Below are 57671 nucleotides of genomic sequence, written 5' to 3' on the forward strand. Positions count from 1 at the left end.
ATCTCCAGCAGTTTATCCGCTGCATCGTACACGTAAGTTTCCGTTTCAATCACGTCGCCCCAAATGCTTGTTTTTGAGAGACGATTTCCTACCGCGTCATAGCTGTACAGGCTGCTGACAAGTGAGGACGGATCGCTTCCGTTCTGTGTCTGAACTTGCACTAACTGATTGATGGCATCGTAAGCATAATCTGTAATGATGCGTTCTTCGCCGTCTGCGTCTTCATCATCCGCATCCTCGTAGCGGATCATCTTCGTTCGGTTTCCAACCGGATCATACGTATACGTCAGATGCTCCAATGTTTTGCCGTATTGGTCGATATGCTTCAGCTCCAGCNCCGGTCGGCGTCCATTCGTACTGAATCGTCTGATTGAACGCATCGGTAACCGAAGTTACTCGGTTCAAAGCGTCATATTGATACTGGGTAACGCCCACCTCATCTACCATGCGCGTCCGGCGTCCCAATAAATCATACGCATACTGCACCTGCTGACCGTCGCTGTATTGAATTCCCGTCAAGCGGCTGTTCAAGTCATAGGTGTAGCTCACACTGTCCTGCTGGCCCTGATGGTTCCCCGGATACACGATGCGAGTCACATTGCCATTGCCGTCATAGAACAACTGCGTCATCTCCTGAAGCGGATTAATCTCCTTCACGAGCTGCGATTTCACATCGTATTCATAGCGGGTCATCCGCTGCAGCGCATCCGTCTTGCTCACGATATTCCCCATCGCATCGTAACGATACGATGTCATCTCGTTCAATGCGTTCGTTACCGACAACAGCTGACCTACTGCATCATACGCATACGAGGTTGTCTGCTGTTTGGCATCCTTGATTGCCGTGAGCAGCCCGCGTTCATCGTAGGTATATTCGGTTCGCTGACCGAGCGCATCGGTAATAGCGATCACTTGTCCCAGCGCATCATACGTATAGGTCGTTCTGTTGCCCGCTTCATCCACGGCCTGAGTGACTCGTCCTAATGCGTCCCGCACCAGCTTCGTCTCATGGCCGTAAGGATCGATCGTTCTTTCCAGCTGGCCGTTCGCATCATATTCCATTTTCCAGACAGCGCCGTTCGGATCGATCGTTTCAATGAGCTGGCCGTCTAGATCATATTTATATTGCGTCGTATACCCAAGCGCGTCCGTTACCGAAGTTACCTGTCCGGCTGCGTCATACGCATAAGTGATGGAATGGCCGAGCGCGTTCGTCTCCTGCGTTAAACGGCCCAATGCATCATACTGATAAGTCGTCGTACCGCCTTCCGGGTCGCTGATGGTGATTGGCAAATTGCGCGCATCGTAAGTTACGGTGGTGATGCCTCCGTTCGGATCCTTCTGCTGCACCAAATTGCCGTTCAGGTCATAATCATATTCGGTGATATACCCTTGCGGATCTATAACTTTCACGAGACGATCGACTTCGTCATATTCGTATAGGGTGACTGCGCCGTTCGGATCCTCCTGTTTCGAGATATTGCCAATTTCATCGTATGTGAATCTCGTCGTCCTGCCCAGCGCATCGGTCACTGATGTGAGACGGTCAAACGCATCGTAACCGTAGGTTGTTGTTGCCCCAGATTTGTCGGTATAAGCTGTCATGTTGCTGTTATCGTCGTATTGGAACGATTCCCGATGCAGGAGCGCATCGATTTGTGCCGTCACCCTGCCGCGCGGGTCGTATTCGACCTTGCTGGTCTGTCCGAGCGCATCGGTGATTTGGGTGACTCGGTGAAGATCATCTCTCAATAGCTGCTGCTGATCACCTTTCGGATTCGTCATATTCTCTACAAATCCGTAAGCATCCAAATCCATGGCTACCTCGGCACCGGACGGACTCACCATACGAACAGGGATTCCTTCCTCATTGCGGACAATCGTCGTAGTACGACCAAGTGCGTCCGTTATCGAGGTCAGATTGCCCTTGCTGTCGTAAGCCATTCTTGTGACGTTTCCAAGCGCATCTGTAATGGTCTCCGGCATATTCCAGCCATTGTACGTGTAGGTCGTCATATTCCCTAATGCGTCAATCGCTTGGAGCATATTGCCTTTGCCGTCGTAAATAAACCGATTCTCGTTCCCTTTCGGGTCAATATACCGCGTCAGATTATCATTGCCGTCATATTCGAAATGCTCCGAGCTGCCATCCGGATAATGAACGGCTGTTTTGCGCTGGCGCTCATCGTATTCGTACACTTGGACGTAGCCGCGCTCGTTCGTAATCCTCGTCTGCATCTGGTCAGGGAAGTACTCCATGTAGCCCCATTCCCCGCTGAATGCGCGCTGTGCCACGACTCGATCCTGATCATCGTATTCATTAATAAGCGATGCGGTCTGATTCGGATTATGAATTGCGGTCATCCGGTGACGTTCATCATAGTCGAAGCCGATGACTGCGCCGTCTGGAAGCACCACTTCTTCCAGGTGATGATTGACTTCATCATAGCGGTACTGCACTTTGCGTCCCGTATGGTCGGTGACCTCCATAATCTTGCCGCCATTCCCGTATGTAAATAGCAGCTTCGCGCCTTCCGTGCTCACTTCCTTCAGAACGGTGCCATAATAAGTCAGCTTCGTTTGATGACCGTTATTGTCAGTAATGCCGTAAAGCATTCCATCCTGACGGAATACATACTCCCATTGTTGTGGTGCCGTAAGGGTATAGCTTCCGTCCGAGTTTTTCACTAATGTGTCGTAAACCCCTGCCGGTGTTTCGTACTGACCGTTCCCCGTCGGCGTATATTTCAGGCTTGCTCCTTCCGGCGTAACGACGTACACGACATCACCGTCTCTGAATTCAAGCCTTCTCTCGAACGTATGGTGCCATCCATAGCCCAAGTCCCCGTTGTACGACTCTCTGCTATGGTAAGAGATCGCAAACTCCAGCGGCATGACGGCCTGTACGGTCATATTCGTGTGGTAAAAGCTGAAATCACCAGTAGCCATATTGATCGGGTCAAAATGCTTAGCTAAAGGATGCCCGTTTTTATTCGCAAATTCTTCTTCAATCTTCTCCCGATCTGCCTCGAGTATGTTCCCTGCATTGATCGGATCGAACAGTAAGAGACTGTAACCTTCCGGAATCTGATTGTAACAGGTCTGACCCTCGAAGCATGTTTCTACTGGCAGTCCATTATCCTCAGCAACATCATGCAACTGATCAGCAATCTCTTGCTCGTAGATTTTGTTGTAGTAATAGTTTGCTAAGTAAGCCCATTTCGTATCGTCCGTCTGGGCTTTATAGCGCAATACTCTTAATATTTCCGAAGGATCCTCCGACCACTTCTGATCATAGGGACGATAAGCGACGGCTGTAATATCTGCAATTAGATAAGGAGGAAGTTCAACTTCGACCTCCCATTCCCCAATATAGTCCTGCGGCTCGAACCGGCCGTACGCAGGAAACTCATCAAAATAATTTTGAAGCTCTGTATCCGGGATATCCTGAGACCATGTCCTTGTGTCTGAGACCGGAATAGCCTCCTGCCAGACGACTGGATCTCCAGGATCGACAACCTGCCGGTCATCTCCCACTCTTCTTGTGTATTTCACATACAAAAACACCTGCGTATTCTTCTCCGCAATGCCTCGGATGACATGGGTATCGCTTTCCGGATTCGGGAGCATTTCGATATACGCCGGAGCAGGCGGATTCGGATTAAATACCTCCACATCGACATCGCCGCCATGGGCCGCGAACTGAACCGGGGTTACCTTAATGTTGTATTGCCCGTCCAACGCAGGCTGCCCTTGAATTGTACCATCCCATGTGTACGTCTGTTCGCTGCCTGTCGCATAAGGAGCGCTGTCTAACGTTTCCAGCATTGTACCGTTCTGGTGCAATGTAATGGCGGTATCATGCGCTTCATATTCACCGTAGTCCAGATACTGAAAGCTTACATCGGCAAGCCCGCCGTAAATCGAACTGAATCGATGCGGTTCTATCGAGATGGCGGTATCCGCATAGGCTTCCTCTATATCCAGCCCTGGTATCATGGGCAGCCCAGTAATGAATATGATCGCTGCAAGGCTTAGTATCCATGCTCGGCGTATTCGTTTTTTCCAGCTTCGCCTCGGCTTCTTACTCATTCACAAGTTCTCCTCTCTCCATCAATACCTTATACATCACGACCGCCGCTTCCGCGCGTGTGGAAATATCCTTTGGCGCGATAAGGCCGTTGCTTCCCATAATCAATTGATGCTTCACTGCCAGTGCGGCAGCCTGCTTCGCCCATCCGCTGATTTGCTTTGCATCATTGAATTGGAGCAGCTGATTCATTTCCTGATCGGTCATCTGTGCTTCATTCTCATAACCTAGCGCCTGAATGAGCATGACCATCATTTCCTCACGAGTGATTGCCCGGTTCGGCAGGAATTTACCGTCCACTCCGTTCACCCATCCGGCTTCAACCGCAGCGGCGACCCATGGATTGGACCAATGCGAGCTCATATCGGCAAAGTGTGCATTCGCCTTTGCTTCCATATTGACCGTCATCCCCGTTGCATCCGCCAGCATTTTCGTAAATTCAGCCCTTGTCAGCGTTTGATTCGGCCCGAACTTGTCTTCGCCCACACCGCTCACTTTCCATCTGGCAGCCAGTGTTTCAATATAGCTCTGTCCCCAGTGCCCCTTCACATCTTGAAACGAAGGTTCATACATAAATAAACCGTAGGTTCCGGATTGCATCACATCTGCCTGCACCGTCCGGCTGTCTTCATCTGCACTACCTCCGATATATTCCAATGAAGCATCGGGCTGCTCGTCAGCGCGATAAATGCCCAGCTTGTTCACATACGCAGCAGTCAAGTCCGTATTGGCGTATGACATATGAAGCTGAAGCGGCAGCTTTGCCTCCCCGCCTATCTCCATCGTCCACAAACTTGTTACCGGCGTCATCGCATCTTCTGCTTCCGCATTAGATTTCGGTTTCAAGGTCACTTTCGTCCGCTCCGCAAAAGCCTGTGCCGGAACAACCACTTTCACGGTGCCGTCCGTGGATTCGAGTACTCCGCCCTGTGCATCAAACCACCCAGAACTCTCCTCAGATGGCGTAAAGGTCGCATCCGGAATTTCCATCCGGCGAATCGAGGTATATACCAATAGGTTAGCGGCACTTCTTGTAACCAGTTGATCTCCTGTAAACCCAATCACATCCGGGCGCTCTGTACCAAAAGTCATCTGATACGACTCATGCTCTTCCAAATTCGCCCCGAACAACTGCGGTGAACCGCCTACGTCTTCAAGCCAGGCTGCGTTCTTGTCTCCGATATATAAATTCAAATATTCTCGCTCTTTCTTGACTGGCTGAGTCAAATCGATAGGAACCGCACTCGGGTCGTCCGATTCGATGGACACATACTTGTATAGATCCGTCGCGTTGTCTCTTTGTTTCCATACGGCTCTTTCCCCATTAAATTGAAATAGGCGGATGTATTCGCTTCCTGAGATTTGAACCGCCGTTTCGGTTTGACCCGAAGCGATATCATAGATTTTAAGCTCCTGCTTGGAAGGCGCGTTGAACATCACTTTTCCATCTTTGACGATCGGACTGTAGCCTTCACCAATGACACTAGCTTCGTTCGTTTGCAGGTTGTATAGCGTAATTTGCAATCTGGCATCGAACCATACGGCATAATTTCCGTCTGCAGTAACGACACGATTCTCGGCTGCTCCGCTGCTCAGCTTCTTCTCGATACCCGCGGTCAAATTATAGCTGTATACATCCCAGTTAAAGTTCGTTTGACCCGCATATTCACGTTTGTCCATCCAGATGATGACTATGTCGCCATTGCTCAATTCCGTCATAACCGGCATTTTGGCCGGCTGTCCGTGATCCGTAATTTGCAGTTCCTGTCCCGTCTGCAAGTTCCGGTAGAAGATTTGTGTATTCCAGCTCGGGTCAAACCCGTGCCATACGGCGTGATGCTTATATGTATAGAGGCTTTTACCATCAAGCTCGACCTTCGACGTATCTCTTGAGAAGACATACTTCACCGCACCTTCCATATGGATAGGCGGCATCACGCTCCAAGCCATGATGATGGTCATGATCAAACTAAGCAGCATCCCTGTCTTTCTATGATTCTTTCTTCTTCCAAATCTCATGTTCATACTTGTTCCCCCTTATTTTTAGACAAAAAAAGACCAAGACGAAGTTTGAGCGGCCCGGCTGCCATCCCTTAACATCGGTTAAGGCTTAGACCCGTGGCTTTGCGTCTCCGACTTTCGTACGGATTTGCCGTGGTTCATTTCGCTTGGTATTCTTTCGTGATGTCTATTGGACTAGGATGATATTACCAATAAATCTCCCAAAATGATACACTATCCCCTAATTTGTGACAACCCTGTGTAACTTTATGGTGAATACACGAGATTTTCAGGTTATGGAGATGCCAACATGGGACATTCGGACTAAAACAAAAAGACCAGCCCTCACCAAGGCTGATCTTCATAGATTCATAGATTTTGCTTGTGATTTACCTGCCCAGCAGCGCCTCAATATCCTTCCGAATCTTATTCGGAGTCGTGGTTGGGGCGTATCGTTTCACAGGTTTGCCGCTGCGGTCGACGAGAAATTTCGTGAAGTTCCATTTAATACTCTCGCCCAGCAAGCCCGACTCTTCCTTCTTCAAATACTGATATAACGGATGCGTGCCAGGGCCGTTCACTTCGATTTTGCTGAACATCGGAAAACGGGTGCCGAACTGCAGCTGACAGGTCTGTTCGATTTCCGCATCAGATCCAGGCTCCTGCTCCTTGAATTGATTGCACGGAAACCCCAGCACGGCAAACCCCTGCTCTTGATAATCCTCATGCAGCGACTGCAGCTCCTTCAGCTGCGGCGCAAATCCGCACTTCGTCGCGGTATTGACGATGAGGAGCACCTTCCCTTCATAATCCCGCAGTGATATATTCTCCCCGCTAATCGTCGTCACTTCAAATTCATAAACGCTCATGGATTCCGCACCTCTTCCACCTGATTTCACTTTTCCCAATGCTTTCGAATAAATTCATCTCTTCCTGACTGTTCACGGTCTTCCTTGTAATGCTTCGGATGCTTCCTATGATAATCCTGATGATATTCTTCTGCCGGATAAAAAGTACTTGCAGGCACGATTTCCGTGACAATCGGCTTATTAAACTGCCCGCCGGCTTCAAGCGCTTGCTTCGAGCGTTCCGCTAACATACGCTGCTCCTCATGGTGGTAAAAAATCACGGTTCGGTACGACGATCCCCGGTCGTGGAATTGTCCTCCCGCATCGGTTGGATCGATTTGGACCCAATACAGCTCCAACAGCTTCTCATACGGAAATACGTCCGGATCGAAGGTGATCTGAACCACCTCGGCATGACCCGTATCCCCTTGCTTCACCTGCTCGTACGTGGGATTGTCCGTAAGGCCTCCCATATATCCGGAGACGATCCCGTGAATGCCTGGAAACTCCTCAAAAGGCGTAACCATGCACCAAAAACATCCCCCGGCAAATGTAGCTAATTCATAAGAATGGTTTTCTGACTGATCCTTGTTGTCCATCATATGTGCACCTCAATACGAAACATAGAGTAAAGTTTCTATTATGTATACAAAAAAAGCACCATCCTCAGCACGAAAGAATTGCCGGGATAATGCTTTTTATTGTACAACCGTTTTGGTCAAAATTCCAACTCATCCAGTTCGGATTCACGCTGGCGTGCTTTCTCCGCAATATCGCGATCCGCCTCGTTGATCCCTTGAATCGACTCAGCCGCCTCTGCCTGCTGCTTCAGCTGCTCCTCAATCTGACCGATGCCGTGCGCCTCTTGGTGCTGACTATTCTGTGTCATCTAGATCCCCTCCACATTATGATCATCCACTAAATCATTGGCATCCTTAGAATGCGCTGGGAATTCAGTATCTATACACAAACATGCCAATAATACTATATATGGTGCAAAAAATTCACTTCCGCCACTAAATATTGTATACTCATCATGAACAACCCACACGTAAAGGAGAATTCATTTGAAACGAATCTGTGTATTTGCCGGTTCCAATTCCGGCGTTTCCCCTGCGTATGTGCAAGCCGCAGAAAATCTAGGCAAAGTAATGGCCAAAAGCGGTATAGAGCTGATATATGGAGGCTCCAAAATCGGATTAATGGGAAAGATCGCAGACACCCTGCTCCGTCATGGAGGAAACGTGATCGGTGTAATGCCGAAAGGACTATTTCGAGGTGAAATGGTGCATGCGGAATTGACAATATTGATCGAAGTGGATGATATGCATCAGCGCAAGGCGAAGATGATGGAACTCGCCGATGCGTTTATCGCGCTGCCCGGCGGGCTTGGGACCTTCGAGGAAATCTTCGAGGTACTCAGTTGGTCCCAACTTGGCATCCATACGAAGCCCGTCGGCTTGTATAATATCGAAGGTTTCTACACTCCATTATCTAACCTGATCCAGCATGCTATCGACAGCGGGTTCGCGCGGCCGTCCAATCAGTCCCTGTATGTGATGAGTGACGACGCGGATGAGCTGGTGAAGAAGCTGCAGCACTTCGAAAGGCCGCCAGCCGAAAACAAGTGGTCTGACCTCAAAGATTAATCTATAATCTTCAGGTGGTTTTTTAACCAATCTTATAGGTATTGAAAGCGCTCTATTTATGGTAAAATCTAGCCATCTTCTCATTAAACCTAAGGATGGTGAACACGATGACAGCACAGCATACCTATCCATTTCAAGATCCGAACCTGCCAGTAGAGGAGCGCGTCAAAGACCTCGTATCCAGGCTCACGTTAGAGGAGAAAATCTCCCAAATCCCTACCCGTCAAGCAGCGATTGAAAGATTCGGCATCGGTCCATACAGTGTCGGCGGAGAAGCAGCTCACGGTGTGGCTTGGAGAGGGGAGGCAACCGTCTTCCCGCAGCCCATCGGTCTGGCCTGTACATGGAATCCAGAGCTTATGAAAGAAATTGGCTCGGTCGTCGGTGATGAAGCCCGCGTCTTCTACAATCAGCAGCCGGATAAATACGGCCTGACATTATGGGCACCGACCGTAGATATGGAGAGAGATCCAAGATGGGGACGCACCGAGGAAGCCTACGGCGAAGACCCGCATCTGACCGGAACGATGACGGTCCAACTGGCGAAGGGCATGCACGGCGAACATCCGAAATATTTGAAGATGGTGCCGACGCTGAAGCATTTTTACGCCAACAATAACGAAAAGGACCGACTAACGTACTCTGCGAGTATAGATCCGCGTAATAAGCATGAATATTATTTAAAGCCTTTCGAAGCAGCCATTGTCGATGGACAAGTCCAGTCGATTATGACTGCATATAACTCGATCAACGGCACACCAGCGATTGAAAGCCCCGACGTGAACAAATACGTGAAAGGGGAGTGGGGCTTAGGCGGCTTCATCGTCTGTGACGGAGGAGACCTTTCCCAGACCGTTGACTACCACCATTACCATGAGACTCATGCAGAATCTGCCGCGGGTGCGTTGAAGCGCGGAGTCGACTGCTTAACCGACGATAAAGACCTTGTCATTCAGGCGGTTACGGAAGCGATCGAGCGCGGAATGCTGAGCGAAGCCGATCTTGATCGCGCGATCACGAACATCTTCCGCATTCGCATGCGACTCGGCCTGTTCGATCCACCGGAGATCAATCCGTACTCGAAGATCCCAGACTCGAAGCTAATGCATCCGGATCATGCGGCCTTATCGCTGAAAGCGGCGAAGGAATCTGTCGTGCTGCTTAAGAACGATCAACAGACGCTTCCGTTGAAGCGCGAGAAGACGAAGAAGCTTGCCGTCATCGGACCGCTGGGCGATGTGATCTACCGGGATTGGTACAGCGGTTCGCTGCCTTATCAGGTCACCCCGCTGCAAGGACTGCGGAAAAAGCTGGGCCAAGAGAATGTGAGCTTCGCTTCGAGCCTTGATCGCATTCGATTGAAATCCGCGAAAACGGGCCAATATGTAAGCGCTGACCCTGCGAATGGCGAAGCGTTGTCTGCTCGTGCCATCGATGCAAGCAGCGCGGATACGTTCGAGCTGACCGACTGGGGCTGGGGCAACCATACGCTGAAAAGCCTGCGCAGCGGCAAATTCGTTACGACCGGGGACGATTTTATCTCCGCTTCGGCAGAAGAAGTGTTTGGTTGGTTCGTGAAGGAACAGTACAATTTCACCCAGCAACCGGATGGTACTTGTACGATGCAGACTTGGAACGGCAAAGCTGTGATCTCCGAACCAGACGACAGTGGTGTGCTGAAAGCTGGAGAATCAGAGAAGCCTGAAGACGGAATCCGCTTCATGAAGGAAACCGTAGTAGACGGGTTAGAGGAGGCCATTACAGCGGCCAAATCCTCCGATGCCGCCGTCGTCTTCGTCGGCAACAATCCGGTCATTAACGGAAAAGAAGAAATCGACCGTGAGGATATCGTCCTCCCGCCTGCGCAAGAGAAGCTCATCCAAGAAGTATATAAGGTGAATCCGAATACGATCGTCGTCATCGTGGGCAGTTATCCGTTCGCGGTCAACTGGGCGCAGGAGCACATTCCAGCGATCCTGTATACCTCCCATTCAGGGCAAGAGATCGGTCACGCGATTGCCGATGTGCTGTACGGAGACTACGCACCGGCGGGACGCCTAAATATGACGTGGTACCGCTCCGTAGATCAACTGCCAGATATTATGGATTACGACATCATCAAAGGCAAAAGAACTTACATGTATTTTGACGGAGAGCCGCTATATCCGTTCGGCCATGGACTAACTTACGCTTCATTCGACTACAGTGATCTTCAGCTCAGCTCAAGCCGCATCGGAGCAGATGGAAGCTTGCAGGTCAGCTTCAACGTTACGAACAACGGTGAATATGCCAGTGATGAAGTCGTTCAGCTGTATGCTCGTTCCATCCAATCTCGAGTCGTCAGACCGCTGAAGGAGCTAAAAGCATTCCGGCGCATTCATCTGCTGCCTGGACAAAGCCATACCGTCACTTTCACGCTTCGGGCCGAAGATCTCGCTATCTGGGATGTCACCCGAGACAAGTACTGCGTGGAGGCCGGCGACTATGAAATTATGGTCGGCAAATCGTCCGCCGATATTCAGCTGCACGCCAACGTAGCCATCGACGGCGAACAAATCCCTCCGCGCACACTTTCTGAGCCGGTACGTGCGGAGAATTACGATGACTATGCGCACGTTCGAATCGACGAATGCTTGGAAGGCGGCACTTCCGTACGCCATGAAGGAGAAGAACCAGGCTGGACGCTGTATAAGGATGCGCAATTTACCAGTAAAGTACGCAGGTTCGAGGTACGCGCGTCCAATGGTTCGGCTCTGTCCGCGACGATTGAAATCCGACTAGGCAGTACGGAAGGACAAGTGATCGGTACATGCCAAGTCTCTCCAAGCGGCGACTGGCAAGCATGGACGACGGAGTCCTGTGAAATCAAAGGACTGGAAGAAGGTCTCCACGATATTTGCCTCGTATTCCATGGGGATGTTCAAATCAGCTGGTTCTGCATTAAAGCTTAAATTCATTTTAAGCTTAAACCCATATCGGACCATATCGGTCGGTAAATCGCCTTATTATCGTTCATCATTTAGGCCGCTCCCTCGCCAGAGGAGAGCGGTTTTTTCCTGCTGCATTGGAGAATCCTGTCACGTATAACAAAAAGTTTTACACTCCATATGATTATTTTGCTCCGATTTTGAAAATAATAATTCACATATTGCACAGAGCTGTCACTATGATCGTGCGAATGCCTTTGTGTGATATGTACTTCTTGGATGCAAGCATATTTATTGGAGGTTAAGAAACATGGAAACAGGAACAGTAAAATGGTTTAACTCGGAAAAAGGCTACGGATTTATCGAGGTTGAAGGCGGAAGCGACGTATTCGTGCACTTCAGCGCAATCCAAGGCGAAGGCTTCAAGACGTTGGATGAAGGTCAGCGGGTACAATTTGATATCGTGGAAGGAAACCGCGGTCCTCAAGCTGAGAATGTAGTGAAGCTGTAAATCCCAAAAGCAGACCATCCCACCTAAAAACAGCAGCGATTGAGCGCGTGCTTTTCGCCGCTTCTATAGGCCTTATCAGCACAGATTAGAGCTATTCATTAGGTAGCCATTTATGTATTTTCGGATGAGAAAATCATCGATCTGTCTTGAAAGGAACTTTTTGTGGATATCCGAACCCTCTTGTGAAGCAGAAAAGGACTGATCCGTTACTTAGACGGTTCAGTCCTTTTCCATTTCCGCTATATCGTCTTCTTCATTCATCCACTGTTTGCGAATCTGAAGCACCTCTCGCAGCTCATCGGTCGACAGCTCGGTAATCCATCCCTCGCCGGTACCGATAATCTGATCACTCAGCCCTTGCTTGCTCTCCAGCATTTCATCAATTTTCTCTTCCAGTGTTCCAAGTGTAATGAACTTATGCACCTGAACGCCACGCGTCTGTCCAATCCGGTATACCCGGTCGGTCGCCTGATTCTCCACTGCCGGATTCCACCAACGGTCAAAGTGAAAGACATGATTGGCTGCCGTCAAATTCAGACCGGTCCCTCCCGTCCGCAGAGACAATATGAGAATACCCAAGCTGGATTCCGGATCTTGAAATTCAGCCACCATTTCATCTCGCTCCTGCTTCGGGACCCCGCCGTGCATGAACCGAGCCGTTTCGCCCAGCTTGAATTGCAAAGCCGTTTGGATCATTCGGCCCATATCAATATACTGCGTAAAGATAAGGCAGCGCTCCCCTTCAGCGCGAAGCACCTCGATCATCTCCAGCATGCGCACCAGCTTTTGCGAACCCTGTATCATTTCCTCTGGCGCAGGCCAAATCTCTCTCGTCAGCAGCAGCGGATGATTGCAGATTTGCTTCAGACGGGTCAATAGTGCCAGCACGGCTCCTTTACGTTCCATCGTCGATAAGCCGTCCATCCGTTCGAATACGTTCTGCAGCGCTTGCTCATACAGCGCACCCTGCTGAGCGGTTAAGGAAACGTAGCATTTCAGTTCTTCCTTTTCCGGGAGGTTCAGATGAATGGCTGGATTTTTCTTTTCCCTGCGCAGCAGGAACGGCTGCACCAGCTTCTGAACCTGATGAATTCGCTGAGAATCCTGCTTTCTCTCGATCGGCTGCACGTACTTTCGGCTGAATTCACGAAGCGAACCCAAATATCCCGGATTAATGAAGTCGAAAATCGACCACAGTTCGGTCAGACGGTTCTCTATCGGTGTACCCGTTAGTGCGATGCGGTGCCGTCCCTTCAGCTTACGAATCGCTACCGACTGCTTCGTATATACATTTTTTATGTTCTGCGCTTCATCGAGGCATATGCAGTCCCACTCAACAGAACTCAACTCAGGTTGGTCCAGATGTGCAAGATTGTATGAGGTGAGCACCACGTCTGCCTGCTGAGCTTCCATTTCGAAGGCTTCTCCTCGATGTCGATGGGTACCGTAATGCAGATGTACCTTCAAACCTGGAGCGAATCTCTCAAGCTCCTTCTGCCAGTTGCCCAGTACAGAGGTTGGCGCGATCAGCAGCGAAGGGGAGGCATCCTCCTTCTGTTCTTGAATATGCAGCAGGTAAGAGATCCACTGAATTGTCTTTCCCAGCCCCATATCGTCAGCCAGGCAGCCTCCGAATCCGAATTGCCTTAAGAACAGCAGCCAAGCCATCCCTTCCTGCTGGTAAGGTCGCAGCTTGCCGCGGAACGATTCCGGCGCAGGAAGGAGCGGAATGTGCTCTAAATCCTGCAATCTGCCGATCATCGCCTGAAGTCCCGGCGACAGGTCAATCTCAAGCGGCACTTCGACTCCTTCATCATCATCTTCTTCTGGCAGTTCGCCTCCTAGAAGCTCCAGGCGAAGTATATCCTGAAAGGTCAGGCCGTTCTTCTTGCTGATCGATTTCAGCTTGTGCTGAATGCTCTGCAGCATCGCCGGGCTTAGCACAACCCACTGTCCCCGAATTTGAATTAAGCGGGCTTCTCTGTCTAGCAAGGCACGGAACTCTTCCTCTGTCAGATCGACATCGCCGATCGCAATTTTCCAGTCATACTGCATCACCTGTTCGAGACCGAATAATGAGTTCGATTCAACGGGAACTGCAGACTGAACCTTCGTCTTGATTCGCGGCTTTGTCCTCCTTACCTGCTCCCACCACTTCGGCAAATAAACCGTGCATCCGTACTCCGCCAGACGAATACTCCATTCCGTTAAAAACAGCCAGGCCTGCTCTTCATTCAATCGATCAATCATCCTGGAAGCTCGCTCCGGATGCTGAAGCTCTGGGATTATCTGAAGCCACTTCTGTCGCTCGCTGATCACTTTTTGCTCAGCTTCTGGAAGCCAGTCCTGAGGAAGCTCCTCCGCCGCGAACTCCTCTTGAACCGAAGCTGTATACACCTGTGACGGATTCTGCTTATCCTGCAGCACCATCTCCAACTGCCACACCGCGGATTCCTCCATGGGCTCTGTCAGCTGCAGGGCGACTCTAAACGGCACCTTGCTCGTATTCCAGCCGATACGCACCAGCCATTCTTCCTCGTCAAGCCAGAGCGGCTTCGTATTTCTCCGGTAACGTGCGGCCATACTTGCAGCTTCTGCCTGAATACGCTGGAGCGCGGCATCCTGTTCGCTGCGATCCACGACTACAAGATGAAACCATTCCTCCAAGCAGTCCAATTCGATTTTCCTTGCTTGTTTAACGATGGCTTCGAACGACTCCGCCCGCTCCAGCGGCACATTCCAGCGCCAGCCGAATGAGCCTTGGCTCCAGCGGTGGAAGTCAGGCAAATACCAGCCCTTTTCCATGAACTCTTGAAAATACCTAGCCGCACAAGATAGTACCTCAATCTCTTCCGACCAATGGAAAGAACCATGTTTAAGCGCCGGCAGCTCCGCAAAATAATCAACGGCCATTTCCGGAGGCAGCACAATGCCTTCCTTGCGTCCGTACTCGGTTACGTCCAGAATCGATCCGTAAAAGGACGGGGTGTGCCAAGCAAACAAATAATTTTTTAACTTGTAGATATCAGCTGCCAGATCCGAGCTCAGCAGAAATTGCCGTGAAGGCAGCCAGTCACACTGAATGTGAAGCGATTTTGCAGCGATCATCAGATTAGCTTTCCTCTCTTCAATTCTTCTTGAAAAGCGCGCAACCGCGCATATTTATGGCGGATATGATCAAAATAAAATTCCCACCTCGGCGTCTGATGGAGCACAGCATAACAGTGCTTCAGCGTCTTCAGCATTCGCACGGCGTTCTGATACGACTCTCTCTTCTTATGATGAATATTCCGCTCAATTCCCTGATGATATAGAGGAAGAAGAGACTGCGGCGACTCCTTCTCCATCATTTTCAGATGATAGGAATCAATCTCAAGCGGATCGTTGCCAAGCCAGAGATGAATATCGACAAGTTCTTCATATCTGCCGTGCTTGAGCAAAAAAGGCGTATAATACGGAAAGCTGTAGGGAAGCAAGTTTTTCATCACCCGCAGCCATTCTTGATCATTATTGCCCTGTTTAAGAAGACGATCCCAGAACCGGCAGTAGGCCTGCAGCTGCTCATGATTTTGCCTGTTCAGCTTCGGTTCATACCACTGCAGCCATCTTCTCAAGCGATCCCATTCCTGCTGTTCCTCGAATCGTTCCAAATACATTCGCATGCTGGCCAAATCCGCACGGTCTAGCGATTCCAAACGGTGCATAGCCTGATCATCATGTCCTGTCATCAAATCAAAGTGAACCAACGCCCGAATGACGCGCTCACGCATATTCTGATCCGTCAGCTTAGTTAGGCGCTCCTCCAGCGCCTCTTGCTCCGCTCTTCTCCATTCCGGCACATTCCACATCTCGAGCCACAGCATTTGATAGATCATATACCAATTCACCGGTGTGCCTTTTGATGCAAAGAGCCGTTCAGAAACGTACTCCATCGTCTGCTTCATCAACACTTCGTAATCGGCAAGATCCAGCGATTGCTTAACTACATCGGCTTTCATATTCGCCGTTACTTGCTTGATTCTTTCCAAACATTGATCCAGCAAATAACTCAGACCCTGCTGCTCATAATTTGAAACGTATCCCCCGCTGTGCTGACTGTGCTGACGCTCCGTTTGATGCAGAATAAACAAATAAACATGAATCTCGTAACCATGACGACGGACCTTATCCCATTGTATGGGCGGAGGCAGCAGATGCTCGGTCACCGAATGATAAAAAGCGTCATAGTAAAATCGCGATACCGCGAAATAATTTTTGAATTTACTTTCAAAGTATTTATGCCATTCCTCCGTCGTACCGTGCTCCTGCAGCGTATACTGCTGCTCATACACCTTCTGAATCGCTTTGCTTTTGGCCTTGGCCTTCTTCATCTTCTGGGCCCGCTTCAGCTTCATCCGGTATTGCAGATGCTCCTGCAGAAACAGCTCCGGCCTTGGCTGATACTGATCATATAAGGTGAAAAATACGGCAGCGATGTGCTTGCAGTAGCCATCATACGGACATGAGCATCCGCTACGTTCAAAATGAAGCAGATCGATCTTCACTTCATATCCTGTATTTCCTTTAACGACCGCACGAATCGTCTCATCCTCACACGTCACTTGTGTGACCTGACGATTTCGGTAATACATCCATCCCCTTTGCAGAATGACGGAATCCACATAGTGATTCATGCCCTGAATCAAATAATCCATATTTTCTTTGGAAATGGATGGCTGCGGCATTGTAAGACACTCCTACATAAACATGCTTAATTCTAAGTAATCAGTTTTCCCTATTCTTTTAATGATAATTCACTCCGGCAAAGAAGTACATGAAAATCCGAAAAATTGATCCTTCCCCGCAGCATATTGATTCTTTTCGTTGTATATGAAACTAGTATATTTTTCCTCTAATTGGTCAAATCTAATTCTATCAAACCACTTCAGACCAGATTGGGAGGAAAGTAGGATGAACTTTAAAAGAATAGGAATTTGGCTTATCGGATGTTTAATCGGCTTCGCCATCCCCACGACGGGCGCGTACGCATGTACCTTGGAAAATGGATCCTTCTGCTATTACGGTGGGCTGCTTCAAAGTCAATTTATCGGCGGTAAATCTATCGTCTCAACACTAGCAAGTCCTAAAGCGGATACGGAAGCCGCAATCTCGTATACGGTGAAGGCGGGAGACACCCTTTATCGCATTTCCAAACGTTATAACACGTCCGTCGATGTACTAATGCTGGAAAATAAGATCAGCGATCCATCGCTGCTGCAGGTCGGACAGAAATTGAAGATTTCGAGTGGAACCCACAGTGTGGAGACGCTGTTAACCGGAAAAAAGGGCGGAATTGAGAAGGTATTGAATGCGACACTGACGGCATATACGGCTGGGGTCGAATCGACTGGCAAATCCCCGTCTCACCCTGCATACGGAATTACTTCCAGCGGTACAAGGGTCGAAGAAGGCCGTACGATTGCGGTAGATCCTGACGTCATTCCGATCGGATCACTCGTATATATCGAAGATATTGGCGTGAGAACAGCGGAGGATACGGGATCAGCCATTCAAGGTGCTAGAGTAGATGTGTACATGGAGGATTTGGACGAGGCATTGCAATTTGGAGTGCAGAAAAATAAAAAGGTGTATGTGCTGTATACACCGGATGACCATAAGAAGAATCGCAATATGACTTCATAGATCGCTGGAGACGGACACCCCTTGAGGGTGTCTTTTCCAATGCATTGGAAAGTTAAACTTGATGAAAGCCATACGTTCAATCATCAAGCACGGAGCACGCTTCCTGTTTGTTGATTATCCTGTGAGCAATCTTGATTTCGTTGACATTTCGAATAATATTGTAGACTTTTTAACTAATATTAGGTTAAAATTTATTCAAAACGAATAACTTGTTTTCAATAAAATGATGATTCCCCTTTCAAAGGAGACGAAATCTATGCCCCATACCCCATCTATTGTCTGGCATCCTTCCGCCATTACGAGAAACGAGCGAGCCGAACTCTATCAGCATCGCAGCTGTGCCCTGTGGTTCACCGGGTTATCCGGTTCGGGCAAGTCTACTCTCGCTTTTGCCTTGGATAAAGCACTTCACACTCAAAGCATCCATTCCTACGTGCTGGACGGTGACAATATTCGCCACGGCCTCAATAACGATTTAGGCTTCAGTCCGGAGGACCGCAAGGAAAACATTCGGAGAATCGGCGAAGTCTCGAAGCTGTTCGTCGATGCCGGCATGATCGTGCTCTGCGCCTTTATCTCGCCGTATGAACAAGATCGAGCCATGGTGAAGCGTATGTTCGATCCAGACGATTTTTTTGAAATCTATGTAAAATGCTCACTGGAAGAATGCGAAAGGAGGGATCCGAAAGGCCTTTACCAAAAAGCAAGGAATGGGGAAATCGCCCATTTCACCGGCGTATCGGCACAGTACGACGTTCCTTCTCAGCCGAGCCTTGTCATCAATACAGAGAAGTTGACCGTGGAGGAGTCTGTACAGCTATTAATCGATTTTATGGAGAGCCGACAGCTGTTTTCGCTTTAGCAGGCTTCGACTTGCATGTTTCATCATAGAGAAATATATATAAAAGGTGGGAGTAGAGACGTGGCTTCATTAAAGAAAAAGTTTGCTGCAGTGAATCAAAAAATGCGAGGTTTCATGACGTTCGGCAGTCTTGGTTATTCTCTTCAGGAATTACCAAGCGTGAGAGGCAAAGTATATCTCAATAAATTTGGCTCCATGACCATTGGGAAAAGCATTAAAGTGATTGGTCGTCCATGGCCGACACAGTTAACAGTAGACGCCGGTGCACAAATGTACATTGGCAGCAATGTTTTCATTAATGCAGGCTGTGGAATCGCAGCATCTAAAGAAATTCGAATTGGCAATCATGTTCGGATTGGCCCTCGGACGAGTATATTAGATAATGACTACCATTTATTGGATGCAGATGTTTCCTCGGAACAACTTAAGAGACCAGTCATTATTGAAGACAACGTTTGGATTGGAACCCGATGTACCATTCTTCCCGGAGTCACCATTGGAAAAAACTCTGTGGTTGCCGCTGGCAGCGTGGTGAATAAGGATGTTCCCCCTAATGTCGTCGTTGCCGGGGTACCTGCTAAAGTGATTAAAAAATTTAATGTCCCCGAAGATTGGATTCGAAATTAACTTCAGTGATGAACAAAGCTCCGTAAGAAGAAAAGAGGTGTGCATTGGTACACCTCTTTCTTATGAAGAGGCTTGATTTTTCATTCTTCTCCAAAACCATAGGAAGGGTCTCAGAGGGAAGTATAGAAAGTGCAACGACTTAGGTAGAGGTAGAACCTCTGCATCGTATGAATTCGGCATAAGCCTGCTAAAAAGATAGATCCACTTTTGTTTCGTGGATAATAATGAGAATAAATAAAGACGGGATTTAAGATCTCTTTTGGGCATCAATTGATGTTGAATGTATTGTAACGATTTTTGAGTCAGCTTCTGAACATATCTCCCTTCACGCCAGCACCTCATATCTCTGGGCACAAGAGTCCCGAGGAGCAGAGAAGTAAGATTCAACATTTGTCCGGCGATTTGAGCATACTGATACTCCTTAATCATCTCTATCAAATATCCACGATCATGATCTATTCGAAGAAAACGATCCATATCAACAAGCCATCGAATACGAAACCAACCATGCCTGGCACCATGAGACATTAAATATAAAAACAGATCATCCCTACCTAAACAATATACCTTTGACGATGTCAATAAACTGCTCTGCCTGCGTTCCCAAAGTTCGGAAAATAAGGGTTCCTTTAATGTATCAGGATTTAACCTCCAATGAAGTTCAATTTGAACTTTGGTTTGAGGATGCACATATAGAAGATGGTGTGATCTCCATTTCCAATCCTTCAATATTCGTTTAACATCTTCTGTCAGAATATATCCAAGTTCAACAAGCACCTTCTCCGCTTTCTCCACATCTTCTATGGGAACTAAAATATCCATATCCTTTGACGTGCGGAGAGATACATCACCATAAAGTAAATGAGCTAGAACAGGCCCCTTCAACATTAAAGAAGGAATGTTTTGCTCTCGCAGGGCAAGGCATAATTTTTCCATCTCCCTTGTAAGGCGCAGCATTTGAAACGTATTTTGACTGTATTTCATATAAAGCTGCTTCATGACTTCTTCCGGAACCCATTCAATATTCAGCTCTCTTAACCTCTTATAAACCAAGGGATACACACGATGATACCATACCAGCTGCAGCCACTCATCCCAATCAATCTGATCTCGCCATTGTTCCATTCGCTCGCGGGTTTGTGCTTCAGGCCTTGTCTCCAAGAGAATGAGCAGCATTTTTAGTTCTTTCGAAAATCCATCTATTCGGGCTTCATCCCTCATGGCCATGCATCGCTTCCCCCCTGTGCTGTGGTGTACGGATTGTTTTCCCAAATATCCCGACCACTTTGAATTTATTCATTTCCTCAGCCCCTGTAATATAGAAAGGACCGCTTCGCAGCCATGCATGAGCAATCATTTTGCCATTATCGTCCCGCGCTGTGCCCAGATATAACGTACTGCCGATTTTGCGTCTTTCCAGCATCTTCATCGCTGCAATGGCCCGTACGAGGCATTTGCTTTCCCAGAACGTATGACGGCTCATCGTATACACCGCTCGCGCAATTCGTCTCATCTCCGATGCATGACTAGGTTCAAGCACGTGTGTCGTTTCAACCATCGGTGTACCCAAGGAAGGAGCCACTTTAGAGAACGGCAGCATTTTCAGTATTCGTGCCCATGCTAAGTACCACCATGCCTCCAGCAGCAGGCGTCTCGTGCCCCGATCTTTAGCCATCCACTTCTTCATATTTGACCACAATGCGCATTAACCCTTTCTTATACCGAATTGAGCTGACTTTCCATTTCAATTAACTGTTCGTTCGCCAGAAGCTGCAGGAATGACAAAACCTCTGCTTCACAAACGGACTGCTCAATATCATATTCTGCCAAAAGAGACTCAACCAGTCTCGTCACAGGCGTCGGCGAAGCAATCAATTCCCAGATTCGGCCGCCAACTGGCCCTAAATTATAATATTTCCCGGAACGAATGCTCATCATCACCTTGTCCCCATCCATATCGCTGACGAGCTGTCCTTCTGCTTGGACAACGATAGCCTCCAACCCGATCGTTTTGTGCGTCATACAGATCTACTCTCCTTTTCGAACTGTGTCTAGAATGAGTGATGCCAGATCATGAGCCGTAAACTCCCCTTGATCCGGTCTTATTAATTGATACAACACTATGTGCTTCACGAGATTTGCGGAGAACGTGAAATGCCACTGCGCTAAGCCTAGACGAAAGACTAAAAAGTTTCGGTATGTGTGCATAAATATGGTGTGCAGTCGTTCGAGGCCCTGTACAGCGTGCAGAGCTATGCCCCCTTGTTCGCTTTTCACAAGCTCAAAGATGCCAGCGAGGGGCAGCGCTTCCGTCTGAAAACTAGAGCTTACAGGCACAGCATACTTCGATACTTCTTCATATAAAGGAGCATATCGATCTGTCTCCATGCCAAACCGAACAATACTCTCCTCCCACAGCTTCTGCTGCGGATAGGCTGGGATCACGACAGGTACAGCGCTGTTCGCCGAAGCTGTCACGGCAATCACATCATCACTAAGCAGATGATAGCCCTTTTGCAAAAAGGCTGCGGCAAGCGTTGACTTTCCCGCCCCAGAATGGCCCACAATCGCGTAGGCTTTACCGTCAATGGCAACCGCGCTTCCATGCAAAGGCAGCACCCTTCGTTGCAGGAGAATAGCTCCCATACAAGTGCCCAGGCAGAACAATCGAATTTTATGTTCATCGGCTCCAGACATCGGTGAAACCGTAATTTTCGTTCCTTCTTGGATACAGAACAATGCCGTGTCCGGAATCTTGAACAGCAGCCTTTGATCGATTTGGACGAAATTATCCTCTTCCTCAAGTCCCAAGCTGTCCCATAAGGCTGTTAGATCCGATTTTTCAATCATCATATCCGCATCATCGTGCAGGCCATCTGCCTGCGGCAGCTCCGGCATTGGCACATCACTGCAAATGCGCATGCCAAATGCCGTATACACCATCTTTTTAACCGTAGGTATCACTTGCTTCCCCCCTTGATGGGAACCCTCATTATCTGTACAGAAATGGAATGAGCCCTTATACGACGAATCGCATAAGGGCATCATGAAACATAAGTACGACTGAGTAAGAATATTAGGAATAAATGTCTGCATCGTGGGTCGTTACCCAGTCAATCCGCGTTCTACCTTTACCAGCCATCGTTTCACTTACTTCCAGTACTTCCAGTGTAGGCTGCTGCCATTCTTTTTTCAGCTCGTTTTGCATCGATATCACCTCCTTTCAAGTCATCTATATCTGAAAGATTACATATCTCGAATAAACCGATATACGATCATGGCATGCATTAGCAATCTAAAATCAGGATTTATGGCATCCTCCGGTGTAGGGTTTTCAGCTCCTGAAATAGCTTCCTTGATTCGTTCAACATTTAAGTATTCTGCGGTGACCGGATGTGCACTCATCTGCTTAGCTTCATCCATAAAATGACGCCAAGCAGGCATCATCCGATGTACCCAATCGGCAGGTTGCACGCCGCGAACCCGCTGATTCAGTCGTACCTTATCGGGAAGAATCTGCTTTGTCGCTCTTCGGATCAAGGAGCGGTCGCGTCCTCCCTGCACATACTGCTCCATCGGCAAGGAAAGACAAAAATGAACGACTCTTGGATCACTTGTTGGATCGCGTTCCCATAACCTATACTTGAGCGACATCTTGGTCGCCATTGCTCCGTTTTTGCTGGCAACCGTTAAATTTTCAAACTTATCCTTTCGGATTTCGAAAGGATCAGTAAGCATAGATCCGTGCTGCTGCACCTTTTCCAACACATTCGTTCTTCGAGCTAACTCCGGGTGGATAAGTACAGGCATATAGATTTGGCGTGAAAATATTCGATGTGCGACGCTTGGGATGACCCTCTTTCCCAACGCCTTATAAAGGCGCCCCTTCCTAATCCCTGTAAACCTGCTGTATAGTTGAACTTCCCGGAAGCATTGAACCCATCTCATCCGCCTCAGCAGCTGGGCATAATAATCAACCGCCGGTCCCCACGAAATCGTAAAATTGCCTCTGCCGCCGGTGAGCAAAACACCAGCATCATCATGCTTCGCCTGATCGTAAATCCCTTTTATCCAAAATGAGTTCTCAAAATACTTGTATGGCATCTCTAGACAATTCAGCCAGTCATCCATTTCTGTAAACGGATCTCTTCCTTGAAAGTTCAGATAGTTTCCTTTTATATTCCCAACAAAATCAATGGTCGATTGAATAAATGGCTGTTCATTGGCCACCAGTGATTTCGAAGTCCAATCGTTAAAATCATCTACGGGTACATAGCTGTAAGAATGGAGGGTCTTTCCTTCTTGCTTTAGGGAAGGAGCTGCAAATCCGACCACGGTTCCGGAATCCAGTCCACCGCTTAAAGCCGCGCCTACTTGATGTCTCGTTCTTAATCTGCATTGCACCGCTTTGCCGAAAACCTCCCGAAACGCCTCCTCATACTCTTCATTAGAACGGAGCTTGAGTGTTTCCTCCGGCACTAACTTTCCGAACCTTGAAAACTTCACGTGCCCATCCTTCACGATAACCGTATGAGATGGGGGAACCTGGTACACTTGCTTATAGACCGTCGAAATGAGATCTACGGATTCGGACATATCCGGTATGGCAAGAAATTCGGCCAACCACTGCTCATTCAGTTCTTTCTTTGCGCCGGGCAAAGTAAACAGAGGCGTCATCACCGTACTGAAGGCGAATTGACCTCCTCCTTCGCGGTAATACAGCGTTCGATGTCCTAATACGTCCCTCGCTCCGAACAACTGATGCTTATGTATATCCCAAATCATAAATGCATAATCGCCCAATAAATAATGAGGAGCCTGCTCGCCCCATTTGGCATAAGCCAAAAGAATCAACTGACTATCTGGAATGTCTCTGCCCGATGCTTGTTCTATATTCAACTGCCGTAAAAGCTCGCTCCGATTGTCCAGAATCGCATCGGCCGTGATCACCAGCCCGCGCTCTCGATCGTAGTATGGCAGCGGTTCGTTCACCGATTCAGGCGTTATCCACTGTGCATGGCAGCCCAGGAAAACCGGTCCTTCACTCCATGTCTGCACGTCATCCGCAGGATAATGCTGCAGTGCGGACAGCATTCCGTATCCTGGCGCCTTCGCAGAATAATCCGCATCAACATGCACAATACCGACGATGGCACTCATGATTTTCTTCCCCCCTGCTTCAAATAAGCGGACGCTAAGTGAGATAATCGGTTGCCGAATGGAATCATCGACTTAATACGTGCGATCTTTTGCTTTGTGCTGCGGAGCTCCTCCCGTAATTTGTCACGATCCGCATGGCTGGCTTCCAATCTTCTCTCCAAAGCGCGCACCGCCATTTTCAACTGCTGCAGCTCCGTATGATTGGCAGCCATACTTCGTCTGCCGTTCACCTCTGTAATCAATTCCGGAGAGGTCGAAGAATCGATAACGCTCTCTTCCTCGTTATGCTGGATGCGATAAGAAGGCTTCCATACGAAGCCGGTATGCTCCATAAATTGTCGGGTCCGCTGCTGCAGCAATTGTTGATCCGGTTCCTGCTCAAACCGCGTACCCGTCCAGCGCTCCACTTCCTCTAACGCATCGCCGTAACCTAGGCTGCGAAACGATCGCGCTCCTAAAATACGGCAATACGCTTCTGCTTCCTTTTTATCAAGAATCTCCTTCCAGCTGTCAATGGATTGGGTATGGGGCTCCACATGACTGCTTAAGAAGGGATCGCCTACACCCATGCTGTAGAACAGGTCTGCTTTCGTACTGTTTTTCGGATTTCCATACTTATGCTGACCTTCCTCGTAGTCCACCCCAATGAATTGGCATACTTTACGAAGCTCCTCCTCCGGATGGGCGGCAAGCTGTTCGTAGGATAGTCGGTACGCATATGGGTTCTCCTTTGAAAAATACTGGGCGTAGCGCATAAAGCCAACCGTCAAATCAGCGATCTTCACATCAAACTTGTCACTTCTCAGCCGATCGGCTATATCCATATCCCCTCTGGGCCATGAGCCTACCTTCTTGTAGGATGAAAGAATCGATAATGGATTTCGGATCAGCCAAATTCGGCGTGACTGCGGGAACAGTCGGTCTAGAAACTCCAGCACTGCATAGTACCTCGGGGATTTGTCAACCACGATTTGTGTGCCGCTGCTATGCAGCAGACTGTTGTATACCTGAAGTGCAAACTGTCTGCAGGCATCTTCATACATCTCATCGGACAGCACCCCGTGATAAAATTGCTTTAAAATCTCACTGCCCCCGTAAGGCGGTTGATTTGCACGATATCGCAATTCGTACAGGCTCATAAGAAACCACATCTCCTGAGACGCGAACACTTTGCTGTGGTTTTGCAGCATCACGGTCGCCATAGAGCTCCCGCTGCGGGGAACGCATAGCAAAAAGACTACATTTTGTCCCTGCCTGCCAATCATCACCGAATCCCCCTGTCCGTTAGCCTTTCAGCTGATTCATAATAAGCTCATGAATTCTTCTTCTCTCTTCATCTTCAACAATATAATAGTAAATTCCATCGATCATTGAGCCTTCACCGGCGATCTCATCTGCCTCAACCGAGTTGATCCGATCCTTATAGTCCCATACCATCTGCTTCATCTCGTCGAATGTGAAATTCGTCCGCACCTGTTCTCCAACGATCTCCAGGATTTCATTGAGTACAGCCAGCGTCTTGATGGACTTCCCCTTATTCAGCAGAGAACCGATCACTTGCTGCTGCCGTTCATTTCGGCCCAGGTCCCCTCTTGGATCTTCCATTCGCATACGGCTGTATAGGAGGGCCTCTTTACCGTCTAATTCCAAATTGCCTTCTGGAAAACGGACTCCTTCATACGTAAACGACGCCTTGTTATTCACCTGCACACCATCAAAAGCGTCAATAATTTGCTGGAATCCTTTCATGTTTACTTTGATGTAATAATCAATCGTAATGCCTAAAAAGTTCTCCACGGTCGCAACCGACATCGCTGTGCCGCCAAAGGCATAGGCATGATTCATTTTATCTTCAATCCCTTTACCCACAATGAGGCTTCGAGTATCTCGGGGAATATTCACCATCAAGAGCTTCTCTCGTTCCGGATTGTAGGTTAGAACCATGATCGTATCGGATCTCCCTTGTTCCTCATTTCGCTGATCAATCCCCAGCAGCAGTACGGTGAATGCATGGACAGAGGGAGCCGCTGCACGATCTGATGTATCCGTCACCTGAACAGGGTTTTCAAATATCGGATCTATTCGTTCTGTGGATTCAAGTCTTACTAAGGGCTCATACATCTTCTCCGCCGTATCCTTTAATGACATATACATATAAAATCCGTAGCCACTGGCTCCTAATAGGAGGATACAAAGGATGACTATCCCGGAAGCTGCCCATTTCTTGAAACTTCGCATTACCGACTTTTCCGCCATGATCCCACCACACCTTTTGCCTTCAGCATTGGCTCCCAAACTCCATACCCTCTTGGTACATATCGCTAACAACCTAATCATTCTGTTGTTATACTAAAAATGAATCAGGTTGATGAAATTCATTCCGAATTATTGTATATACCAATTATTGGAAAGTGTTTTCTTATGTCGAATTAAGTATTTTTACTAGAAAAAGCGAATTTGAGATATTTTCGATTTCTGCCGTTATTTCTTGCCTTCTCGTAACAGAAACGATCCGTGTAAGGCTTCTTCTTCCCGCTAAGGGGCTTCTAAAATGATTGCAATTGTGCAAATATAGTTTACAATGTTTGTAGTACCATTCTACCCTTTGGACCATTCGGGACATGACGTCAGGCAAGCTCATTCTCATACGAACAGCTCATACATGTATGATCGAATTCAAAGGTACGTATGATGCTTTAGGAGGATTTTGTATGTTCGCAAAACGCCTCAAGCAGTTGAGAAAAAACAGGAAATTCTCAATGCAGGAAATGGCAGACTCTGTAGGAGTTGCAAAAAGCACTTATGCAGGGTATGAATCTGGTTATAGACAGCCTACACTCGAAACAATTCAGACCATTGCCAAGAAACTCCATACTTCTTCAGATTACTTACTTGGTCTAATGGATCACCCTGAACCGCAGGAACCCGTTCATAATGCCAAGGAATTATTAAACCACCATCAGTTAAACTGGGATGGCATTCCGCTCGAGAAAGAAGATGTTGAACTGGTCAGACAACTGCTTGAACATGTGATGAAAAATCGAACAAAAAAAGATTCAGACACGCCGGAGGGGAAACCAGATGCATAGCCCCTCTTTCTTTTTGCCACAATGAAGTCACTTCCGATTTGACCGTCTATTTCGAATACGCCGTAAGGCATGCACTGCCATGACCTAAATAATGCCCAGCGCCGCTCCGGAGCTGTCTAGACATACGTCCGCGAATGAAGCCGTTCTTTCCGGGACAAAGGACTGATGCCATTCATCTAAGAGGGCCCATGCGAGAGAGATGAGCCATGCATACATATAGGCTGTTCGCTTGATGGTTTATCCCATCAACGTCTGCATCGCTCCGTGCCCTTGCCCAAATGCAGGACGACCTACCGAGTAATAAAGAAACTGCGTATCTTTAAAATGCTGCGGCCCAAATATGTTGCGGCCATCGATGAGCAGCGGCCTCAGCATCACCTGTTCTACAGCTTTAAAATCGGTCTGCTTAAATTCCTTCCACTCGGTCAATAAGCATATCGCTTCCGCCTCTTCCGCCGCCTCCAATGCGCTGCGGCACCAATGAATCGAGGGGTGGTCAAGCACAGAACGAAAGTTATCCATGGCTACAGGATCGTATACTTTCGGTATAGCACCATGTTCAATCAACGTTTGAACAATGTCGAGCGCGGGAGCCTCCCTCACATCATCTGTGTCGGGCTTAAATGCCAAACCCCATACTCCCACTTTCTTTCCTTCCATTCGCTGCATCGGACCGATCGTTGCAATCAGCTTGTCGATAATGCCGAAGCGCTGCTGCCTGTTCACCTCTACGACCGATTTCAACAGTTTGAAATCATAATCCGCGTTGCCTGCGATTTGAATGAGCGCTTTCGTATCCTTCGGGAAACAGGAGCCTCCATATCCGATTCCCGCCTGCAAAAAATGCGGGCCAATCCGATGATCGAGCCCCATTCCTGTCGCAACCTCGGTGACATCCGCACCCACCTTTTCACAAATATTCGCGATTTCGTTAATGAAAGAAATTTTCGTCGCCAAAAACGCATTAGAGGCGTATTTAATCATTTCCGCACTGCGGATATCGGTCACGATAATTTCGGGTGTAAGCGATTGATGAAGCTGCTTCAGTAACTCTACGGCCTGAGGCGACTCTGCACCAATCACGATGCGGTCCGGATACAGCGTATCCCGTACAGCTGAACCCTCTCGCAGAAATTCCGGCACGGATGCGATGTCGAAGACTTGATCCGTACGAGAACGTACGATTTGCTGTACTTTCTCATTCGTACCAACAGGGACGGTACTTTTCACAACGACGACTTTATAGCCATTCATTGCATCCCCAATCTCGCGAGCCGCGGCCTCAATATATTGTAAATCGGCTTCTCCTCTGGGTCCTGGGGGTGTTCCAACTGCAATAATCACCACATCCGACTGCCTGACTGCTTCAAGCGTATCGAAGGTAAACTGGAGTCTTCCCAGCTCCCGGTTATGGTCAGCCAGCTGTTTGAGGCCCGGCTCATAAATCGGAATGCCTCCTTCCTGCAGTACGCGAATTTTGTCCTTTTCTTTATCTACACAGATCACATGGTTTCCGAGCTCTGCATAACAAACACCAGACACAAGGCCGACATAGCCGGTTCCGATGACAGCTATATTCATCACTACCACTCCTGTTATATACTGATATTAAATGAATGACGGAGGCCTCTGTATGAAACAGCGTCGTTTACTTTTCCCGAAAGGATGCTTATGGGGTATCGTTTGTTCGGGACTATTATGGGCCATCATTCTTTGGCTCATCTTCAAATAATCGATTCCACCGTATACAGCACCTCAGAACGAATTCGCGCTAATTTGTCCCTGCATTCCGCACGGGTTTCTCCCCTGCTGCCAAAATAGAGTTTGAGCACCGTGTCCGAAGCGGACGGTCTAATTGCGTACCAAGAGTCATCCTCGAAAATAAACTTCAGCAGGTCTGCCTTCGGAATTTCCGCAGGAGTCAATCGTCCTCTGCTGTATTTCCTCATTTCACCTCTGTTAAAATTGCAAATCCAGCGAATTTTCAGCCCTCCAAGAACAGAAGGGTATTCATCCCCCAATCGATCCATCACATTACGAATTTGCAGCAGTCCTTCCAGGCCGCTGAACCGGATCATGATTCGATCCTCTGCGAAATAGCCGTGCTGCTCATATAATTGTTCAAGCCTATCGAGCAGCGACAAATCCCTCGCCTTATAATATCCCGCCATCTCCGTCAGCAGCATCGAAGCCTGTGCGGCATCCTTATCCCGCACAAAGCCGGGAGCCACAAAGCCCCCGGCCTCATCGAAACCGAATATGAACGACTGTTTTGCTGTCTTTTCATAATATGCCATTTTAGCGGCAATATGCTTAAAGCCATGCAGGGTATTGACTAGCCCAACATCGTAGCTCTCTGCAATCGAGGCAGCCAATTCTGTTGTCAGCACAGTTTTAACCGCTACCCCGTTAGGGGGCAGCAGTCCTCTGCGAGTTCTCCCACTGCAAAGATAGTCCAGCATCAAGGCACCCAATTGATTACCGGAAAGAGATACGTATGTTCCGTTTCGGTAATCCCTAACTAACAGATTCAGTTCATTCGTCTCGACATTCGTAATGAGCACCAAATCGACCCTATACGTTCTTGCCATCTCCAGTGTCGGTTCCATCATCGCCGGATCATCTAAGTCTAGAGAGTTCATCTGAAAGAAGTAAGGATTCGGTCTAAGGCGCTCCGGCAATTCTCGTATCTCCGTAAAACCCATGCTTGAAAGCGCTCGGCAGACGACATCCCCCCCTTTTCCTTGCAAAGGGTTATAAAGAACCTTAATCGGTGCCGAGATAAAATTCGGTTCATGGGAAAATCCCGCAAATCTTAGCGATTGTTCGTAGGCTTCATCCAATTCTCCATCAATGAATTTGAGTCTGCCGCTCTCCTTGGCAAGCTCCAGCTCCATGACAGGAATGACGAGCTCATTCTCCTTGCCCTCCAAAACCTGCATCATCCGGTCCGCCATCGTTTGCTGCATCGGTGTTCCGTCCTCGGTCAAAATCTTCAGCCCGTTATAATCGGAGGAATGATTCCCAGCGGTAATCATGACGCCAGCCGCCGCATGAAGCCAACGGATGGCAAAGGAGAGCTGAGGAGTAGGCCGAGTCTCTTGAAACATATAGACGTTGACACCCATTTCCGCCAATACTAGAGCGGAATGTTCCGCAAATTCCTTGGAGTACTGCCTAGAATCGTATCCGATGACGACTCCACGCTGCCTGGCCAGATGAACGTGTTCCAGCAGGTCCAGCGCAAAGGCGCACGTTACCCACCCCACCGTATATTTGTTCATGCGGTTCGTTCCCGCTCCGATCTTGCCCAGCATGCCCTGCGTCCCAAAATTCAAGTACGTGTAAAACCGGTCTGTAATTTCCGAAGATTTTAAATTTTTTAGTTCCCTGCGGATGCTGCCGGGTAAATCCGCGCTCTTCCATCTGTGATATCTCGCCTGAACGAGATGATTAAGCTGTTCCGCAATCACTACCATTATTCTTGTCTCCTTAGGAGGTGCACAATTGTAAAATTTCCTCCCATTTCATCGCTAATCGTACTATATCTTCCTCTACAAGTTCTGTACCGGTCTGTACTTCCACCATATCCAGCTCGGTAAAAGCCCGCACGGAATGTTTGGCTTCCTTCGGAATGACGATCACATCTCCGGATTGAATGATCCTTCTTTCTTTTTCCAAAATCATTTCGCCTTGACCGGAAATCACCGTCCAGACCTCCTGGCGTTTAAAGTGCAATTGGTAGCTTAAGTGGCGACCTTCCTTGATACAGATCCGCTTGGTCAGCATCTCCTGCCCATCCGGATATTTAACATAGTCCAGCACTTTGTAATATCCCCAGCGACGTTCCTCAAACATGGGGCGCTGATCCTGATGCTTCATGACATCTTTTATGCGTGGGCTTGCCTCTTTATCGGATACGAGAATCCCGTCCGGACTGGCTGCAATAATCGCTCCCTTGATGCCCATCACCGTAATGGGGATATCCAATTCGTTAATCACATGGGTATTGATCGCATCCTCGGTCACGATGCCCTTGCCGATCAAAGGTTTATCAATTTCCTCGGTAAGGGTGTTCCAGGTCCCCAAATCCTTCCACTGTCCTTCATATGGCAGGACAATAATGTTTTCCGCTCGTTCAACAATCTCATAATCGAAGCTGATCTTCTTCATCCGATCATACTGCTTCAGCAGTTCTTCATATTGAATGGGCAGTCCCCGTTCAATGAGCTGATTAATCAAATATTCCAAGCGAAATGCGAAAACCCCGCAGTTCCATAACGCATCTTGTTCCATTAAAAGATGCGCCTGTTCCTCGCAGGGCTTTTCAGCAAAACGCTCTACCTTTACGTATTCTGGCCTATTCTCCATCGTATGGCTTCTCGCTTCTGGCACGATGTAGCCATACTTTTCTGAAGGGTACGTGGGTTTAACCCCCATTAATCCCAAATCGGCGCCGGACTCATGTAACGCCACCTCTAAATCACGCAGTCTGGCGAAAAAGTGATCTTCCACATATGGATCTACCGGCAGCACCGTAATGATTTCTTTCAGTGAAACATCCTGCATCGAATACAGATATACCGCTGATAACGCAATGGCGGGGAAAGTATCTCTACGCTGTGGCTCCACAATCATTTTCACTTCGTTCCCGAGCTGACTTTGGATCATTTCTACCTGCGATCTGCTCGTTGCTAAATATGCAGAAGATTGCAATTGTTCACGGCCTAACTGCTTCCATACTCTTTGAACCATGGAGCACTGGCGATTTTCTCCATCCTCCAATATGCGCAAAAACTGTTTGGATCGGGAATCGTTCGATAAAGGCCAGAGACGCTTACCCGATCCTCCCGAGAGCAGAACGATCTTCATGAGCAGCTTCCCCTCCTATATCGTGTTCTATAAGGAAGGCTTGCAGTGCTTCCTTCCAATGGCGAGGAAGCTTAAAGCCTCCCAGCCTTAAGGCTTGGTGATCAAAAACAGAAAAGGCCGGTCGCTTAGCCGGCCTTTGAAACTCTTCTGATGAGACTGGAAGCACGCGCACGTTCATGCTGGAGCACTCAAATATAGCCTGTGCGAACTCAAACCACGTGCAGCTCCCCGTGTTGGAAACATGATATACGCCATACTGATCGGTAACTATCAAATCGGAAATCACCTGCGCCAAATCCCATGCATAGGTCGGACAGCCGAACTGATCGTTTACGACGCTTACTTCGCTTTGCTGCCTTCCCAGCTTCAGCATCGTCTTCACAAAGTTGTTTCCGTGCTGTCCGTACACCCATGATGTACGGGCGATGAAGTAGCGCGTATGGAGCTGCTGTACGAACTGCTCTCCCATCCATTTAGAGCGCCCGTAGACGTTGAGCGGATCAGTCAGTGCAAATTCGTCGAATGGCGCAGCGCCTTGACCATTTAATACGTAATCCGTACTGACATAAACCAGCTTGGCGCCCACAGCCTGCGAGGCAACAGCCACATTACGCGTGCCATAGCCGTTCACCAAGTACGCCTGCTCGGGCTCGGATTCAGCCTGGTCTACCTTCGTGTAAGCGCCGCTATGAACCACAACATCCGGCCTGATCTCCGAGATTGTCTTCTGTACATGAACGAGATCCGTTACATCAAGTCCTCTTCTTCCGAAACCAATCACATGATGTCCTGATTCACTAAGTAAAGTTACGAGATCCTTGCCCAGTTGACCTTCGGCTCCTGTAACGACAACGGTCAGCTTATCCATGAAGTGCTTCTCCATACTGCTTCACATAATATTCTAAATATGCGCCGGATTTGATTCGTCTCCACCAAGATTCATTCTCGACATACCACTTAATCGTTTCCTCCAGTCCTTGCTCGAACGTGTACTTAGGTGCCCAGCCCAGTTCCCGCTCAATTTTTGCGGGATCTATCGCATAACGGCGGTCGTGGCCCACACGGTCTTTAACGAATTTGATCAATGATTTCGGTTTATTCAATTTGCCTACAATCATTTCGACGATTGAAAGGTTCGTTCGTTCATTTTGTCCACCGATATTATATATTTCGCCAGGCTTGCCATGATGCAGCACCGAGTCAATTGCACTCACATGATCGCTGACGTGCAGCCAATCTCTGACGTTGGAGCCATCGCCATATACCGGCAGCGGAAGATTATCCAGCGCGTTGGTGATCATAAGTGGAATGAGCTTCTCTGGAAAATGATAGCAGCCGTAATTATTGGAACAACGGGTAATGTTCACGTTCAATCCGTAGGTTTCATAATACGCCTTCACCAGTAAATCGGCTCCGCCTTTGCTCGCGGCATAAGGACTGTTCGGAGATAGATGCGTCTTCTCCGTAAAAAATCCGGTTTCCCCGAGGGAACCGTAGACCTCATCCGTAGAAATTTGAATATACCGTTCAATGCCATTTTGTCTAGCCGCATCCAATAACGTTTGTGTACCGTACACATTCGTATGTGTAAAAATCGCCGGATCGTGAATACTTCGGTCGACATGTGTCTCTGCCGCGAAATTGACGATGACCTGAATTTGGTGCTTTTTCAACATTTCTCGAACCATCTGTGCGTCGCAAATATCGCCCTTCTCGAAGACATAATTCGGATTTTCTTCTACGTCTTTCAAGTTTTCCAAGTTGCCCGCGTAAGTCAACTTATCGTAATTCACAATTTTATAATCCGGGTACTTATTCAGCATCAAGCGCACAAAGTTGCTTCCAATAAAACCCGCTCCACCTGTGACTAGTATATTCATCGTTATTCCTCCGTTTACGTTAGAAATATAGTTGTGCTTCGCTTAACGTTGGAAGCTGGCCGTCTTTTTCAGACAACACTGGACGATCGATTGGCCAAGTAATCCGCAAATCTGGATCATTCCACAAAATCCCCGAATCATGCTCGCTGGAATAGTATTCATCTACTTTATAGAATACTTGTGTGTGATGAACAAGTGTGCAGAAGCCATGTGCGAATCCCTTAGGCACCAGCAGCTGTCTTTTATTCGATTCGCTTAGTATGAAACCTTCCCACTGCCCGTACGTCGCAGATTCCTTTCGTAAATCGACGACAACATCATAAATCGCTCCTGTGAGTACGCGCACCAGCTTCGTCTGGGCTTTAGGCGGATGCTGAAAGTGAAGGCCCCTAAGCGTTCCCGCTTCCGCAGATAGGGAATGGTTATCCTGTACGAATGCCATCTCTATTCCCGCATCGATGAACTGCTTCTGATTATAACTCTCCGTAAAGAAGCCTCTGTGATCTCCATAAACTGGCGCCTCAACGAGAAGTACACCATCTAATCGGGTCCTAGTAATTTTCATCTTTTCAGTACTCCTTATACTTTTAGGCTAACAGCCACTTTTCGCCCAAAATTCAAATCAAATGCCTGCTCGCGGATCAATTCATTCGCTTTCCCCCATGATTCATGTGTTCCTGCGTCCGTCCACCAACCATCTAATATATCGTACGTCAACAGCCCTTGCTCGATATACGCATTGTTGACATCGGTAATTTCCAGCTCGCCTCTTCCTGAAGGCTTAAGGGTTTTTACAATATCAAACACGGTCGCATCATACATATAGATGCCAGTCACCGCATAGGAGCTCTTCGGCACATCTGGCTTTTCTTCGATAGAGCGAATGCGTCCGTCTGCCAGTTCCGCAACACCATAGCGTTCAGGATCATGTACTTCCTTTAGCAAGATTTTGGCTCCAGCACCCTGTTTACGGAAGTTATCAATGTATGCTGTCATGTTATCTGAGAATATATTATCTCCCAAAATAACCACCATTGGCTCATCCTTGACGAAGCTCTCCGCAAGCCCCAGTGCCTGTGCGATCCCGCCGGCTTGGTCTTGAACTTTATAGGAGAAGCTGACGCCAAACTCATATCCGCTGCCTAACAAATTAACGACATCCCCCATATGATCTCGTCCCGTGACGATGAGAATGTCGTTAATATCGGCTTCCTTCAATTTATAAATCGCATGATAAATCATCGGATACGGCCCAACTGGCAGCAAATGCTTATTCGTTACCTTCGTTAACGGATACAGTCTTGAGCCGGTTCCTCCGGCCAGTATGATTCCTTTCACTTCTCATCACACTCCCGCTAATGTTTTTTTATTGGCTACATGGCTGGCTTCTTCACTCGAAGGGGCTGGCACGCTCATAACACGAGTACTCTCAATACGATATGTCCATGCATCATAATAGCTTTTGTTCTTTCCATAAGAATTGTCAATTAACGTGTTCGGTTTATCTAGTAAGCAGGACAAAATATGTCCATGCAGTCTGGAGGTTTGAATCGACTCATAACTGCTGAATTCGCGAATCGTTTTCTTCATTAAATAATCGGTATATTTCGACCACATCCATCTCATTGGAAGCTTACCCGATAATCTCCCATATACTAATGAAAATAGTCGGATAAATTTACGTTCCAATTTGTTAAACAAAGTGTCCCAATCCTTTACACAGCTATTGCCTTGAGGTGTATTCGATCCTGCCTGTTGTCGCTGGTTCGTCTCAATATCCGTTCTAAGAAAATAAAGCGTATCTTTGATTACATGATGGCTCGATTTGATTGGCCAAAGCTGATGAGCCATATCTGGCATGAGGTACAGATGACAGGAGGACAATTTAGACTTTGCCAGTGTGTAGCAGTTTTCGTCCCTTAAGTAGAGGTGCAAATCAAAGTGCTTATTAAAAATTTCAGCGGTTCTATCATAATTGCGTTCGTCTTTGTAATAAATCGTCTGAGGGAGAATGACGATTCGATTTCGTGGATAGTGCTGCACAACATATTCTCTCAGCTGCTGATGGGGCAAGTATAAATCTCCGAAATTCCCCCCGCCGTGCAGTACGATGATCACATGTTCCGGAATCGCCAGGTGATGTTGTTGCGGAAAGTCTTTTACGCTGTATCGTTTTCGAATCTTTATCTGATGTTCTTTAAAGAAGGCTTCGGTCCCTTTCCAGATCAACATATCACCGCCGTTTCCGTACACAGGATAATCAAGCAAATAGATTTCGGAACCAGGCGGAACTACTTTCAAAATCCCTTTTAGCCGGTTTTTCAATTCATCCATGGGATGAAGATTTGGCTGGTTTCTCATCTCCTGAAACTCCTTTGGATAGCAACTTTTTTCTCATCTGATGTTTGATATAATGTATGTCTTGTTTATCGTATACAATCTGACGAACTGGAACTTTGAAAAGCAAAGACATCGCTATGATGGAAATTATTAATCTAATAATAGATCCTCCCAATAGTGCCAAAGCAATTCCATTCAGCCCCATTATTGGGGTCAAGATCAACATAAATACGATGGTGACGGTTAAAGCAATGATTTGTCTAATCAGCACAAGTCCGGGTTTGCCATACGCATTGAACGAAGATGCTAATATCCAGGAACTCCCTCCAAGGATACATTCAACGGCTAAGATATAAAACGTTGATCCTGCCTCCAAAAACTCTTCACCATATAGAATCCCGAGCAAATGCTTTCCGATGACCATACTTGGAACTACGATGACGATCATGAGTACAGTGGATATGCGAAACGCCCTGCTTACAATCTTCACAATCTTATCTTTAGTTAGTCCGCTTACCTTCGGAAATACGACACTGGTCACAGCATTTTGCACCGTATTATAAATTCTTGACAGTGCATATACAACCGAATATAATCCGAAATCACGCGGTGTAAGCAATGACATAATAATTAGCTTATCGAATTGCGTATAAAGTGTTCCGATCAATTCGACGCCATATGCTTTACTTCCGTAGCCGAATAACGATTTAAATATTCCTTTATCGCGCCTTGGAGTATTCCATCTATATTTGAGGTGCTTATGCAAACCTATAGCTGCCCAAACCATTGAAATGACATTCGAAATGACATAAACGATTACTGCGTACAGCAAATCTACAATTTCAATTGACCATATCACAATCAATCCCACTACATTCATGAGAGGTACGAGCATTCTCAATCTATTGTATATGTGGAATTGATTCATGCTTTGTGCTGCTGCGAGCAAAATATTGATAAGCAGCAGCATGGGAAGTGTAACAACCGTATACCAAGTCGTCATTTCAATAACCTGCTGCGAATAACCGGATAACCACATCGGAATACCAAACCATGCGACAATTCCCATCATTATGCCTGTTGGTACAATACTGTATATGGCTACATTAAGAAACCCCGACGCCTTTTCTCTCGTTTTTCCAATGTTATAAATAAGAGATGTCGGCAAACCGAGCCCAACCATCCCCGATATGAAAGTTGGCCAAAAAATAATCGCGGCCAACTCGCCTTTACCAACTACTCCAAACATTCTAGCTGATAAAATCGATGTCAGTGTGGTAAGTACAAGCACCATCATATTCGAAACGCTTGTGCGGAGAATCGTCGACGCCACTCCCGAACCTTCCCTATTGAAAATCCTTCGAAATAGTCCTCTCATCCTTTTTGTCGGAACAGTCCAACAATAGCCCCATTTCTATAGCAAATTTTCACCAACTGGTTTATTGCTTTCTTGTTGTTGTAGAAATTGAAGATTAAGAGAACAGCGGCTTCCAACCATTTAATAATGTGTTTGGCCATCGAGACAGCAGCATTGTTTTTTGACACGGTCGAATAACTGATCCCCTGCCAATAAAATCTTCGAAGAATCCACTTTTTCGTAGATCTATCCTTTGCAATTTTATGCTTAACAAATCCGTGAGGCGTGTAGAACACTTTGTACTGCTTACGGATACGACTGATCAATTCACTCTCTTCATTTGATAACAGATTCGTACCGACCCGACCCAAATCCTCGCGAAACGGAGTCATCTCTCTAAAAATATTTTTTCGAAAAGCGACATTTGCACCGAATGGGATTTTAGGATGCGGCATTTCAGTAATCTGGTCACTGTAATCTAGGATAGAATAAAGAGATTTATGTTGGTCCGAAATCCAGGTTGGCTCCCCACCTTGCCAGATCGGCTCAATCTTCCCTCCCACACAACCAATTTGGCTGTCCGTTTCAAATACGCTTAGAATGGACTTTATCCAATTGGAACAGGCTATTGCATCGTCATCAAGGAATAAGATAAATTCACCTTTTGACTCTTTAATGGCACGGTTTCTCGCTGCAGACAGGCCTAGTTTTTCCTCATATATGTACCTGAGCTTCCCGGATGTTTCCTTCTCCAATCTACTTACAATCATTGGAGTTGCATCGGTCGATCGATTGTCAATAACCAAAACTTCGAAATCGTTACGGTTGTAGTCTTGGTCTAGTGCACTGCGAATAGCTTCTTCTAGCTCATCAGCCCTGTTATGCGTACATATTGCAATTGTCGCCTTCATAAAATCCTCCATTAGCGATTATTCCGCTTCAAACCAACTAAATCGTATCTAATAGTTTCACTCGATGTTTCCACAAACAGTGATTGACCACCCAAAAATATCCGGATTCCCCCATCTGATAGGCTAATTTCTCATCTTGAAGTAATGTCAAAATCTTCTGTGCAATTTCCTCTTCATTTAAAGGATCTATGAGAAATCCCGTTTTATCTTTTACGATGGCATCGGGAATTCCTCCACTATTCCCGCCAATCACTGGGACCTTATAGTAATTTGCTTCAAGGAAAACAATTCCAAATCCTTCTACATCTCCCTTTTCCTTGATCTCTCTGCTTGGCATAATAAATATATCTGCACTCTGATATGCAGCATTCAATTCCTCTTCCGTCAATTCTCCAGTGAAAACAACATAGTCGCTCAAACGGTACTGCTCAACCATCTGCGAGAGTTGATCCTTATACGGCCCCGTTCCGCAAATGACATATTTAATAGAATCAATTTGTTCAACGACTTTCGGCAGTGCCTTGAGCACCACATCATGTCCTTTTCTTTCAACTAATCTTGCAACAGTAATTAACACTTTCTTATCATTCAATCCATATCTTTCTTTAAACCCTTTTACGTTTCCTGACTTTTGAAGTAGTTTTTTAGTATTCAGTCCCGGTGCGATAATGGAAATGCGATGCTCCGGTATACCTTGATTCACCATCATCAGTTTCGTATAACTGCTGTTGGCGATAATTTTTTTTGCCCCATGTAATACCTTTATAAAATATGGAAATTGTCTAGATTGAATCTTGCACTTAAAATCGAGTCCATGGATGTAGCAATAATATGGAACACGGAATACGTATTTCATAACTAACCCTGCGAGACCAATTGGAAATGAATTCACAAAATGTATTTCCCTGTACCTGTAAATCAATTTTAATCTGATCAATGATGCCAGTAATACGAAAGTTGAAATGATGAAGGCGAAAAAGCTGCTATTGTTATATATATTTGCTCTATAGATGGTAAAAGGCACCTGCTTATCGAATTCCTGTTCCATTTCTTTATTTGAAAAGGGTCTTGTCAGTACATAGGTTTCCGATGGATCAATTTCCGAGACAAGTCCATACGTATAATCTTGAATTCCCCCTTTATCCGGAGGAAAATCCATTGAAATAAATAAACGTTTCAAAGCATATCCACCCCTACGCAAAAATAAATAAACGCCTTCCCATCTTTAAACAGATTGAACGATGGAATGGCGCTCACTTATTCTTTTTTCTACTGCTACCGTATGCATAAATAATTGTTCATATCGATCTACGATCAAATCCCAATTATATTCATTTCGTATCCGGTTTCTGGCTCTCACCATTAATTGCTCGATCACATTCACATCATATTTTTCAATTTCCTCAATCAGCTTTTCTAAATTACCGTCCTGTTTCGTAAAGTATACGGCACCGTCTTCAGCAACCTCTCTATTAAAATTGACATCCAAGAGCACATTAATCTTCGTTGTAGCCAGTGCTTCCAATAGAGAAGGATTTGTCCCTCCGACTTCATGTCCGTGAAAATAAGCGAAGGCGCGTTTTCGAATCATCGCAAGCAGTTTCTGATCATATACCGTACCCACAAACATGATTCTATCGTCCTTCTCGAAGCCCGTCGTAAGAGCTAGCCTTTTATAAAACTTGTTGTTTTCTACGTTCGAGATAATTACTAATTTCTTATCCGAATTCGATTTCATAAATTCCTTAATGACCGTTTCATAATTATTTTCAGGTACAAAACGTCCAACAATAAGATAATACTTTCCTGATTCTAATTTATGCTTTCGCAGCCACTCTACATAAAGATTTTCATCGTTTTTGTCTTCGCCCACTTCTGCACCATATGCAATAAAGGTAGTATTAGGATGAAAGCGTGCATATTCTCTCTGGATATAACTCTCAATGCTTTTTGAGTCACATACCGTAAGATCCGCTTGCTTCACCATGAGTTTCTCGGAGAACTTCCAATATTTTTTAATCCAATAATTCCACTTATCTCGTTTCCACTCATGGCCATCAGGATTGATAAATACTTTTACGTTATACTTCTTTACTTTCTTGATGTATGAGCGCATGAATGGTCCAATCCGGCAAGCCAAAATATAAATGATACTTTCATCTTGTTTATTTTTCTTAATATGTCTCACAACTTCCGCCAAGCTCTTAATGTCATAAATGACTGCTCCAGCACTTCCGAGCACTTTGGGAACCTTCACACTAAAGCATCGGGCGCCATTGTATACAAATTCGTTCTTATCCTGATTTAAGCACGAAACATGATATTGAATCTCAGCATTTTGCTTTCTTTGCGTCAGCTGATCTACGAACGTTTCGAAGCCTCCATATCTTGCAGGTATTCCCTTAGAGCCAATAATATAAATATTCACCATATGGAATGTTCCTCTCTGATCCTTATTTTTCAAAGAATGCACTCTTATCCGGTGTGTGACTCAATATATTTAAGCATATATTCTACCCTATGGTTCCATCCATGCGCTGTAATATGCTGCTCAATTTGTTCCCTTGAAAACTTTGAAAATGGGTTTACTATTGTTTCTTTTACCAATTGGCAAAATTGTTCCTTATTGTATGCAATATGTAAAATGTTCTGAAACTGTTCACTGGGTGGAACTGGGGTAGTAACCACTTCTTTGCCAGCTGCCAAATATTCATAGATTTTAAGTGGATTCATTGATTTCGTAAACTTATTTACCTTATGCGGAATGATGCATGTATCAAACTTAGAAATATAATTTGGAATATCATCATGGTGCTTAGTTCCCAAGAAATAGGTGTTATTCTCCAGTTTTATTTCTTTAAAGTAATCCTCACTCAACAAGGGACCTACAAAAACAAAATTGAAATCTCTTAATGTCTTGACCGTATATAGTAAAACATCTAAATCGATTCTTTCCTGCATCAACCCCACATAACCGATTATCGGTTTCCCCTTCGGTAAATCCTCAATTTCCTGATATTCGGCTTGGGTAAATCGCCTGAGATCAATGCCGTTTGGAATCCATTCCACTTTGTTACGTCCATTAAACAACTCGTTTTTAATGCTTTCCGACACTGTAAAAACAATATCTGCATTTCGATGAACTTCATCATAATGATTTTTGATCATCTTTTTATGCTTAAATTGATCATGATCCAGTAAATTATCTATCGCATCAAACACTTTTACACCACTTGATTCCGCTAAGCCTCCAAAAATTTTGGATCTCGATAGATCAAAGCTCCATAACAAGTAATTTTGCATCTTCAAAAATCGAATAGCATGCTTCACTTCATTTTCTAATGTATTAAATATCATTCGCGATTGCTCTAACAAATTTCCCTTAGGATTTGGTATATGATAATCGAGTTCAAGAACATATAGTCTGTCATTCATCCTTTTTAACGTCGAAAACCATCTACTGTATTGCTGTACTCCAGCATCCTTCTTTTTGTCCGAGATATAGTATTTGTATTTCTTTGTACGACTTAAAACCCAATTTAGAATTTTCGGTTGGTTTGGACGGTTGACACACAATATTGTACCGATATCATTTCTGTGCATAAGTTCTTTCAAGACGTTGGCTTCTCTTGTACGATAGCCTTCCCTTTGAATTTGGTTATAATCTCTCCAAGGAAAAAAAACGATATCTCTTCTCATCTTCCCACCTGCAATTCACTATTGGAATGTGTATCTACTTTTTCATCTTGGTTCGGTAGGGTGTAACCCAACGTGAAAAGAATAATACCAGCAATCGGATACGCTTCGATGGATGCGATAGACATCCCATTCAGTAGAAACAATATTAAAGAGCATAACCCCAGCAATGCCGCATTCCTCTGAATCGTACTTCTTGTTTTTGAAAAAGCGCCTCTACTTAGCATTACAGTTAAATAAATGATGAGCGATAACATCATTAACAATCCAAATACACCGGTTTCCAATAAAAATTTCAAGAGTAAATTGTGACTAGTCACATGTACGCCGTAGTTATATATGCTGCCAAGAGTGTCTCCGGCCGATCCCATACCATAACCCATGATGGGCTGGTTCATGGATAGTTGAACGATGTTGAGCCATCCTTCAACTCTGCCTAAAAATCTGCTGTCACTGGTAGCATGTAATATAGAATTAAAAATACCTGAATCCGGTGTAAAAACACCGCTGTCATCACTGGCAAGAAGCAGTCCGAGGAGTCCCGCGGCCGTTATCATGAACAGCCACTTTCCAACAATGCTCACTCTTTTTGAATTCGAAAATGTAAAATAAATGAACAAGATTAAACATAGAGCAATTAAATTAGTCCTAGTCATGCTGGAGTAATTCGCCAGCACCGCTACAACTAGTGCAGCGGTGTATAGACTCTTCTGTTTTATTGTGACAGCCGTAGACATGAGATATAAACATGCTATAGCAATGAAAGCCGAAAACATTCCGAGATGAAACGGTCCCGCAAAAAATGAAGTAGACCTCACCTGTCCAAATAATTGTCCAGTGTATTGATCGGCATCATTCGCTTGCAAATAGACTTCATCAAAGGAACTGTAAAAATATTGCTGTTTTATCCCGTATAACAATATGGGGATAGAAAAGAGGACAAGCCGTTTAAAGAATAAAGTCCGATCCTCTTGATTTTTTTTCAAATTCAACCCAAGCAAAAGTAGAATGAGATAAAACGATGTCTTTCTAAACCCTTCCAAACCTGCTTGGAGCGACGGTACGTTAGGATTAACCATTTGAAATAACGAGAGCACTAAAAAAGACAAGACCAGATAAAAAACAATCTTATTTTTGGTACCATTTGCTACGAAGTCCTTCAACAGCACGAATACCAGTAATAAATCCAATATTAATGGAACAAATTTAAACGCAGCGATTGCGTTGAATACATTAATATAAACCATGAGAATGATTAATACAGTCATGGTCTGATTGTTCAACTTAATTTTAGCTAGAATAACTAATACGAAAGGAATAGCCAAAACAAACAAACCTGCCAACTTCATTATTGCAAGTGGGGCAACGGCTGTGAAAGCAATGAACAAAGACACCAATAGTAGCAATGCTGCATACAATTTGTTTCGATAGATTGTTTCCATTCATTTTTCCTCACAGTACTAGTAAGCATCGTTCGGTTTAATTAGGATGTAGACCGTTTTTAATAGAATCTTCAAATCAAAGAGAAGGCTTCTCTTACGGATATACTGTAAATCCAGCTCAACCATTTCCTTAAATCCGACACTATTTCGGCCGCTCACCTGCCATAGTCCGGTACAGCCTGGCGTGACAGTAAGCCGCAGCTTATCATATTCGGAATATTCCTCCACTTCCCTCGGCAGCGGAGGTCTTGGACCGACCAGGGACATATCCCCTTTCAGCACATTAAATAGCTGAGGCAGCTCGTCGATACTCGTCTTGCGAATGAATTTGCCCACCTTCGTGATGCGAGGATCCTCTTTCATCTTGAACATCGCGCCGCTTACCTCATTTTTATCAAGCAGCTCCTGCAGTTTTTCTTCAGCGTCAGAAACCATGGATCTAAATTTGTACATCCGAAACGGCTTTTCTCCTTTGCCAATTCGAATCTGATGGAAAAGGACCGGTCCCTTCGGATCCTCTATCTTAATTAGCATTGCAATGACCAAAAACAGTGGAGACATGAACAGAATGCCGAAGACGGCACCGGCGACATCGATCGTTCGCTTCATGAAAAGGTACAGCTTTCCCGCTTCTCGCCCGCCAGCTCTTGTTCTGGAATAATAGGTTTGCGTGTCGACAATGACTTCTGCCTCGTTCTGTTCCCTGGACAAGCTCATAGCTTATTCACCCCGACCTACCATTAACTCACGCGTCTTTTCCTTATTCAAAATTTCCTCAAGTGCTTGAAGAAGCGGAACTCTTAGTTCCCCTTTTTGGACCGCCATTTCCAGCGTCGTTAAAATAAAACCAAGCTTTTCTCCCACATCATACCGGACACCATCAAAATCATAAGCATACGCTCCCCTGTCCTCATTCAAGCGTTGAATGGCGTCGGTTAACTGAATTTCTCCTCCAGAACCGATCTCTTGATTTTCAAGATATTTAAAGATGGCGGGATCCAAAACGTATCTGCCCATGATCGCTAAATTGGATGGCGCTTCTCCAATCTTCGGCTTCTCGACAAAACGATTCACTTGGTATAGTCTCTCCCCAATCGAAAGAAACGGATCTACAATGCCGTAACGATTGGTCTGATCCATAGGAACAGCCTGGACACCGACAATCGATCCGCCGGTTTGTTCATATTGTTCAATCAGCTGTTTCGTACAAGGCACTTTGGCCTGTACAATATCGTCGCCTAGCAGCACGGCAAAGGGTTCGTCTCCGATAAAATTACGTGCGCACCACACCGCATGGCCAAGACCCTTCGCCTCTTTTTGGCGAATATAATGAATCTCCACTTTGGATGCTTTCTGCACTTCATTCAGAAGGTCTAGTTTGCCTTTCTGCATGAGACTGTACTCGAGCTCGAAAGAGCTATCAAAGTGATCCTCAATCGCTCTTTTTCCTTTTCCAGTGACAATGATAATGTCCTCAATTCCAGAGGCCATCGCTTCTTCAACGATGTACTGTATGGTCGGTTTGTCTACGATCGGCAGCATTTCTTTTGGCATGGCTTTGGTCGCAGGCAAAAAACGCGTTCCCAAACCGGCAGCAGGAATGATCGCTTTTCTTACTTTCTTCACTGGCTTCACCCTATCCCTTCCAAATTTTCTCTATGAATTGCGATAGATCTTGATGGATAAAAGTACAAGCTATACCTTCTTATGCGAAAAAGGCATAGCTCGAACTTCTATGAAATGATCATCGAACTATCACGGCTCATAGATTGCATGCTTTTATAAATCTATGACTCCCAAATTTCAATGTCATAGATCACTCTTTGACACATCTATAGGGCATTCAACCCTTCCCCACATCACACCCTTGACGATTTACGTCTAAGGTCCCGGCGGACCCACAGCATGACCGAGTGCCTCCAGTGATATAGGTACAGGAGACATTACCTTTCCATCATTAGTCTTTGGTTTGATACTTACTTTGCCGTTACCCCGTAGCTGTAGTAATAATAGCTTTCCGAGCGCTTGCGGTTCACATTGTTCAGTACGGCGCCTAGTATTCTCGCATTGACATGCTCTAAGCTCTTTTTGGCTTTCAGTGCCATCTCTTTTCTTACCTTGCCTGTATCGATTACTAGAATGACCCCGTCAGATTGAGCCGCAATAATTTGGGCATCTGAAACGGGCATAACAGGCGGTGTATCGATTAACACAACATCATAATGTTCCTTTAATTGTTCCAACAGCTCGCTCATAGATTTCGATGAGAGCATCTCGGACGGGTTCGGAGGAACGGGACCCGCCGGAATGATATCCAAGCTCTGCACATCCGTGGTTTGAATGACATCGTCTAGTGTATTTTGTTTACTGAGCAGTGTAGACAATCCATATAAATTGGAGCATTGGAAAATACGGTGCTGCGTTGGATTCCGCAAGTCTGCATCCATAATCAACACCTTCTTGCCTGATTGGGCATAGGCCACAGCCAGGTTGGCGGTTGTCGTGCTTTTCCCTTCTCTCATCTTAGAAGAGGTGATCATCACGGTTTGAACCGTGTCATCTACATTGGAAAAATCAATATTCGTTCTCATCACTTTGTAGGCTTCTGAAATCGGAGAATTCGGATTTTTCTCGGCAATTAAGGGCCATTTACGCGTCGAGCGTGACATTCTTCTCACTCCTTATACGTTTAGAAGCTGGAACGGATTTAGAGTCTGTCATGTCCTTCGACTTTACTCTAGGAATAACGGCTAGAGCAGGCACCCCCAACCACTCGCTCACTTCCTTCTCGGTTTTAACGGTGTCATCCAAGTACTCTAATAAAAACGTAAGGCCAAGACCAATCATCACGGATAATACGAATGAAATAGCGATATTTAATCTCGTGTTAGGTGAAATAGGTGCAGCGCTCGACTGTGGATCTGCCTCGTTCAATATATTGACATTGTCCACCTTAAGCAGCAACGGAATTTCACTCTGAAAGACTTTGGAGACCGCATTTGCAATTTGCGCTGCCCTTTCATAGGAATCATCCACCACCATTACGGACATCACTTGTGTCTCATTCACTGAGTTAACGCTCACTTTGGAAATCAATTCAGATGTCGTCGCTTCTAATTCAGGGTACTGTTCTACCACTTCATCCATGATTCTTGGCGTACGAATAATTTCTTTGTAGGTTTTAATCAATTGGATACTTGTGCTAATGGACTGCATATCCACGTTCCCACTCACCGTTTGGTTCGATGGGTTCACGATAAGCTTCGTGGATGCCTGATACTGCGGTTCAATGACCGCAATGGAATACACTGCTGAGGCTGTACAACTGACAATGATCAGCAGCACAATCATCCATAGACGTTTGCGAATGATGTTCCAATATTGTTTTATTTCCAAAATGGTTCCTCCAGTTTTCCAAATTCTCTTTTTCTCGAAACAGTTACCAGAAGCGGTACCATTTCCTAGGGAGTATCGAAGTCTCCCTTTGTATTGCCTCCTGTTCAATGACAGCGAGTGCATTGTATTTCCATTGTTCTATCACTTCATAACCAAATTCTTTTGCTAGTTTCATATACGTGCGCGTCAAAATACCTGGCGGCCGCTTCGTGGTATCATGACAGTCTGTCGCGATGAAGTGAACCATCCGCCGCTTGCAGAACTGCATGGCGGTTTTACGAATTTTATATCCATAGTGTCCGAGCAGCGATGGAGCATTCACTTGACTGAGAGCCCCCATGTCAATCATCTGCTGAAGCAGACTGGGATTCTTGATCAGCTGGGGCTGTCTCTCCGGATGTGCAATGATGGCCGTATACCCCATCATCTTCAGCTCGTGCAGACATTCTTCGATCAGATCGATTTCAATACGCGAAGGCAGCTCCAGTAAGATGTACCGACTTTGATGCAGCGGAAGCAAGCGACCTGCTTTCAGCTCCTTCATCATAAAACGGTTCAACCGGATTTCTTGACCGGTGTATACCTTGAGCTCAATTCGAGCTGCGATCAATTTCTGATTCAAAAGGCGGACCATTTCGCTGACTTGATCTGGAGTTGAATGATAACGCCCATTCATGGCATGAGGAGTACACACCATCCCCCTGACCCCTTCATTAAATGCCATTTGGGCCATTTCTAAAGACTGTGTCCAATCGACTGCTCCATCGTCTATGCATGGTAAAATATGACTATGAATATCAATCATGGCACCCTCTATTATTATTCGATTCGCGACCCACTATGTAAAAAAAATATGTAAAATGCGTTCAGGTCCTCATCCTTTGGTTTCTTTGTGCCGGCTCATATGGGTTACGCTGTTGTACACTCCGCTCCCAATTAAGCTGCGCAAAGGAAAGCTTAGTGGCGGTATAGCTAAGCGGCAGCTCCTGCTTTTTTGGCAAGCCGCCCAAAAGGTGAATCAACCCGCAAATTTCTTGCGGAGTCCCCTCCATGAATACTCCTTTATACTGTGCTTTAATGAGCTCCCCTCCCTTCTCTCTTTCTCGAACCCATTTATGCAAGTATACTGTATAAAATAAAATTTATTCGATTCGCGACCTTTATGTGAAAATTATAATGCATTATGTATATTCTTGTAAATCACTTTTTTATTTATATTCTATGAATTTTATTTTCAATCGACACGATCTAAAAAGCTTTGAAGTGTGCCGCCTTGAATAATATGAAGCATCAAATCGTCAGCAGTACAATCCATATTATGCTGCTTAAAGCATAAATTTAGCAGCTTCGCCATATCAATTTGAGGTCTTTGCTGTGGAAGCAGTTCTCCGCTCTGCTGGTCGAATTCGAAGCATTGCTCCATGGAGTAGCCCGTTTTCATAATCCATTCGGCGAGAGGACGTACAGGCTTCTTATTTTTCTCCGACATCGCTGGATCTTCGCCAAGGCGTATGAGGAACGTTTTAAAAAATTGACGTTTCATGTCACTTATGTTCAAATCATTCGGTCGATGTGGAATGCATTTGTATTCCGCTAGAATTGATAATTCTTCACTTGATTGACTTTGAGTCATACTCACCGGCTTTCTCCTCTCACACTTCACGAACATTTTAATTCGTTTTGAATAATTATATTCGATATTATAATCGAATTGCATAACTATTTCTGTCGTTTTCTGTTTTTTTAATTAAATTTTATAAAACCGCGTTATTACGCAATAATATAGCATTATTATCATCGAATGCAATCGGTTTTGATTGCTTTTTGTCGATTTCTGATGCCTCTTATCAGTTGAATTTTTCGGTTCGATAATTGTTCAAATAGCGACCGTTTATTCAATCTAATTTTTAGACATGATGCAACAAAAAATAACAATTTTCCTCGTACAACATTCTCATAATATGTAAATCAGATGGAATGAAATACAATTTCTCACAGAAATAAAAGGAGTGGACCAGGTCATAAGTATGAAATCGTTTACAAATTATACGTTTGACTTGATAAAGAATATGTTATTCGTGGAATGAACAGACCACCCTTTATTTTAAGATCAAAAGCTATGGGTGTTCTTGGAAGAGAACATGACTTAGGCCTTTGGAAGCGATACCATTATTTCGGCCATAAGTATGTTAACAAGGATCACCTGTATCCAATCGACATCATGCGTGGCGCACAAGCAAAAGCCCGACACACTCGTATCGGGCTTTAAGAATTAACGGTTGTCTATGTTCTCCGGGTAGAGATCATGGTTCATCAGCCGATAATCGGCCATTTGCTCATATTTAGTACCCGGTCTTCCCCAGTTGCAGTAAGGATCGATGGAAATACCGCCCCTTGGCGTAAATTTGCCCCATACTTCAATATATCGGGGCTCCATCAAAGCGATTAAATCATTCATGATAATATTCATGCAGTCCTCATGGAAATCACCGTGATTTCGGAAGCTGAATAGATACAATTTCAAAGACTTGCTTTCAACCATTTTCTGATCAGGAATGTATGAAATATAGATGGTCGCAAAATCCGGCTGTCCCGTTTTCGGACATAAACTCGTAAATTCCGGACAATTGAATTTCACAAAGTAATCCCTGCCCGGATGTTTATTGTCAAATACCTCTAGAACATGGGGGGCATACTCGAAAACATATTGTGTCCCTTGATTTCCAAGCAGTGTTACTCCATTCAGTTCCTCTTCTTTTCTTCCTGCCATCCTATTGTGGTCTCCTTTCTTATACACCTCGTTTATTGCCCCATACCCAAGCATGCAGCTGCGGAAGCACTTTAACACATTTCCACTGTTCACTCTGCATGACCTGGTCGATTAACCATTCATACCGGCTTCGCAGCTGTTCCAACAGTTTCTCTTGATCCGTTTCTGTCACACTCGCGTTCCCGGATTGCAGATACATAGGAACATCAGGATAGCGCTGATGCGTATCCAAGGCATACTGCAAATCCGCTTCGTCGAACACTACGACTTTAAGACTATAATCCGATCCGTTTTTCCGCAGACGTTCAATCATATCGTCCAGCACTTCCCAATCGGTCGCCATCTGGGAACTGGGCGGCTTCGGGGACAGGGTCAGCTCATCGACATCGATGAACCACTCCTGCCAACGGCTGCCCTGCGTCTCCAAGGCGACTTTGATTTGCTGCTCATGGAGCAGACGAATCAAGCCGCCCAACGGCTTAAGCAAGCCAGGATTCCCACCGGAAAGCGTCACATGTGCGAAGCGGCGGCCGCCGATGCTGCGGAGCTCGGATACGATTTCTTCCGCTGTCATTAGCCGAATGTCATCGCTGGCCGAACCGTCCCATGTAAAAGCGGAATCGCACCATGCACAGCGGTAATCACAACCGGCGGTACGTACAAACATCGTCTTCTGGCCGATGACCATCCCTTCACCTTGTACCGTAGGCCCGAATATCTCAAGAACCGGTATCCGTTCATTACCCATGCTTACACCATCCCCTTCGGACGGTATACGACGTAGCTTGTCGGCGTTTCCCGCAAGTATACCTGTACACACTTTGGCCTGTTGCTCATTTGGTCCAAATGAGACTGAACAATTTCATATACCGTTCTGGCAACCACTTCCGTCGTAGGGAATCGATTTGGATCCTCATCACTGAATGCCGCATCGTGATTTAACTGCTGATGATCAAATCTAGCATGAATCCATTGTTTCAGATCAGCAAAATTAACGAGAAACCCGGAGCTGTCAAGGAGGTCGCCCGCAATCGTAATATTCGCAAAATACGTATGGCCGTGCACGTATCTGCACTTCCCCGCTTCCTCGCTCGGAACATAATGAGCCGCGGCAAAATGGATATCCTTATTTAATTCATAAGCATACGGATGAAACACCTGCGGATAAACCTGCTGCATCATCATGTCCGCAGCCCTTCCCTCTGGGCTAAATATTGATCCAGTCCTCGTTTGCGAAGCTGGCAGGCAGGACACTCACCGCATCCATCCGCTGGAATACCGTTATAGCACGTCAGCGTTTTTTCTCGGATAAACTCCAATGCGCCAAGCTGATCCGCCAGCGCCCAAGTTTCCGCTTTATTTAGCCACATCAGTGGCGTTTCAATGACGAATGGATAATCCATCGCCAAATTCAAGGTCACATTCAATGATTTGATAAATACGTCCCGACAATCCGGATATCCGCTAAAGTCCGTCTCGCACACTCCCGTGACCAGATGCTTCGCTCCTTTTTGTTTAGCAAGTACAGCAGCAAAGGATAGAAACAGAAGATTTCTTCCGTCTACGAAAGTGGTCGGCAGACTTCCTTCTTCCGACTCAATCGCAATATCGCTCCGTGTAAGCGCATTAGGAGCAAGCTGGTTTAACAGCGACATATCCAAAATATGATGTGGTACAGATAATTCCTTCGCTATACGAGCAGCACATTCGAGCTCAAGCTTATGCCGCTGCCCATAATTAAAGGTTACTGCTTCCACCTCAGCGTACTTTTCCTTCGCCCAGAACAGGCACGTTGTACTGTCTTGGCCGCCGCTGAATACAACCACTGCTTTATCTTTCTTCATTCGAATCTCCTCTCTTTTCTTAGGCTGATATCGTGAAACTACTGGCCATTTTAGAAAAGAAGAATGAGATTTCTTGAACCGATCTCTACGATGATTCCATATGAAAAAACGCTATCTCCAGACGACAACGTTTTCCCTTAGTTTTTTATAGAGGGAGTTCGCGAACCTCTCCCGAGCATTGAAGCAGCTTTAGGTGCTCGGATTTTCTTCTTTCATTTTCAGTTACTTAATGTACTATAACATACTCCATTCCAGATGTGTACACGTAAAGTGAGGGGGCGATATTCATGAAGCAATTTTCACACGATTTCGGCCGTTATTCTTAGCCTTATAAAGGGCCTGATCTGCCATATCATAGCCTCTATTCACCGCATCCGGCGATCGTCTCGTAAGCTGTGCAACTCCCGAACTAACGGTAATAACAGCCAGCTGTTTATTTCGGCGCTCAAGTCTGGAGCAATGACTTTCAATTAACCTTCCCTGATGAATTCGGCTGCGATTATTTCGCCAGAGCAAACACGTGAAACCGAAGCTGATCACGACCGTTGTAAGTCCATTGACACGTAACGAGAGAAGGATTTCGCCTCTTAGTAAAAAATGGAACGACCCGACACTTTCTTTTTGACTCCAAAGTATTTATGATTAAACTTGTGCAAATTTTAAGGTTATCGTATTTGATTAGCCAACAAGGAGTCGAAAAGGATGCAACATACAGATTCATCAAAGAAGAAGCAACTTAGGTATGTTACCTTTATATCACTAATCGCTGCGATCGGCGGTTTTTTATTCGGATATGATACGGCTGTCATTTCAGGAGCGATCGGATTTATAGAAGACCGATTTGTCCTTTCCTCCGCGATGGTAGGCTGGGTCGTTTCCAGTTTAATTATCGGCTGTATCGTGGGAGCTGCTTCTTCAGGCTTCATCAGCGATAAATTAGGACGGAAATCGGCGCTCATCATTTCCGGTGTGCTGTTCACTGCCGGGTCTGCTGCATCCGCTCTGCCAGAAACCGTTACTGGTTTGGTCCTTGCCCGTATGTTCGGTGGATTGGGCGTAGGGATGGCTTCCACCTTGGCACCGCTATACATTGCTGAAATTGCGCCTGCTAAATACAGAGGCCGATTAGTATCCTTATATCAACTGGCTGTCGTAACGGCTATATTTGTTACATTTTTTATCGATTCCTCTATTGCCAGCTTAGGTGATACGGCTTGGGATATAGAGACAGGCTGGCGATGGATGTTTGCAGTAGGTGTGATACCCGGTATACTCTTTATTATTTTCCTGTTATTTATACCGGAAAGTCCGAGATGGCTGCAGAAGCAGGGAAAGTCGGACCGAGCTCTTGCAACGCTGCAGCGGCTTAACGGCAAGGAAGAAGCTAAATTTGAGTTGAAGGAAATTCGGCTCACGCTGAAGGAAGAAAATACGAAGATGAGTCAGTTATTTAAGCCTGGTCTTCGTCTGGCACTTCTGATTGGCGTCATTCTTGCTATCTTACAGCAAGTGACTGGCATTAATGCTGTGATGTACTATGCTCCGGAAATATTCAAGGCTACAGGTGCAGGAACGGATGCAGCTTTAGTACAGACCGTGATGATTGGTTTGATTAATTTTATTTTTACGATATTGGCTCTCTGGCTCATCGACAAAATGGGGCGAAAGGCATTACTGCTTATCGGCTCAACCTGTATGGCCGTTTGTTTAGTCTTTGTAGGCTTTGCTTTCCACTCAGGCCATACAGAAGGTCCATGGGTTCTTGTATTTCTCTTATTATATGTAGCCTCCTTTGCGATTTCACTAGGACCGGTCGTATGGGTTGTCATCTCCGAGATCTTCCCTAACCGAGTGAGAGCACGTGCTACCGCAATCGCTTCTATGGCGCTTTGGGCTGCGGATTACTTGGTATCGCAGGCGTTCCCTATGATGCTCGACAGCATCGGCCCGGCTACTACCTTTTGGGTGTTTGCCGTCATGTCCGTATTCACATTCTTCTTCACATGGAAGACTGTGCCGGAGACGAAAGGAAAGACCCTCGAGGAAATCGATCAATTGTGGAGCTCCAAAGCATAGTTTTCAAAAACAAGTGCAACTGCATTACGTATTCCCAAAACACCTGACGAAATCTTCGTCAGGTGTTTTGGTTTTAGCCTAAGTGCATTTATACATAGGAAGATGCTCCGCAGTACAATCTAAGAGCAGGAAAGGAGGTAGAATCGATTTGAACGATTCAAAACCTAAAGATCACGGGCACGAAATGATGCCGGAATTCACTCAGCTTCCCTTTGATGTGATGTATTATCGGACGATGATTGCAAACGTCGTTTTGCTCGGGGAGCCGGGTAGTTCGGATTGGGTGCTTGTAGATGCAGGAGTTCGTGGCTTTGCCGATCGAATTCGCGGCATTGCCAAAGGCAGATTCTCTTCTGAACAGCCCAAAGCGATCGTATTAACACACGGACATTTTGATCATATCGGATCATTGGAGCATTTGCTTGAGCATTGGAACGTACCGGTTTATGCCCACGAAAGCGAGCTTCCTTATTTGCAAGGCAAAGCGGACTACCCCCCAGGGGATCCTTCCGTCGGAGGCGGTTTGATGGCGGAAATTGCTCCATTATATCCTCATCAAGGCATTGATCTAGGAGATCGTATACGTGCACTGAATAGTGACGGCAGTGTGCCTTATTTGCCAGAGTGGCGCTGGGTCCACACACCGGGACATACAGAAGGCCATGTTTCCCTGTTTCGGAACAGAGACAAGACACTCATTGCCGGTGACGCATTCATCACGGTTAAACAAGAATCCGCGTTAGCCGTCATTACGCAGCGCAAAGAAATCCATGGTCCTCCGACTTATTTCACGACCGATTGGGATCAGGCCAGAAGCACTGTCCAGCGCCTGCATATGCTGCAGCCAGAAGCAGCAATAACCGGACACGGTGTACCTATGTTCGGAGAGGAGCTTGCTGACGGATTGGAGAAACTAGCATCTCATTTTGATGAAATGGCCATCCCTGACCACGGCAAGTACGTTCATTCCTGACATCCTGTCATAAGGGGCATATTCTTATACCGGGTGAGCTTTACACCTGAGTACGAAACATCGGATCTAAAAAGCACTCCTTGAAGTAACGATAAATGTCGGTCGAAGAATACCTGCAGTTATATTTGAGATGGTCGAATACATCCGGAGTCAACGCACAAATCAGCATATGTGAGGCAAATTCCAAATTCACAGGCATGATTTCTTCTCGTACTTCGGCTTCCTCCAGAAGTCCGAGAATGGCATTTTGCAAAAAGAGATACGGCTGTGAACGATAAAAGTCGAGTCTTGAGCTTATGCAGCGATTCGCATACTGCATCGCACCCAGCCATTCCGAATTTCCATCCATTAGTATGATTAATCGCTGAATGACATACTCCAAGCGTTCACGGATCAGCAAATGCGAGGATTCTAGGATATATTCCATCACCTCGTCACGAAATCGGTTGAAACGTTCATTCATCAGCTCCATGATGAGTGCTGCTTTATTCTCATACCGGCGGTACAGTGTACCTTGTCCGATATTAGCCGCTTTAGCTATTTGATGCATACTGACCTCATCTGCGCCATATTCCGTGAATAACGTCTGTGCAATATCCAAAATTCGATTGCTGATTTCATTCGCTGTACTCCGTGTCACCATAGCTTCTTTAACTGCTCCTTTACGATTAGATTCGTTTCGTAAGCACCTTTTGTCGGCAGCTATTTTACGAAATATTCGATTACTCCCAAACTTCACCGATCGGTCATCTAGATTCGATGAGCAATTGCGATCCGTGCCTACATGCATAGAAAAAACCAAGCCAGGCAATCATGCCTGCTTGGTTATCCTTCTATTTCATTATTCCTCAGACGGCTTTACCCGCTTTAAGAAAAATGAAAGGACGAGTGCGCCTACAGCAAACAGCAGGCCGATAAAGAAAGCATACTGAACGCCTGCAGCCGTGGATTCCGCTATTTCGGACGGCGCAGTCGGATTGCTGGAACTCTCTAAATATTCGGTTTGTCTCGAAGACATAATGCTGATGAAGAGTGCCGTACCGATTGCCCCAGATACCTGCTGCAGTGTGTTCATGATCGCAGTTCCGTGGGGATAAAATCTCCGCGGCAGCTGATTCAGACCAGTAGTCTGACCCGGCATCATAATCATTGAGATTGCAATCATCAGCAAGCAGTGCAGCAAAATCACATAACCGGTGGAAGCGTCGGTTGTCAGCTGGCTCATAAACCATAGGATGATGATCAGCATAACAATACCAGGCGTCACCATTGCGCGCGGGCCGAATTTATCAAACAATTTACCTGCCACCGGTGCCATAATCCCGTTGATCACACCCCCGGGCAGCAATACGAGACCCGCTGTGAATGCACTTAACATCAGCGCTCCTCTTAAATAGAACGGCAGCATAATGAGCGATGAAAAGAGCGTCATCATGATCACCATTAGCAGCACGACAGACAAGCTGAACATTGGAAATTTAAATGCTCTTAAATCCAACATGGGACTCTTGATCACAAGCTGCCGCCAAGCAAACAGAATTAACGAGATCAATCCCGCTGCGATAGTTAAGTATACCTCCGGCTCCGACCATCCACCCGATCCTTCACCGGCACTGCTGAAGCCGTACACGACTCCTCCGAAACCAATGGTAGACAAAATAATGGACAAGATATCGACCTTCGGCTTCGTAATATCCGATACGTTCTTTAAATACACCGCTGCAAAGGCAACAGAAAACACTGCAAGCGGAATCACCATATAAAACAGCCAGCGCCAGCTTGAATGCTCTACAATCAGACCCGACAACGTAGGCCCGATGGCTGGCGCCACCATAATAACGAGTCCGATCGAACCCATGGCCGCTCCCCGCTTTTCAGGCGGAAAAATCACAAGAATGGTGTTCATCATAACTGGAAGCATCAGTCCTGTTCCTACCGCTTGAATGAGCCGGCCGACCAACAGTATGGAGAATTGCGGTGCAATACCGCATAATACCGTTCCTAACGTAAACATAATCATCGCGCTCAAGAACATTTGTCTTGTTGTAAACCACTGCGTTAACAAGGCAGTGATCGGGACTAGAATTCCGACAATCAACATGAATCCGGTTGAAAGCCACTGAACCGTAGTCGATGTGACGTTCAAATCCGCCATTAAATCGGTGTACGCTACGTTAAGCACCGTTTCATTCAGCATCGCAATAAATGCGCCGATAATGAGCGATATAACAATTGGAAGCTTTTTTATTTTCGATAAATCGATGCCATTCACTTGCGGACTTGCTTCTGCACTAGCTGTATTCATTTGTCTCCCTCCTCCACTTTCTCCATCCAAAAATATAGTTTGCCGCAGAGCGGCATATGGAGTTTGCCGGCAATCATCAAGTGTGTTTTTGGTATCTATAATTTCCACACTTTACCACCGGACAATTGTCCGTTTTCAATAATATCAAACTGTTGTTCGCATTGTCAACGAGAATCACTGTTAAAATATATAAAAATACGATTAACTTGATGCATTCTCATTTTCCTTTATTTCATTCCACCCGCATACCTTCTGCAGAAGGGAATGGATTAGGACCCCGGACGGATTGTGCATTCACTGCGTCCAATGCGGCAGATGGTTTTTCTAGGACAGCCTTAATAAACCATAAAAAAAAACGGCCCT

General features: G+C 46.1%; 52 protein-coding genes, 1 pseudogene and 2 riboswitches. Of the genes and pseudogenes, 9 read left to right on the plus strand and 44 right to left on the minus strand.

The window, feature by feature from the left end:
- From ACFPXP_RS02395 to ACFPXP_RS02420, 6 genes and pseudogenes are all read right to left on the minus strand, one after another.
- Positions 1–299 (minus strand): annotated as a pseudogene (locus tag ACFPXP_RS02395) (hypothetical protein); the annotation flags it as partial.
- Complete coding sequence (locus ACFPXP_RS02400) at positions 274–4092, minus strand: DUF6531 domain-containing protein (RefSeq protein WP_379892029.1); 3819 nt, start codon at positions 4090–4092, stop codon at positions 274–276. The pseudogene ACFPXP_RS02395 and the gene ACFPXP_RS02400, both read right to left, overlap by 26 nt.
- Positions 4085–6115: an S-layer homology domain-containing protein gene (locus tag ACFPXP_RS02405; protein WP_379892031.1), complete on the minus strand. Its 2031-nt coding sequence runs from the start codon at positions 6113–6115 to the stop codon at positions 4085–4087. Before ACFPXP_RS02405 ends, ACFPXP_RS02400 begins: the two co-directional genes overlap by 8 nt.
- Before the next feature lie 45 nt (positions 6116–6160).
- Positions 6161–6254: riboswitch (cyclic di-GMP riboswitch) on the minus strand.
- A gap of 226 nt (positions 6255–6480) precedes the next feature.
- Positions 6481–6960, minus strand: a complete 480-nt coding sequence (locus ACFPXP_RS02410; protein ID WP_379892033.1) for a glutathione peroxidase — start codon at positions 6958–6960, stop codon at positions 6481–6483.
- A 26-nt stretch (positions 6961–6986) separates the two neighbouring features.
- A complete protein-coding gene (gene msrA, locus ACFPXP_RS02415; RefSeq protein ID WP_379892141.1) occupies positions 6987–7538 on the minus strand; it encodes a peptide-methionine (S)-S-oxide reductase MsrA in 552 nt (183 codons plus the stop codon).
- Between the two features lie 119 nt (positions 7539–7657).
- A complete protein-coding gene (locus ACFPXP_RS02420) occupies positions 7658–7828 on the minus strand; it encodes a hypothetical protein (RefSeq protein ID WP_379892035.1) in 171 nt (56 codons plus the stop codon).
- 178 nt (positions 7829–8006) lie between these two features.
- On the opposite strand from ACFPXP_RS02420, the gene ACFPXP_RS02425 reads away from it, so the two are divergent.
- The 3 genes from ACFPXP_RS02425 to ACFPXP_RS02435 all read left to right on the plus strand — a co-directional run bounded on the left by ACFPXP_RS02425 (position 8007) and on the right by ACFPXP_RS02435 (position 12026).
- The gene (locus ACFPXP_RS02425) at positions 8007–8588 is read left to right on the plus strand and encodes an LOG family protein (protein ID WP_379892037.1); all 582 of its coding nucleotides are present in this window, start codon (positions 8007–8009) and stop codon (positions 8586–8588) included.
- 107 nt (positions 8589–8695) lie between these two features.
- Positions 8696–11539: a glycoside hydrolase family 3 C-terminal domain-containing protein gene (locus tag ACFPXP_RS02430; RefSeq protein ID WP_379892039.1), complete on the plus strand. Its 2844-nt coding sequence runs from the start codon at positions 8696–8698 to the stop codon at positions 11537–11539.
- Between the two features lie 286 nt (positions 11540–11825).
- The gene (locus tag ACFPXP_RS02435) at positions 11826–12026 is read left to right on the plus strand and encodes a cold-shock protein (protein ID WP_379892041.1); all 201 of its coding nucleotides are present in this window, start codon (positions 11826–11828) and stop codon (positions 12024–12026) included.
- 219 nt (positions 12027–12245) lie between these two features.
- Here the strand turns inward: ACFPXP_RS02435 and ACFPXP_RS02440 are convergent, their stop codons facing one another.
- Positions 12246–15134: a DEAD/DEAH box helicase gene (locus tag ACFPXP_RS02440; protein ID WP_379892043.1), complete on the minus strand. Its 2889-nt coding sequence runs from the start codon at positions 15132–15134 to the stop codon at positions 12246–12248.
- Positions 15134–16750, minus strand: a complete 1617-nt coding sequence (locus tag ACFPXP_RS02445) for an SWIM zinc finger family protein (protein WP_379892045.1) — start codon at positions 16748–16750, stop codon at positions 15134–15136. Before ACFPXP_RS02445 ends, ACFPXP_RS02440 begins: the two co-directional genes overlap by 1 nt.
- Before the next feature lie 226 nt (positions 16751–16976).
- Between ACFPXP_RS02445 and ACFPXP_RS02450 the strand changes: the two genes are divergently transcribed.
- The 3 genes from ACFPXP_RS02450 to ACFPXP_RS02460 all read left to right on the plus strand — a co-directional run bounded on the left by ACFPXP_RS02450 (position 16977) and on the right by ACFPXP_RS02460 (position 19197).
- The gene (locus tag ACFPXP_RS02450; protein WP_379892047.1) at positions 16977–17708 is read left to right on the plus strand and encodes a 3D domain-containing protein; all 732 of its coding nucleotides are present in this window, start codon (positions 16977–16979) and stop codon (positions 17706–17708) included.
- Positions 17709–17964: 256 nt separating this feature from the next.
- Positions 17965–18570, plus strand: a complete 606-nt coding sequence (gene cysC, locus ACFPXP_RS02455; protein WP_379892049.1) for an adenylyl-sulfate kinase — start codon at positions 17965–17967, stop codon at positions 18568–18570.
- A 60-nt stretch (positions 18571–18630) separates the two neighbouring features.
- Entirely contained in the window at positions 18631–19197 is a 567-nt protein-coding gene (locus tag ACFPXP_RS02460) for an acyltransferase (RefSeq protein WP_379892051.1), read from the plus strand.
- A 60-nt stretch (positions 19198–19257) separates the two neighbouring features.
- On the opposite strand, the gene ACFPXP_RS02465 is transcribed toward ACFPXP_RS02460, so the two are convergent.
- The 8 genes from ACFPXP_RS02465 to ACFPXP_RS02500 all read right to left on the minus strand — a co-directional run bounded on the left by ACFPXP_RS02465 (position 19258) and on the right by ACFPXP_RS02500 (position 26613).
- A complete protein-coding gene (locus tag ACFPXP_RS02465) occupies positions 19258–20424 on the minus strand; it encodes a nucleotidyltransferase domain-containing protein (RefSeq protein WP_379892053.1) in 1167 nt (388 codons plus the stop codon).
- Positions 20408–20872 carry a lasso peptide biosynthesis B2 protein gene (locus ACFPXP_RS02470; protein WP_379892055.1) on the minus strand — a complete coding sequence of 155 codons (465 nt, stop codon included), beginning with the start codon at positions 20870–20872 and terminating at the stop codon, positions 20408–20410. Before ACFPXP_RS02470 ends, ACFPXP_RS02465 begins: the two co-directional genes overlap by 17 nt.
- A 41-nt stretch (positions 20873–20913) precedes the next feature.
- On the minus strand, positions 20914–21219 hold the full coding sequence (locus ACFPXP_RS02475; protein ID WP_379892057.1) for a lasso peptide biosynthesis PqqD family chaperone: 306 nt from the start codon (positions 21217–21219) through the stop codon (positions 20914–20916).
- A gap of 6 nt (positions 21220–21225) precedes the next feature.
- On the minus strand, positions 21226–22161 hold the full coding sequence (locus ACFPXP_RS02480) for an aldolase (RefSeq protein ID WP_379892059.1): 936 nt from the start codon (positions 22159–22161) through the stop codon (positions 21226–21228).
- A gap of 112 nt (positions 22162–22273) precedes the next feature.
- The gene (locus ACFPXP_RS02485) at positions 22274–22405 is read right to left on the minus strand and encodes a paeninodin family lasso peptide (RefSeq protein WP_379892061.1); all 132 of its coding nucleotides are present in this window, start codon (positions 22403–22405) and stop codon (positions 22274–22276) included.
- A gap of 38 nt (positions 22406–22443) precedes the next feature.
- Positions 22444–24357, minus strand: coding sequence for an asparagine synthase-related protein (locus ACFPXP_RS02490; protein WP_379892063.1), 1914 nt, complete (start codon positions 24355–24357; stop codon positions 22444–22446).
- Positions 24354–25622 (minus strand): sulfotransferase family protein, encoded by a 1269-nt coding sequence (locus tag ACFPXP_RS02495; protein WP_379892065.1) that lies wholly within the window; start codon positions 25620–25622, stop codon positions 24354–24356. Before ACFPXP_RS02495 ends, ACFPXP_RS02490 begins: the two co-directional genes overlap by 4 nt.
- Positions 25623–25641: 19 nt before the next feature.
- Complete coding sequence (locus ACFPXP_RS02500) at positions 25642–26613, minus strand: LCP family glycopolymer transferase (RefSeq protein ID WP_379892067.1); 972 nt, start codon at positions 26611–26613, stop codon at positions 25642–25644.
- A 455-nt stretch (positions 26614–27068) separates the two neighbouring features.
- On the opposite strand from ACFPXP_RS02500, the gene ACFPXP_RS02505 reads away from it, so the two are divergent.
- Complete coding sequence (locus ACFPXP_RS02505) at positions 27069–27446, plus strand: helix-turn-helix domain-containing protein (protein WP_379892069.1); 378 nt, start codon at positions 27069–27071, stop codon at positions 27444–27446.
- Between the two features lie 84 nt (positions 27447–27530).
- On the opposite strand, the gene ACFPXP_RS02510 is transcribed toward ACFPXP_RS02505, so the two are convergent.
- The 26 genes from ACFPXP_RS02510 to ACFPXP_RS02635 form a co-directional block, all read right to left on the minus strand.
- The gene (locus ACFPXP_RS02510) at positions 27531–27680 is read right to left on the minus strand and encodes a VanZ family protein (protein ID WP_379892143.1); all 150 of its coding nucleotides are present in this window, start codon (positions 27678–27680) and stop codon (positions 27531–27533) included.
- A gap of 3 nt (positions 27681–27683) precedes the next feature.
- Positions 27684–29027, minus strand: coding sequence for a UDP-glucose dehydrogenase family protein (locus ACFPXP_RS02515; RefSeq protein ID WP_379892071.1), 1344 nt, complete (start codon positions 29025–29027; stop codon positions 27684–27686).
- A gap of 143 nt (positions 29028–29170) precedes the next feature.
- Positions 29171–30925, minus strand: coding sequence for a phospho-sugar mutase (locus ACFPXP_RS02520; protein WP_379892073.1), 1755 nt, complete (start codon positions 30923–30925; stop codon positions 29171–29173).
- 13 nt (positions 30926–30938) lie between these two features.
- Positions 30939–32318 carry a sugar phosphate nucleotidyltransferase gene (locus ACFPXP_RS02525; protein ID WP_379892075.1) on the minus strand — a complete coding sequence of 460 codons (1380 nt, stop codon included), beginning with the start codon at positions 32316–32318 and terminating at the stop codon, positions 30939–30941.
- On the minus strand, positions 32284–33186 hold the full coding sequence (gene rfbD / locus ACFPXP_RS02530; RefSeq protein ID WP_379892077.1) for a dTDP-4-dehydrorhamnose reductase: 903 nt from the start codon (positions 33184–33186) through the stop codon (positions 32284–32286). The genes ACFPXP_RS02525 and rfbD overlap by 35 nt, the downstream gene beginning before the upstream one ends.
- Positions 33179–34198, minus strand: coding sequence for a dTDP-glucose 4,6-dehydratase (rfbB, locus tag ACFPXP_RS02535; RefSeq protein ID WP_379892079.1), 1020 nt, complete (start codon positions 34196–34198; stop codon positions 33179–33181). The genes rfbD and rfbB overlap by 8 nt, the downstream gene beginning before the upstream one ends.
- A gap of 19 nt (positions 34199–34217) precedes the next feature.
- Positions 34218–34763 carry a dTDP-4-dehydrorhamnose 3,5-epimerase gene (gene rfbC / locus ACFPXP_RS02540; protein ID WP_379892081.1) on the minus strand — a complete coding sequence of 182 codons (546 nt, stop codon included), beginning with the start codon at positions 34761–34763 and terminating at the stop codon, positions 34218–34220.
- A 14-nt stretch (positions 34764–34777) separates the two neighbouring features.
- Entirely contained in the window at positions 34778–35536 is a 759-nt protein-coding gene (locus ACFPXP_RS02545) for a sugar phosphate nucleotidyltransferase (protein ID WP_379892083.1), read from the minus strand.
- Between the two features lie 6 nt (positions 35537–35542).
- Positions 35543–36559, minus strand: a complete 1017-nt coding sequence (locus tag ACFPXP_RS02550) for a polysaccharide pyruvyl transferase family protein (protein WP_379892085.1) — start codon at positions 36557–36559, stop codon at positions 35543–35545.
- Positions 36525–37871 (minus strand): lipopolysaccharide biosynthesis protein, encoded by a 1347-nt coding sequence (locus ACFPXP_RS02555; RefSeq protein WP_379892087.1) that lies wholly within the window; start codon positions 37869–37871, stop codon positions 36525–36527. The genes ACFPXP_RS02550 and ACFPXP_RS02555 overlap by 35 nt, the downstream gene beginning before the upstream one ends.
- Before the next feature lie 41 nt (positions 37872–37912).
- Positions 37913–38806, minus strand: a complete 894-nt coding sequence (locus ACFPXP_RS02560; RefSeq protein ID WP_379892089.1) for a glycosyltransferase — start codon at positions 38804–38806, stop codon at positions 37913–37915.
- A 37-nt stretch (positions 38807–38843) separates the two neighbouring features.
- Positions 38844–39986 carry a glycosyltransferase family 4 protein gene (locus tag ACFPXP_RS02565; protein ID WP_379892091.1) on the minus strand — a complete coding sequence of 381 codons (1143 nt, stop codon included), beginning with the start codon at positions 39984–39986 and terminating at the stop codon, positions 38844–38846.
- A 45-nt stretch (positions 39987–40031) separates the two neighbouring features.
- Positions 40032–41237 (minus strand): beta 1-4 rhamnosyltransferase Cps2T, encoded by a 1206-nt coding sequence (cps2T, locus tag ACFPXP_RS02570; protein ID WP_379892093.1) that lies wholly within the window; start codon positions 41235–41237, stop codon positions 40032–40034.
- Positions 41238–41281: 44 nt separating this feature from the next.
- Positions 41282–42505, minus strand: coding sequence for a glycosyltransferase (locus ACFPXP_RS02575; RefSeq protein ID WP_379892095.1), 1224 nt, complete (start codon positions 42503–42505; stop codon positions 41282–41284).
- Positions 42502–43944, minus strand: coding sequence for an O-antigen ligase family protein (locus ACFPXP_RS02580; RefSeq protein ID WP_379892097.1), 1443 nt, complete (start codon positions 43942–43944; stop codon positions 42502–42504). The genes ACFPXP_RS02575 and ACFPXP_RS02580 overlap by 4 nt, the downstream gene beginning before the upstream one ends.
- Positions 43945–43962: 18 nt before the next feature.
- Positions 43963–44661, minus strand: a complete 699-nt coding sequence (locus ACFPXP_RS02585; protein WP_379892099.1) for a sugar transferase — start codon at positions 44659–44661, stop codon at positions 43963–43965.
- Between the two features lie 3 nt (positions 44662–44664).
- Positions 44665–45570: a UTP--glucose-1-phosphate uridylyltransferase GalU gene (galU, locus tag ACFPXP_RS02590; RefSeq protein ID WP_379892101.1), complete on the minus strand. Its 906-nt coding sequence runs from the start codon at positions 45568–45570 to the stop codon at positions 44665–44667.
- Between the two features lie 350 nt (positions 45571–45920).
- On the minus strand, positions 45921–46613 hold the full coding sequence (locus ACFPXP_RS02595; protein WP_379892103.1) for a CpsD/CapB family tyrosine-protein kinase: 693 nt from the start codon (positions 46611–46613) through the stop codon (positions 45921–45923).
- Positions 46594–47340 carry a YveK family protein gene (locus tag ACFPXP_RS02600; RefSeq protein ID WP_379892105.1) on the minus strand — a complete coding sequence of 249 codons (747 nt, stop codon included), beginning with the start codon at positions 47338–47340 and terminating at the stop codon, positions 46594–46596. Before ACFPXP_RS02600 ends, ACFPXP_RS02595 begins: the two co-directional genes overlap by 20 nt.
- Before the next feature lie 43 nt (positions 47341–47383).
- On the minus strand, positions 47384–48145 hold the full coding sequence (locus ACFPXP_RS02605; protein WP_379892107.1) for a tyrosine-protein phosphatase: 762 nt from the start codon (positions 48143–48145) through the stop codon (positions 47384–47386).
- A gap of 429 nt (positions 48146–48574) precedes the next feature.
- Entirely contained in the window at positions 48575–48979 is a 405-nt protein-coding gene (locus ACFPXP_RS02610; protein ID WP_379892109.1) for a hypothetical protein, read from the minus strand.
- A 633-nt stretch (positions 48980–49612) separates the two neighbouring features.
- Positions 49613–50110, minus strand: coding sequence for a preQ(1) synthase (gene queF / locus ACFPXP_RS02615; protein WP_379892111.1), 498 nt, complete (start codon positions 50108–50110; stop codon positions 49613–49615).
- A 19-nt stretch (positions 50111–50129) separates the two neighbouring features.
- Positions 50130–50858, minus strand: a complete 729-nt coding sequence (gene queE / locus ACFPXP_RS02620) for a 7-carboxy-7-deazaguanine synthase QueE (RefSeq protein ID WP_379892113.1) — start codon at positions 50856–50858, stop codon at positions 50130–50132.
- 2 nt (positions 50859–50860) lie between these two features.
- Positions 50861–51292 (minus strand): 6-pyruvoyl trahydropterin synthase family protein, encoded by a 432-nt coding sequence (locus ACFPXP_RS02625; RefSeq protein ID WP_379892145.1) that lies wholly within the window; start codon positions 51290–51292, stop codon positions 50861–50863.
- The gene (queC, locus tag ACFPXP_RS02630) at positions 51292–51954 is read right to left on the minus strand and encodes a 7-cyano-7-deazaguanine synthase QueC (protein ID WP_379892115.1); all 663 of its coding nucleotides are present in this window, start codon (positions 51952–51954) and stop codon (positions 51292–51294) included. Before queC ends, ACFPXP_RS02625 begins: the two co-directional genes overlap by 1 nt.
- Positions 51955–52085: 131 nt before the next feature.
- A riboswitch (PreQ1 riboswitch) is annotated at positions 52086–52129 on the minus strand.
- A 110-nt stretch (positions 52130–52239) separates the two neighbouring features.
- Positions 52240–52494 (minus strand): diguanylate cyclase domain-containing protein, encoded by a 255-nt coding sequence (locus ACFPXP_RS02635; protein WP_379892117.1) that lies wholly within the window; start codon positions 52492–52494, stop codon positions 52240–52242.
- 162 nt (positions 52495–52656) lie between these two features.
- On the opposite strand from ACFPXP_RS02635, the gene ACFPXP_RS02640 reads away from it, so the two are divergent.
- A complete protein-coding gene (locus ACFPXP_RS02640; RefSeq protein ID WP_379892119.1) occupies positions 52657–54030 on the plus strand; it encodes a sugar porter family MFS transporter in 1374 nt (457 codons plus the stop codon).
- A gap of 184 nt (positions 54031–54214) precedes the next feature.
- Positions 54215–55003 carry an MBL fold metallo-hydrolase gene (locus ACFPXP_RS02645; protein WP_379892147.1) on the plus strand — a complete coding sequence of 263 codons (789 nt, stop codon included), beginning with the start codon at positions 54215–54217 and terminating at the stop codon, positions 55001–55003.
- A 40-nt stretch (positions 55004–55043) separates the two neighbouring features.
- Here ACFPXP_RS02645 and ACFPXP_RS02650 read toward each other — a convergent pair whose 3' ends face one another.
- A complete protein-coding gene (locus tag ACFPXP_RS02650; RefSeq protein ID WP_379892121.1) occupies positions 55044–55646 on the minus strand; it encodes a TetR/AcrR family transcriptional regulator in 603 nt (200 codons plus the stop codon).
- A gap of 198 nt (positions 55647–55844) precedes the next feature.
- Positions 55845–57308, minus strand: coding sequence for a DHA2 family efflux MFS transporter permease subunit (locus ACFPXP_RS02655; protein WP_379892123.1), 1464 nt, complete (start codon positions 57306–57308; stop codon positions 55845–55847).
- Between the last annotated feature and the right edge of the window lie 363 nt (positions 57309–57671).

Origin of the sequence: Marinicrinis lubricantis, from assembly GCF_042658665.1 — a bacterium.
GTDB lineage: Bacteria > Bacillota > Bacilli > Paenibacillales > KCTC-33676 > Marinicrinis > Marinicrinis lubricantis.

Bases quoted from the DNA above. Each gene is read 5' to 3' on its own strand.
- ACFPXP_RS02405 (WP_379892031.1), bottom strand. From the start codon at position 6,115: ATGAACATGAGATTTGGAAGAAGAAAGAATCATAGAAAGACAGGGATG.
- ACFPXP_RS02410 (WP_379892033.1), bottom strand. From the start codon at position 6,960: ATGAGCGTTTATGAATTTGAAGTGACGACGATTAGCGGGGAGAATATA.
- msrA (WP_379892141.1), bottom strand. From the start codon at position 7,538: ATGGACAACAAGGATCAGTCAGAAAACCATTCTTATGAATTAGCTACA.
- ACFPXP_RS02420 (WP_379892035.1), bottom strand. From the start codon at position 7,828: ATGACACAGAATAGTCAGCACCAAGAGGCGCACGGCATCGGTCAGATT.
- ACFPXP_RS02430 (WP_379892039.1), top strand. From the start codon at position 8,696: ATGACAGCACAGCATACCTATCCATTTCAAGATCCGAACCTGCCAGTA.
- ACFPXP_RS02435 (WP_379892041.1), top strand. From the start codon at position 11,826: ATGGAAACAGGAACAGTAAAATGGTTTAACTCGGAAAAAGGCTACGGA.
- ACFPXP_RS02440 (WP_379892043.1), bottom strand. From the start codon at position 15,134: ATGATCGCTGCAAAATCGCTTCACATTCAGTGTGACTGGCTGCCTTCA.
- ACFPXP_RS02445 (WP_379892045.1), bottom strand. From the start codon at position 16,750: ATGCCGCAGCCATCCATTTCCAAAGAAAATATGGATTATTTGATTCAG.
- ACFPXP_RS02450 (WP_379892047.1), top strand. From the start codon at position 16,977: ATGAACTTTAAAAGAATAGGAATTTGGCTTATCGGATGTTTAATCGGC.
- cysC (WP_379892049.1), top strand. From the start codon at position 17,965: ATGCCCCATACCCCATCTATTGTCTGGCATCCTTCCGCCATTACGAGA.
- ACFPXP_RS02465 (WP_379892053.1), bottom strand. From the start codon at position 20,424: ATGGCCATGAGGGATGAAGCCCGAATAGATGGATTTTCGAAAGAACTA.
- ACFPXP_RS02470 (WP_379892055.1), bottom strand. From the start codon at position 20,872: ATGGCTAAAGATCGGGGCACGAGACGCCTGCTGCTGGAGGCATGGTGG.
- ACFPXP_RS02475 (WP_379892057.1), bottom strand. From the start codon at position 21,219: ATGACGCACAAAACGATCGGGTTGGAGGCTATCGTTGTCCAAGCAGAA.
- ACFPXP_RS02485 (WP_379892061.1), bottom strand. From the start codon at position 22,405: ATGCAAAACGAGCTGAAAAAAGAATGGCAGCAGCCTACACTGGAAGTA.
- ACFPXP_RS02490 (WP_379892063.1), bottom strand. From the start codon at position 24,357: ATGAGTGCCATCGTCGGTATTGTGCATGTTGATGCGGATTATTCTGCG.
- ACFPXP_RS02495 (WP_379892065.1), bottom strand. From the start codon at position 25,622: ATGATTGGCAGGCAGGGACAAAATGTAGTCTTTTTGCTATGCGTTCCC.
- ACFPXP_RS02500 (WP_379892067.1), bottom strand. From the start codon at position 26,613: ATGGCGGAAAAGTCGGTAATGCGAAGTTTCAAGAAATGGGCAGCTTCC.
- ACFPXP_RS02505 (WP_379892069.1), top strand. From the start codon at position 27,069: ATGTTCGCAAAACGCCTCAAGCAGTTGAGAAAAAACAGGAAATTCTCA.
- ACFPXP_RS02515 (WP_379892071.1), bottom strand. From the start codon at position 29,027: ATGAATATAGCTGTCATCGGAACCGGCTATGTCGGCCTTGTGTCTGGT.
- ACFPXP_RS02520 (WP_379892073.1), bottom strand. From the start codon at position 30,925: ATGGTAGTGATTGCGGAACAGCTTAATCATCTCGTTCAGGCGAGATAT.
- ACFPXP_RS02525 (WP_379892075.1), bottom strand. From the start codon at position 32,318: ATGAAGATCGTTCTGCTCTCGGGAGGATCGGGTAAGCGTCTCTGGCCT.
- rfbD (WP_379892077.1), bottom strand. From the start codon at position 33,186: ATGGATAAGCTGACCGTTGTCGTTACAGGAGCCGAAGGTCAACTGGGC.
- rfbB (WP_379892079.1), bottom strand. From the start codon at position 34,198: ATGAATATACTAGTCACAGGTGGAGCGGGTTTTATTGGAAGCAACTTT.
- rfbC (WP_379892081.1), bottom strand. From the start codon at position 34,763: ATGAAAATTACTAGGACCCGATTAGATGGTGTACTTCTCGTTGAGGCG.
- ACFPXP_RS02550 (WP_379892085.1), bottom strand. From the start codon at position 36,559: ATGAGAAACCAGCCAAATCTTCATCCCATGGATGAATTGAAAAACCGG.
- ACFPXP_RS02560 (WP_379892089.1), bottom strand. From the start codon at position 38,806: ATGAAGGCGACAATTGCAATATGTACGCATAACAGGGCTGATGAGCTA.
- cps2T (WP_379892093.1), bottom strand. From the start codon at position 41,237: ATGGTGAATATTTATATTATTGGCTCTAAGGGAATACCTGCAAGATAT.
- ACFPXP_RS02575 (WP_379892095.1), bottom strand. From the start codon at position 42,505: ATGAGAAGAGATATCGTTTTTTTTCCTTGGAGAGATTATAACCAAATT.
- ACFPXP_RS02580 (WP_379892097.1), bottom strand. From the start codon at position 43,944: ATGGAAACAATCTATCGAAACAAATTGTATGCAGCATTGCTACTATTG.
- ACFPXP_RS02585 (WP_379892099.1), bottom strand. From the start codon at position 44,661: ATGAGCTTGTCCAGGGAACAGAACGAGGCAGAAGTCATTGTCGACACG.
- ACFPXP_RS02595 (WP_379892103.1), bottom strand. From the start codon at position 46,613: ATGTCACGCTCGACGCGTAAATGGCCCTTAATTGCCGAGAAAAATCCG.
- ACFPXP_RS02605 (WP_379892107.1), bottom strand. From the start codon at position 48,145: ATGATTGATATTCATAGTCATATTTTACCATGCATAGACGATGGAGCA.
- queF (WP_379892111.1), bottom strand. From the start codon at position 50,110: ATGGCAGGAAGAAAAGAAGAGGAACTGAATGGAGTAACACTGCTTGGA.
- queE (WP_379892113.1), bottom strand. From the start codon at position 50,858: ATGGGTAATGAACGGATACCGGTTCTTGAGATATTCGGGCCTACGGTA.
- ACFPXP_RS02625 (WP_379892145.1), bottom strand. From the start codon at position 51,292: ATGATGCAGCAGGTTTATCCGCAGGTGTTTCATCCGTATGCTTATGAA.
- queC (WP_379892115.1), bottom strand. From the start codon at position 51,954: ATGAAGAAAGATAAAGCAGTGGTTGTATTCAGCGGCGGCCAAGACAGT.
- ACFPXP_RS02640 (WP_379892119.1), top strand. From the start codon at position 52,657: ATGCAACATACAGATTCATCAAAGAAGAAGCAACTTAGGTATGTTACC.
- ACFPXP_RS02645 (WP_379892147.1), top strand. From the start codon at position 54,215: ATGATGCCGGAATTCACTCAGCTTCCCTTTGATGTGATGTATTATCGG.
- ACFPXP_RS02650 (WP_379892121.1), bottom strand. From the start codon at position 55,646: ATGGTGACACGGAGTACAGCGAATGAAATCAGCAATCGAATTTTGGAT.
- ACFPXP_RS02655 (WP_379892123.1), bottom strand. From the start codon at position 57,308: ATGAATACAGCTAGTGCAGAAGCAAGTCCGCAAGTGAATGGCATCGAT.